General features: G+C 65.3%; 54 protein-coding genes, 1 tRNA gene and 1 pseudogene. 35 read left to right on the forward strand and 21 right to left on the reverse strand.

The features are described 5' to 3' along the window. The first annotated feature begins 1 nt into the window (after position 1). The 10 genes and pseudogenes from AC58EF_RS00595 to AC58EF_RS00640 all read left to right on the forward strand — a co-directional run. On the forward strand, positions 2 to 424 hold the full coding sequence (locus AC58EF_RS00595) for a DUF4168 domain-containing protein (protein WP_497274160.1): 423 nt from the start codon (positions 2 to 4) through the stop codon (positions 422 to 424). A 126-nt stretch (positions 425 to 550) separates the two neighbouring features. Further along, a complete protein-coding gene (locus AC58EF_RS00600; protein WP_497273718.1) occupies positions 551 to 2,362 on the forward strand; it encodes a cation:proton antiporter in 1,812 nt (603 codons plus the stop codon). Continuing rightward, positions 2,359 to 2,958 carry an OmpA family protein gene (locus tag AC58EF_RS00605; RefSeq protein ID WP_497273719.1) on the forward strand — a complete coding sequence of 200 codons (600 nt, stop codon included), beginning with the start codon at positions 2,359 to 2,361 and terminating at the stop codon, positions 2,956 to 2,958. The genes AC58EF_RS00600 and AC58EF_RS00605 overlap by 4 nt, the downstream gene beginning before the upstream one ends. 32 nt (positions 2,959 to 2,990) lie before the next feature. Then, positions 2,991 to 4,280: an adenosylmethionine--8-amino-7-oxononanoate transaminase gene (locus AC58EF_RS00610; RefSeq protein ID WP_497273720.1), complete on the forward strand. Its 1,290-nt coding sequence runs from the start codon at positions 2,991 to 2,993 to the stop codon at positions 4,278 to 4,280. A gap of 59 nt (positions 4,281 to 4,339) precedes the next feature. After that, entirely contained in the window at positions 4,340 to 4,558 is a 219-nt protein-coding gene (infA, locus tag AC58EF_RS00615) for a translation initiation factor IF-1 (RefSeq protein WP_003049127.1), read from the forward strand. Between the two features lie 12 nt (positions 4,559 to 4,570). Next, the gene (locus tag AC58EF_RS00620; RefSeq protein ID WP_497273721.1) at positions 4,571 to 5,143 is read left to right on the forward strand and encodes a Maf family protein; all 573 of its coding nucleotides are present in this window, start codon (positions 4,571 to 4,573) and stop codon (positions 5,141 to 5,143) included. A 3-nt stretch (positions 5,144 to 5,146) separates the two neighbouring features. Beyond that, on the forward strand, positions 5,147 to 6,136 hold the full coding sequence (locus AC58EF_RS00625; protein ID WP_497273722.1) for a ribonuclease: 990 nt from the start codon (positions 5,147 to 5,149) through the stop codon (positions 6,134 to 6,136). Then, a complete protein-coding gene (locus AC58EF_RS00630) occupies positions 6,126 to 6,320 on the forward strand; it encodes a DNA gyrase inhibitor YacG (RefSeq protein ID WP_497273723.1) in 195 nt (64 codons plus the stop codon). Before AC58EF_RS00625 ends, AC58EF_RS00630 begins: the two co-directional genes overlap by 11 nt. Before the next feature lie 49 nt (positions 6,321 to 6,369). Beyond that, positions 6,370 to 6,445, forward strand: a tRNA-Phe gene (locus AC58EF_RS00635). An 874-nt stretch (positions 6,446 to 7,319) separates the two neighbouring features. Then, positions 7,320 to 7,697 (forward strand): annotated as a pseudogene (locus AC58EF_RS00640) (transposase); the annotation flags it as partial. Positions 7,698 to 7,922: 225 nt separating this feature from the next. Here AC58EF_RS00640 and guaA read toward each other — a convergent pair. The 4 genes from guaA to AC58EF_RS00660 all read right to left on the reverse strand — a co-directional run bounded on the left by guaA (position 7,923) and on the right by AC58EF_RS00660 (position 14,879). Next, positions 7,923 to 9,482 carry a glutamine-hydrolyzing GMP synthase gene (gene guaA / locus AC58EF_RS00645; protein ID WP_497273724.1) on the reverse strand — a complete coding sequence of 520 codons (1,560 nt, stop codon included), beginning with the start codon at positions 9,480 to 9,482 and terminating at the stop codon, positions 7,923 to 7,925. Positions 9,483 to 9,552: 70 nt separating this feature from the next. Beyond that, on the reverse strand, positions 9,553 to 10,785 hold the full coding sequence (locus AC58EF_RS00650; RefSeq protein ID WP_497273725.1) for a TCR/Tet family MFS transporter: 1,233 nt from the start codon (positions 10,783 to 10,785) through the stop codon (positions 9,553 to 9,555). A gap of 166 nt (positions 10,786 to 10,951) precedes the next feature. After that, on the reverse strand, positions 10,952 to 13,495 hold the full coding sequence (locus AC58EF_RS00655; protein WP_497273726.1) for a penicillin-binding protein 1A: 2,544 nt from the start codon (positions 13,493 to 13,495) through the stop codon (positions 10,952 to 10,954). Positions 13,496 to 13,598: 103 nt separating this feature from the next. Continuing rightward, positions 13,599 to 14,879 (reverse strand): N-acetylmuramoyl-L-alanine amidase, encoded by a 1,281-nt coding sequence (locus AC58EF_RS00660; protein WP_497273727.1) that lies wholly within the window; start codon positions 14,877 to 14,879, stop codon positions 13,599 to 13,601. 528 nt (positions 14,880 to 15,407) lie between these two features. On the opposite strand from AC58EF_RS00660, the gene AC58EF_RS00665 reads away from it, so the two are divergent. From AC58EF_RS00665 to yihA, 8 genes are all read left to right on the forward strand, one after another. Beyond that, a complete protein-coding gene (locus tag AC58EF_RS00665; RefSeq protein WP_497273728.1) occupies positions 15,408 to 18,167 on the forward strand; it encodes an Rne/Rng family ribonuclease in 2,760 nt (919 codons plus the stop codon). 136 nt (positions 18,168 to 18,303) lie between these two features. Then, on the forward strand, positions 18,304 to 19,668 hold the full coding sequence (locus tag AC58EF_RS00670) for a M48 family metalloprotease (RefSeq protein ID WP_497273729.1): 1,365 nt from the start codon (positions 18,304 to 18,306) through the stop codon (positions 19,666 to 19,668). 1 nt (position 19,669) lies between these two features. After that, the gene (locus AC58EF_RS00675) at positions 19,670 to 20,437 is read left to right on the forward strand and encodes a DsbA family protein (RefSeq protein ID WP_497273730.1); all 768 of its coding nucleotides are present in this window, start codon (positions 19,670 to 19,672) and stop codon (positions 20,435 to 20,437) included. Positions 20,438 to 20,583: 146 nt separating this feature from the next. Further along, on the forward strand, positions 20,584 to 20,718 hold the full coding sequence (rpmH, locus tag AC58EF_RS00680) for a 50S ribosomal protein L34 (RefSeq protein ID WP_013848777.1): 135 nt from the start codon (positions 20,584 to 20,586) through the stop codon (positions 20,716 to 20,718). 35 nt (positions 20,719 to 20,753) lie between these two features. Then, the gene (rnpA, locus tag AC58EF_RS00685; RefSeq protein ID WP_497274162.1) at positions 20,754 to 21,140 is read left to right on the forward strand and encodes a ribonuclease P protein component; all 387 of its coding nucleotides are present in this window, start codon (positions 20,754 to 20,756) and stop codon (positions 21,138 to 21,140) included. Continuing rightward, positions 21,137 to 21,349: a membrane protein insertion efficiency factor YidD gene (gene yidD / locus AC58EF_RS00690; protein ID WP_497273731.1), complete on the forward strand. Its 213-nt coding sequence runs from the start codon at positions 21,137 to 21,139 to the stop codon at positions 21,347 to 21,349. The genes rnpA and yidD overlap by 4 nt, the downstream gene beginning before the upstream one ends. Positions 21,350 to 21,383: 34 nt before the next feature. Then, a complete protein-coding gene (yidC, locus tag AC58EF_RS00695) occupies positions 21,384 to 23,126 on the forward strand; it encodes a membrane protein insertase YidC (protein ID WP_497273732.1) in 1,743 nt (580 codons plus the stop codon). Positions 23,127 to 23,237: 111 nt separating this feature from the next. After that, positions 23,238 to 23,885, forward strand: coding sequence for a ribosome biogenesis GTP-binding protein YihA/YsxC (yihA, locus tag AC58EF_RS00700; protein ID WP_497273733.1), 648 nt, complete (start codon positions 23,238 to 23,240; stop codon positions 23,883 to 23,885). A 101-nt stretch (positions 23,886 to 23,986) separates the two neighbouring features. Here yihA and AC58EF_RS00705 read toward each other — a convergent pair whose 3' ends face one another. Then, on the reverse strand, positions 23,987 to 24,391 hold the full coding sequence (locus AC58EF_RS00705) for a hypothetical protein (protein WP_497273734.1): 405 nt from the start codon (positions 24,389 to 24,391) through the stop codon (positions 23,987 to 23,989). A gap of 288 nt (positions 24,392 to 24,679) precedes the next feature. On the opposite strand from AC58EF_RS00705, the gene prfB reads away from it, so the two are divergent. The 3 genes from prfB (at position 24,680) to AC58EF_RS00720 (ending at position 26,903) form a co-directional block, all read left to right on the forward strand. Continuing rightward, a complete protein-coding gene (gene prfB, locus AC58EF_RS00710; RefSeq protein ID WP_497273735.1) occupies positions 24,680 to 25,807 on the forward strand; it encodes a peptide chain release factor 2 in 1,128 nt (375 codons plus the stop codon). After that, the gene (locus AC58EF_RS00715) at positions 25,807 to 26,541 is read left to right on the forward strand and encodes a class I SAM-dependent methyltransferase (RefSeq protein ID WP_497273736.1); all 735 of its coding nucleotides are present in this window, start codon (positions 25,807 to 25,809) and stop codon (positions 26,539 to 26,541) included. Before prfB ends, AC58EF_RS00715 begins: the two co-directional genes overlap by 1 nt. A 65-nt stretch (positions 26,542 to 26,606) precedes the next feature. Continuing rightward, positions 26,607 to 26,903 carry a PilZ domain-containing protein gene (locus AC58EF_RS00720; protein ID WP_497273737.1) on the forward strand — a complete coding sequence of 99 codons (297 nt, stop codon included), beginning with the start codon at positions 26,607 to 26,609 and terminating at the stop codon, positions 26,901 to 26,903. A gap of 99 nt (positions 26,904 to 27,002) precedes the next feature. Here the strand turns inward: AC58EF_RS00720 and AC58EF_RS00725 are convergent, their stop codons facing one another. The 3 genes from AC58EF_RS00725 to AC58EF_RS00735 form a co-directional block, all read right to left on the reverse strand. Beyond that, the gene (locus AC58EF_RS00725) at positions 27,003 to 27,158 is read right to left on the reverse strand and encodes a hypothetical protein (RefSeq protein ID WP_325421939.1); all 156 of its coding nucleotides are present in this window, start codon (positions 27,156 to 27,158) and stop codon (positions 27,003 to 27,005) included. Positions 27,159 to 27,176: 18 nt separating this feature from the next. Then, positions 27,177 to 27,887, reverse strand: coding sequence for a hypothetical protein (locus AC58EF_RS00730; RefSeq protein WP_497273738.1), 711 nt, complete (start codon positions 27,885 to 27,887; stop codon positions 27,177 to 27,179). Between the two features lie 118 nt (positions 27,888 to 28,005). Continuing rightward, positions 28,006 to 29,217 (reverse strand): toxic anion resistance protein, encoded by a 1,212-nt coding sequence (locus AC58EF_RS00735; RefSeq protein ID WP_497273739.1) that lies wholly within the window; start codon positions 29,215 to 29,217, stop codon positions 28,006 to 28,008. A gap of 156 nt (positions 29,218 to 29,373) precedes the next feature. Between AC58EF_RS00735 and AC58EF_RS00740 the strand changes: the two genes are divergently transcribed. Genes AC58EF_RS00740 through AC58EF_RS00750 form a run of 3 tightly spaced genes read left to right on the forward strand, consistent with a single transcriptional unit; the run spans position 29,374 to position 32,124 of the window. Beyond that, positions 29,374 to 29,694, forward strand: coding sequence for a DUF485 domain-containing protein (locus AC58EF_RS00740; protein ID WP_497273740.1), 321 nt, complete (start codon positions 29,374 to 29,376; stop codon positions 29,692 to 29,694). Then, positions 29,691 to 31,382 (forward strand): cation acetate symporter, encoded by a 1,692-nt coding sequence (locus tag AC58EF_RS00745; RefSeq protein WP_497273741.1) that lies wholly within the window; start codon positions 29,691 to 29,693, stop codon positions 31,380 to 31,382. The genes AC58EF_RS00740 and AC58EF_RS00745 overlap by 4 nt, the downstream gene beginning before the upstream one ends. Positions 31,383 to 31,425: 43 nt before the next feature. Continuing rightward, positions 31,426 to 32,124 carry a DUF899 family protein gene (locus tag AC58EF_RS00750; protein WP_497273742.1) on the forward strand — a complete coding sequence of 233 codons (699 nt, stop codon included), beginning with the start codon at positions 31,426 to 31,428 and terminating at the stop codon, positions 32,122 to 32,124. 89 nt (positions 32,125 to 32,213) lie between these two features. On the opposite strand, the gene AC58EF_RS00755 is transcribed toward AC58EF_RS00750, so the two are convergent. After that, positions 32,214 to 33,764 carry a S10 family peptidase gene (locus AC58EF_RS00755; protein ID WP_497273743.1) on the reverse strand — a complete coding sequence of 517 codons (1,551 nt, stop codon included), beginning with the start codon at positions 33,762 to 33,764 and terminating at the stop codon, positions 32,214 to 32,216. Positions 33,765 to 34,048: 284 nt separating this feature from the next. Between AC58EF_RS00755 and typA the strand changes: the two genes are divergently transcribed. From typA to AC58EF_RS00790, 7 genes are all read left to right on the forward strand, one after another. Next, positions 34,049 to 35,884: a translational GTPase TypA gene (gene typA / locus AC58EF_RS00760; RefSeq protein WP_497273744.1), complete on the forward strand. Its 1,836-nt coding sequence runs from the start codon at positions 34,049 to 34,051 to the stop codon at positions 35,882 to 35,884. Positions 35,885 to 36,055: 171 nt separating this feature from the next. Continuing rightward, positions 36,056 to 36,967, forward strand: coding sequence for a dioxygenase family protein (locus AC58EF_RS00765; protein WP_497273745.1), 912 nt, complete (start codon positions 36,056 to 36,058; stop codon positions 36,965 to 36,967). Between the two features lie 26 nt (positions 36,968 to 36,993). After that, positions 36,994 to 37,779, forward strand: a complete 786-nt coding sequence (locus AC58EF_RS00770) for a response regulator (protein WP_497273746.1) — start codon at positions 36,994 to 36,996, stop codon at positions 37,777 to 37,779. Beyond that, positions 37,776 to 39,092 (forward strand): ATP-binding protein, encoded by a 1,317-nt coding sequence (locus AC58EF_RS00775; RefSeq protein WP_497273747.1) that lies wholly within the window; start codon positions 37,776 to 37,778, stop codon positions 39,090 to 39,092. Before AC58EF_RS00770 ends, AC58EF_RS00775 begins: the two co-directional genes overlap by 4 nt. 111 nt (positions 39,093 to 39,203) lie before the next feature. Next, positions 39,204 to 40,523, forward strand: a complete 1,320-nt coding sequence (locus tag AC58EF_RS00780) for a NupC/NupG family nucleoside CNT transporter (RefSeq protein ID WP_497273748.1) — start codon at positions 39,204 to 39,206, stop codon at positions 40,521 to 40,523. A 67-nt stretch (positions 40,524 to 40,590) separates the two neighbouring features. Further along, positions 40,591 to 41,637 carry a DUF1176 domain-containing protein gene (locus AC58EF_RS00785; protein WP_497273749.1) on the forward strand — a complete coding sequence of 349 codons (1,047 nt, stop codon included), beginning with the start codon at positions 40,591 to 40,593 and terminating at the stop codon, positions 41,635 to 41,637. 192 nt (positions 41,638 to 41,829) lie between these two features. Next, complete coding sequence (locus tag AC58EF_RS00790; RefSeq protein WP_497273750.1) at positions 41,830 to 42,537, forward strand: HAD family hydrolase; 708 nt, start codon at positions 41,830 to 41,832, stop codon at positions 42,535 to 42,537. A gap of 247 nt (positions 42,538 to 42,784) precedes the next feature. Here AC58EF_RS00790 and egtD read toward each other — a convergent pair whose 3' ends face one another. The 6 genes from egtD to gluQRS form a co-directional block, all read right to left on the reverse strand. After that, the gene (egtD, locus tag AC58EF_RS00795; protein ID WP_497273751.1) at positions 42,785 to 43,744 is read right to left on the reverse strand and encodes an L-histidine N(alpha)-methyltransferase; all 960 of its coding nucleotides are present in this window, start codon (positions 43,742 to 43,744) and stop codon (positions 42,785 to 42,787) included. Between the two features lie 4 nt (positions 43,745 to 43,748). After that, positions 43,749 to 45,017 (reverse strand): ergothioneine biosynthesis protein EgtB, encoded by a 1,269-nt coding sequence (gene egtB, locus AC58EF_RS00800; RefSeq protein WP_497273752.1) that lies wholly within the window; start codon positions 45,015 to 45,017, stop codon positions 43,749 to 43,751. Between the two features lie 85 nt (positions 45,018 to 45,102). Further along, complete coding sequence (locus AC58EF_RS00805; protein WP_497273753.1) at positions 45,103 to 45,954, reverse strand: GGDEF domain-containing protein; 852 nt, start codon at positions 45,952 to 45,954, stop codon at positions 45,103 to 45,105. Between the two features lie 130 nt (positions 45,955 to 46,084). Next, positions 46,085 to 46,654, reverse strand: a complete 570-nt coding sequence (locus AC58EF_RS00810) for a cob(I)yrinic acid a,c-diamide adenosyltransferase (protein ID WP_497273754.1) — start codon at positions 46,652 to 46,654, stop codon at positions 46,085 to 46,087. 18 nt (positions 46,655 to 46,672) lie between these two features. Next, the gene (locus AC58EF_RS00815; RefSeq protein ID WP_497273755.1) at positions 46,673 to 46,909 is read right to left on the reverse strand and encodes a twin transmembrane helix small protein; all 237 of its coding nucleotides are present in this window, start codon (positions 46,907 to 46,909) and stop codon (positions 46,673 to 46,675) included. Positions 46,910 to 46,918: 9 nt separating this feature from the next. Continuing rightward, positions 46,919 to 47,893, reverse strand: a complete 975-nt coding sequence (gluQRS, locus tag AC58EF_RS00820; protein ID WP_497273756.1) for a tRNA glutamyl-Q(34) synthetase GluQRS — start codon at positions 47,891 to 47,893, stop codon at positions 46,919 to 46,921. Between the two features lie 96 nt (positions 47,894 to 47,989). Here gluQRS and AC58EF_RS00825 point away from each other — a divergent pair, with 96 nt between their 5' ends. After that, positions 47,990 to 48,556, forward strand: coding sequence for an HNH endonuclease (locus AC58EF_RS00825; RefSeq protein ID WP_497273757.1), 567 nt, complete (start codon positions 47,990 to 47,992; stop codon positions 48,554 to 48,556). A gap of 33 nt (positions 48,557 to 48,589) precedes the next feature. On the opposite strand, the gene AC58EF_RS00830 is transcribed toward AC58EF_RS00825, so the two are convergent. Then, the gene (locus tag AC58EF_RS00830) at positions 48,590 to 49,324 is read right to left on the reverse strand and encodes a Crp/Fnr family transcriptional regulator (RefSeq protein WP_497273758.1); all 735 of its coding nucleotides are present in this window, start codon (positions 49,322 to 49,324) and stop codon (positions 48,590 to 48,592) included. 208 nt (positions 49,325 to 49,532) lie between these two features. Between AC58EF_RS00830 and murA the strand changes: the two genes are divergently transcribed. Both murA and AC58EF_RS00840 read left to right on the forward strand, forming a co-directional pair. After that, positions 49,533 to 50,816 (forward strand): UDP-N-acetylglucosamine 1-carboxyvinyltransferase, encoded by a 1,284-nt coding sequence (gene murA / locus AC58EF_RS00835; protein ID WP_497273759.1) that lies wholly within the window; start codon positions 49,533 to 49,535, stop codon positions 50,814 to 50,816. Further along, positions 50,809 to 52,335, forward strand: a complete 1,527-nt coding sequence (locus AC58EF_RS00840; RefSeq protein ID WP_497273760.1) for a PAS domain-containing protein — start codon at positions 50,809 to 50,811, stop codon at positions 52,333 to 52,335. The genes murA and AC58EF_RS00840 overlap by 8 nt, the downstream gene beginning before the upstream one ends. On the opposite strand, the gene AC58EF_RS00845 is transcribed toward AC58EF_RS00840, so the two are convergent. From AC58EF_RS00845 to AC58EF_RS00855, 3 genes are all read right to left on the reverse strand, one after another. Continuing rightward, the gene (locus tag AC58EF_RS00845; RefSeq protein WP_497273761.1) at positions 52,283 to 52,717 is read right to left on the reverse strand and encodes a response regulator; all 435 of its coding nucleotides are present in this window, start codon (positions 52,715 to 52,717) and stop codon (positions 52,283 to 52,285) included. The genes AC58EF_RS00840 and AC58EF_RS00845 overlap by 53 nt on opposite strands. Before the next feature lie 98 nt (positions 52,718 to 52,815). Next, positions 52,816 to 53,034 (reverse strand): DUF2188 domain-containing protein, encoded by a 219-nt coding sequence (locus tag AC58EF_RS00850; protein ID WP_497274164.1) that lies wholly within the window; start codon positions 53,032 to 53,034, stop codon positions 52,816 to 52,818. Between the two features lie 17 nt (positions 53,035 to 53,051). Beyond that, entirely contained in the window at positions 53,052 to 53,669 is a 618-nt protein-coding gene (locus tag AC58EF_RS00855; RefSeq protein WP_497273762.1) for a DNA-3-methyladenine glycosylase family protein, read from the reverse strand. A gap of 75 nt (positions 53,670 to 53,744) precedes the next feature. On the opposite strand from AC58EF_RS00855, the gene AC58EF_RS00860 reads away from it, so the two are divergent. Further along, entirely contained in the window at positions 53,745 to 54,062 is a 318-nt protein-coding gene (locus AC58EF_RS00860; RefSeq protein ID WP_497273763.1) for a 2Fe-2S iron-sulfur cluster-binding protein, read from the forward strand. A 25-nt stretch (positions 54,063 to 54,087) separates the two neighbouring features. Here the strand turns inward: AC58EF_RS00860 and AC58EF_RS00865 are convergent, their stop codons facing one another. Both AC58EF_RS00865 and AC58EF_RS00870 read right to left on the reverse strand, forming a co-directional pair. Beyond that, positions 54,088 to 54,846, reverse strand: coding sequence for a hypothetical protein (locus AC58EF_RS00865; RefSeq protein WP_497273764.1), 759 nt, complete (start codon positions 54,844 to 54,846; stop codon positions 54,088 to 54,090). Positions 54,847 to 54,871: 25 nt separating this feature from the next. Continuing rightward, positions 54,872 to 55,612, reverse strand: coding sequence for a TrmH family RNA methyltransferase (locus tag AC58EF_RS00870; RefSeq protein ID WP_497273765.1), 741 nt, complete (start codon positions 55,610 to 55,612; stop codon positions 54,872 to 54,874). Positions 55,613 to 55,689 lie beyond the last annotated feature (77 nt).

A 55,689-nucleotide genomic window follows, 5' to 3' on the forward strand; every position in this document is an offset into this window, starting at 1 on the left:
GTTGACGGGTCTCAACACCACCAATTTCCTGAAGGCGGGCATCGCCTCCATCGCATTGTTCGCCGCCTATCCCGCTCTCGCCCAGAGTGAACCGGCGGCGCCGGCTGGCTCTGCCGCCCCTGCTGCGCCCGCGGCTGGCGCGAGCAATTTCACCGATGCCGACATCAAGCAGTTCGCAGCCGCAGCAGTGGAAGTGACGAAGATCCAGCAGGATTCGTCGATCGCCGCCGCCGACAAGCAGCCCAAGATGCTGGCCGCGCTGCAGGCGTCGGGTATGCCGCCCGAAAAGTTCAACCAAATCGGTCAGGCGGCCGCCGCAGACCCGGCGTTGCAGCAGCGCATCCAGGCCGCGGCTCCGGCTGCCCCCGCCCCGGCCGCGGCTGACCCCGCCGCTCCGGCCCAGCCGAGCCAGCCGCCGCAATAATCGGCTTCAAATCTCCCCGGGGCGGGGCGTGGCCAGGCGGCCACGTCCCGCCCTTCGCATTGTTCCGGGCCTCCGGGAAAATATCAGGGGGTGACGTGCCGTTGTTTGCCTGTCTATGCTAATCCCATGCAGGAACAGGCACTTTCCATCGCGCTGATCGGCATATTGGGGATTGGCGCGCAATGGATCGCCTGGCGGACCGGATGGCCCGCCATCGCCCTGATGCTGGCGGCAGGCGTCCTCGGCGGCCCCGTCCTTCACCTCATCAACCCCGAGCATGTGTTCGGCGATCTGCTGGAGCCGATGGTGTCGGTCGCGGTCGCGCTGATCCTGTTCGAGGGCGGCCTCAGCCTCAATTTCCGCGAATTGCGCAAGACTGACGGCGCAGTCACGCGCCTCGTCCTGCTCGGATCGCCCATAGGCTGGGTGCTCGGATCACTCGCCTGTTACTATGTCGCGGGTCTGGTCTGGCCGGTCGCCATCCTCTTCGCGGGCATATTGGTCGTCACCGGGCCAACGGTGGTGCTGCCGTTGCTGCGCCAGTCCAATGTCGCCGCGCGCCCACGCGCGATCCTGAAATGGGAAGCGATCGTCAACGATCCGACTGGCGCGCTGCTGGGCGTCGTCACCTATGAATATCTGCGCCGGTCGGGGGAGGGGAGTTCGCTCGCCGCCGTCATCGTCTCGCTGATCGCCGCCGCCATCGTCGCAGGCCTGATCGGCTGGATCGCCGCGCGCGCCATCGGCTGGCTTTTCCCCCGTGGCCATGTGCCCGAATATCTCAAGGCGCCGGTGCTGCTGGTGGCGGTCATCAGCGTCTTCGTCCTTTCGAACATGATCCAGCAGGAAACCGGCCTGCTTGCCGTCACGGTGATGGGCGTGGCGCTGGCGAACATGAAGCTGGATTCGCTGCGCGATATCCAGCCCTTCAAGGAGAATGTCACCGTTCTCCTGATTTCCGGCGTGTTCGTGATCCTGTCGGCCTCCCTGGACCTGAGCGTGCTGCGCCAGTTCGAATGGCGCTTCCTCGGCTTCCTCTTCGCGCTGCTGTTTCTGGTCCGGCCCGCCACGGTGCTGCTGAGCCTCGCCTTCTCGCCCGTGCCCTGGAACGAGCGGCTGCTGGTCGCCTGGATCGCCCCGCGCGGTATCGTCGCGGTCGCCATTTCCGGCCTGTTCGCGCTGCGGCTCGATCGCCTGGGCTATGGCGACGGCTCGATCCTTGTCACTCTGTCCTTTGCCGTGGTGGTGGCGACGATCCTCTTCCACGGCTTCTCGATCAAGCCGGTCGCGCGCCTGCTCAAGGTTACGGGCGCGCAGGAAAAGGGGCTGTTGCTGGTCGGCGCGACGCCCTTCAGCCTGGGCCTCGCATCCCAGTTGCGCGCGCTGGATGTGCCCGTGATGATCGCCGACAATAGCTGGCAGCGGCTCGCGCCTGCGCGGCACCAAGGCATCGCCACCTATCATGGCGAGATATTGTCGGAAGCGACCGAGGAGCGGCTCGACCTTGCCCAGTTCCAGGTGCTGGCCGCCGCGACGGACAACGAAGCCTATAATGCGCTGGTCTGCAATGAATTCGCGCCGGAGATCGGCCGCGATAACGTCCATCAGCTCGGCGACGCCAGCGACGATGAAGATCCGCGCGCCCTGCCTGAATCGCTGCGCGGCCGCGCGCTCTTCTCCTCCGGCCATGGGGTGGAGGATATCATGCAGCGCGAGGAGCAGGGTTGGACTTTCCGCAAGACCCGCATCAGCGAGCAGTTCGACTATGAGGCCGCCCGCGCCTCCATGCCCGAAGGCGGCGACATGCTGCTGCTGCTGCGCAAAAATGGCGCGCTGCGTTTCTTCACCCATGCGTCCCGGCCGACGCCCCAACCCGGCGACACGATCCTGTCCTATGTGCCGCCGACCGAAAAAAGGCCGAAAGGAGAGGAAGAATGAGGAGATCGGCCCCCGCAGCCCTGCTGTTGTGCGCCCTGGCCGCCTGCCAGCCGCCGGCAGACAAGAGCGGCGACAATGAGGCGGACAATAGCGCCAATGTGACGGCCGCCAATGAAGCGGACAATGACGCCGAGCCGCAACGCTCTATCCTGCGCCCCGAAGTGATCGAACAGTCCGAGGAGCCGAAGATCGAGCCGTTGGACGTGGTAATCGGTTTCGGCCAATCCGCGATGGCGCTGGATGACACGGCGAAGGCCGCGCTTGACACGTTGCTGGCGACCCCGGCGATCAAGGCCGGCGGCCCCATCAGCTTGCGCGGCCACAGCGATTCGCGCGGCAGCGACGGCGACAACAAGGTCGCCTCCCGCATCCGCGCGGAAAAGGTGCGCGACTATCTGGTCGAAAAGGGCGTGACTAAGGATCGCATCACGCTGGTCGCGCTGGGCGAAGCGCGCCCGATCGCGCCGAATGCGAAGGAGGATGGCAGCGACGACCCTGAAGGCCGCGCGAAAAACCGCCGGGTCGAGGTGCATGTCGCGCTGCCCACGGTCGTAGTCCCGCCGCCGGTCGAACCGAATCCGGCGGAGAAGCCATAGCATTGGCGCCGCCGCTGGCCTAAAGGCGCGCCATGATCTCTCCCGTCTGGCACCCTTTCACCCAGCATGGGCTGGGCGAGCCTATCCCCGAAGTCGTGAAGGGGCAGGGCGCGCTGCTTCACCTTGCCGATGGCGGCACGTTGATCGACGCTATTTCGAGCTGGTGGGTGACGACCCATGGCCATTGCGAACCCCGCATCGCCGCTGCCATCGCCCGCCAGGCAAGCCAGCTCGACCAGCTCATTTTCGCCGCCTACACCCACGCCCCGGCGGAGGAGGTCGCGCGCGGCCTGATCGACCTCGCTCCCCGCGCGCACGGCCAGCCCGAACTCGCCCATGTCTTCTATTCCGATAGTGGATCGACCGCGGTCGAGGTCGCGCTCAAGATGGCGCTCGGCTATTGGCACAATCTGGCGCTCGACGGCCTCGCTGACGCGCGCAGCCGCATTCTCGTCCTCGAACATAGCTATCATGGCGACACGATCGGCGCGATGTCGATCGGCGAACGCGGCGTCTACAACGCCGCCTGGACGCCCTTGTTGTTCGATGTCGGCACCATTCCCTTGCCGACGCCCGGCAAGGAGCAGGTCTGCCTCGATGCGCTGGATGCCGCTTGCGCGGAAAAGCCTGCTGCCTTCATCGTCGAACCGCTGATTTTGGGGGCCGGCGGCATGTTGCTCTATCCGCCCCATATTCTGCGCGAGATGGCCGCGATCTGCCGCCGGCATGGCGTCCTCTTCATCGCGGACGAGGTGATGACCGGCTGGGGCCGGACCGGCACGCTTTTCGCCTGCGAGCAGGCCGGCGTCGTGCCGGACATCATGGCCGTAGCCAAGGGGATTACGGGCGGCGCGATTCCGCTTGCCGCCACACTCGCCACCGCGCCGATCTTCGATGCGCATTACTCGACCGATCGCGCGCGCCTCTTCTACCATTCGTCCAGCTACACCGCGAACCCCATCGCCTGCGCCGCCGCCGCCGCCAATCTCGCCATCTGGCGCGACGAGGATGTGCTGGGCCGGATCGCGACGCTCGCCCACGGCATCGCCGCACGGCTCGAAGAATTGGCCGGGCACCCCGCTTTCGCCAATCCGCGCCAACTGGGCGTCATCGCCGCGATCGACCTGATCGCGCCCGATGCCGGCTATCTCTCCGACCTTGCGCCGCGCCTGCGCGCCTTCTTCCTCGAACGGGGCCTCTTGCTCAGGCCGCTCGGCAACACCATCTATCTGATGCCGCCTTATTGTCTTGATGCAAATCAGCTCGATACGATCTTCGCGGCGCTCCATGCGGCCGGCGATAAATTCGGCGTGCAACCCTGACTTTCATTTTGTGCGGTTTGGCGCTATGGCGGCGCGATTTTTCGCATATCCGGGATATTATGGCCAAAGAAGAACTGCTTGAAATGCGCGGACAGGTTGTGGAGCTTCTCCCCAACGCCATGTTCCGCGTGCGGCTGGAAAATGATCACGAAATTCTCGGCCACACGGCCGGCAAGATGCGCAAGAACCGCATCCGTGTCCTGGTGGGCGACGAAGTTCTCGTTGAACTCACCCCCTACGACCTGACCAAGGGTCGGATCACCTACCGCTTCAAATAAGCCGCACGACTGATGCGGCTCATCCTTGCTTCGGCTTCTCCCAGGCGGCGTGACCTTCTGGGCCAGATCGGCGTCGTCCCCGACGCGGTCGATCCCGCCGATATCGACGAAACGCCCCTGAAGCACGAAACGCCCGCCGCTTACGCCGCGCGCGTGGCGGCCGACAAGGGGGCGCTTGTCGCCGCGCGTCATCCGGGCGCGCTCATCCTGTCGGGCGACACGGTGGTTGCGGTCGGTCGCCGCATATTGCCCAAGACGGAGAGCGAGGAGGATGTGCGCGCCTGTCTCACTTTGCTGTCCGGGCGGCGGCATCGCGTGTTCAGCGCGATCACGCTGATCGACGGCGAAGGCAAGGCAAGGCATCGTCTCTCCGACAATATCGTCATCTTCAAGCGGCTGGAGCAGGCGGAGATCGACGCCTATATTGCCAGTGACGAATGGCGCGGCAAGGCGGGAGGCTATGCCATTCAGGGCCGCGCCGCCGGCCTGATCCGCGCCATCCAGGGCAGCCACAGCGCGATTATGGGCCTGCCGCTTTACGAAACCCGCACGCTGCTGAAAGCGGCCGGATACATATTGGATTAAGATATGGCCGAATGGCTCTATGAAGAAGGAATCGGCGAAACCCGCGCGGCGCTGATCGAGCATGGCAAGCTGGTCGAGGCGCTGGTCGAGCGCGAGGGCGATCATGCCCGCGCCGGCGCAGTGGTTCAGGGCCGCCTGATCGCGACCATCATCCCCAAAAAGCGCGGCATCGTCCGTCTGATTTCGGGCGAGGAAGTGCTGCTGGAGCCAATCCCACCCAAGCTGGCCGAAGGCGCCAACGTCCTTGTCGAAATCGTGCGCGAGGCGATTGCCGAGGAAGGCCGCCCCAAGCGCGCCAAGGGCCGTGTGCCGCTGCCCGGCATCAAGCCGCACCCCGGCCCCAGCCTGCTCCATCGCCTGCGTGCGACCGACATTCCCGTCGCGCCATGCCCGGCGCATGAGGAGGACCGGCTGGAAGCGCATGGCTGGAGCGAGTTGATGGAGGAAGCGATCACCGGTGAGGTTGGCACCGAAGCCGCCGCTCTGCGTCTTTACCTCACCCAGGCCATGCTGCTGATCGACGTCGACGGCTCGCTGCCGCCCGCGCAGCTTGGCCCCAAGGGCGCGAAGCTGGCCGCGCAGGCGATCCGCCGCATGGGTCTTGCCGGATCGATCGGCATCGACCTGCCGACGATGAACAACAAGGATGAGCGGATGATCGCGGCGGCGCAGATCGACAAATATCTGCCCCTCCCCTTCGAGCGCACGGCGGTGAACGGCTTCGGCTTCCTCCAGATCATCCGCCGCCGCGAACGTGCGAACCTGATGGAGTTGCTGCGCGAGGATGTGGTGCTGACCGCTGCTCTCGCTCTGCTCCGCCGCGCCGAGCGGCATGGCCAGGGGGGCGCCGCGACCATCACCGCCGCGCCCGCGATCGTCGACTTGCTGCACAAGCGGCAGGACTGGATAGAATTGCTGGCCAAGCGTCGAGGCGGGGCGATCATGCTGAAGGCGGATGTGTCGCTTGCACTGGCGGGCGGCCATGTCGCCTAAGCCTGCCCTGTGTCCGGTCTGCGGTCAGCCTTCGGCCGTGAAAACCCGCCCATTCTGCGGGACGGCCTGCCGTGATCGCGACCTGCTGCAATGGCTGGGCGAAGGCTATCGCGTGCCTGGTCCACCGGCCGATGAAGCGTTGCAAAAAAATGGCGATTATGGGCTGGACAGCGAACCGGATTGACGCCTATAGGCACGCCTCCATCCGGCGGACGCCTCCGCCAAGGTCCCGTGCCCGGGTAGCTCAGTTGGTAGAGCATGCGACTGAAAATCGCAGTGTCGGCGGTTCGACTCCGTCCCCGGGCACCATTTTTCAATGACTTAGATGTGATGCGTGGAAGGCGGTTGCTCTATTGGGCAGCGCTGGGGTAGCAGATCCGTCATTCGCTAAACTTGCCGCCTCGCGGGCGGCGACCCTGAAGATTCTAAAGATTTTGTCTTAGCGATTTTAGTATGGGACAGCGGAGGCAGAACATTGCTGTGTAAAGGATCGACCTAACCCCGAGTTACCATTCCACGAGTAGCAATCCCAAAGCCCCCTCTAGATGGGAAGGGCAACAGGCGTAACGTCATACGTCAATTATGCGTTTTGAGTGCTAAATTGGCTCGATGCATAGGAAGCTCAGACGGCGAACATCCATTGCACAGGAAGCGAACGTGCCAAGCGTTCAGGCATATAAGGATTTCTTTATCTCATCCCACTTTCGGCATGGCCTCGATTAGGCGCTAGAAAGGGCCTTGTGGCCGCAAAACGTTCCCAGAGGTTGCCCACAGTCCATTTCATAGAAAAATGATTGTACGGGCCTCTGTGGCGGATTCGCCTTGAACCTTAACCCAATCTAAGCCATACGAAGAAGGCCCTAAGGTGTTAGCGCACCTCAGGGCCTTGAACCGCGACGGAACCGCGGCTGATTTTTGCTGAAAGCAGGCAAAATTCTATATTTTGCTCGTCAAAAGTCAACTCGGTTTCGTCGCATTTGGACAAGGACCAAATGTATGGATCGAAAAAACTCCCCCTCTGTAACCGCGGAAATGGCCGCTCACATTCGTTTCCTCGTGAAGGAGCGTGGCCTGTTCCAGCATCAGGCCGCCTCCCTATGTGGCGTCAATCAAGGCCGGGTTTCCGAGGTTATGCGCGGGCATATTCATCCTAACGAACCGCCGGCGCAGGGCGCATTTCGCCAGGTCAACGGGCATGGTCGCACCGATGGTACTGGACGGCCCCATCAACGGCGATTGGTTCGAGGCCTACGTGGCCCAGGTTCTCGTGCCTGAACTGCGGCCCGGTGACGTCGTCATAATGGACAATCTATCGAGCCATAAGCGTCCGGCTGTCCGGGATCGGATCGAAGCAGCAGGTGCGACACTGCGCTTCCTTCCGCCCTACAGCCCGGACTTCAATCCGATCGAGAAAGCCTTCTCCCGCCTCAAGGCCTTGCTCCGGAAAATCGGCGAGCGAACGGTTAGCGGTCTGTGGAGCCTCATCGGCAAGCTCGTCGACATCTTCCAACCCGCCGAATGCGCCAATTACTTCAGCTCTTGCGGATATGATCCAGACTGATCGAAATCCGCTCTAAGGTGAAAAAATACCGTCAAGGGCTGTGTTGACCCTGACGGTATCGAGCATTTCCGAATGGCACAAGAGCAGCCACGACCGTCAACCCGGTCGTCAGACACGAAGCCTTCCCACCGATTGTTGTCGAATGTACCTGAAAGAAAAATATTTTTTATCAGATACTTAGATAGTGCCTTGGCGCAGATTTGAGCACCTTTAAGGGGCTCCGAATCATTCCCACTCGATCGTGCCGGGCGGCTTTGAGGTATAGTCGTACACCACCCGGTTGATACCCTTCACCTCGTTGATGATGCGGGTCGCGACGCGGCTGAGGAAAGCGGCGTCGAAGGGGTAGATGTCGGCGGTCATGCCGTCGGTCGAGGTGACGGCACGCACGGCGCAGACGCTGTCATAGGTGCGGTGGTCGCCCATCACGCCCACGGTGCGGACCGGCAGCAGCACGGCGAAGGCCTGCCAGATCGCGTCGTAGAGGCCCGCATTGCGGATCTCCTCCAGATAGATGAAGTCCGCCTTGCGGAGAATATCGCAGCGTTCCTTGGTGACTTCGCCGGGGATGCGGATGGCAAGGCCCGGGCCGGGGAAGGGGTGGCGGCCGACGAAGATGTCGGGCAGGCCCAGCTCCTTGCCGAGCACGCGGACCTCGTCCTTGAACAGTTCGCGTAAGGGTTCGACCAGCTTCATGTTCATGCGCTCGGGCAGGCCGCCGACATTGTGGTGCGACTTGATCGTGACCGAAGGGCCGCCGGTGAAGCTGACGCTTTCAATGACGTCGGGATAGAGGGTGCCCTGCGCCAGGAAATCGGCGCCGCCGATCTTCGCCGCTTCCTCCTCGAACACGGCGATGAATTCGCCGCCGATGAACTTGCGCTTCTTTTCCGGGTCGGTGAGGCCGGCGAGGCCGCCCAGGAAGCGTTCCTCGGCGTTCACATGGACCAGCTTGATGCCATAATGTTCGCGGAACAGGCTGACCACCTGCTCGGCTTCGCCCAGGCGCATCAGGCCATGGTCGACGAAGACGCAGGTCAGCTGGTCGCCGATCGCCTCGTGGATCAGCACCGCCGCCACGGCGCTGTCGACGCCGCCCGACAGGCCACAGATGACCCGGCCTTCGCCCACCTGCTCGCGGATTTCGGCGATCTTGGTGGCGCGGAATTCGGCCATGGTCCAGTCGCCGGCAAGGCCGCAGACATGGCGGACGAAATTGGCGAGCAACTTCGCGCCGTCGGGGGTGTGGACGACTTCGGGGTGGAACTGGGTGGCGTAGAATCGCTTTTCCTCGTTCGCGGTGACCGCATAGGGCGCGCCTTCGCTGGTCGCGACGACCTCGAAGCCGGGGGCGAGCTGCGTCACCTTGTCGCCATGGCTCATCCAGACCTGATGCTTTTCCCCTTCGCTCCAAAGGCCGTCGAACAGGGCGCAGCCTTTTTTCACCTCGATGAAGGCGCGGCCGAATTCGCCGCTCTCGCCGCCTTCGACATTGCCGCCCAGCTGCTGCATCATCGTCTGCTGGCCGTAGCAGATGCCGAGGATGGGAATGCCGGCGTCGAAGAAATTCTGCGGCGCGCGCGGGCTGTCCTCCCACATCACCGAGGACGGGCCGCCCGACAGGATGATGCCCTTGGGCTTCAGCCGTTCAAAGGCTTCGGCGGCAGTGTTGAAAGGAGCGATCTCGGAATAGACCCCGGCTTCGCGCACGCGCCGGGCGATGAGCTGCGTCACCTGGCTGCCGAAGTCCACGATAAGGATGTTATCCTGAAGGGGCAGCGTCATCGAATCGCCTTTATGTCGAGCGGTGGAAGGGATTCGCGCCCGGTTAGTCGCACGGTCCCGATAAGTCCAGCTATGCCTTGAACTGTCGGCCGGCCCGCCAGCCGATCGACGCCGCGCCGGCCAGGATGAGCGCCGCGATCAGGAAGGCGCTGCCGATGAAGGGCAGGGTCGGCCTGACGCCGACCGACAGCGAATAGATGGCCCCGAAGAAAAGCGGTGAGACGATCCCCGCGATCGCGCCGACGCTGTTGTTCGCGCCCTGGAGCTGGCCTTGTTCGGATTCGGAGACATGCTGCGTCATCAGCGACTGGATGGTCGGCATGGCGAGGCCCCAGAGAGCGTTGGGGAACATGGCGGCGATGAACAGCATGTCCGTGGGCGCGAGTCCCATCGCCGCGATCCCGACCGCGCCGAAGCCGAGGCCGACGACCATGGTGGCCCGGTCCCCCAGCCGCTTGACCACCGGCCCGACCAGCAGGCCCTGCACCCCCATGTCCATGAGGCCGACGAGCGCCAGCAAGGTGCCGACCTGCCACGCCCCCCAGCCATAGCGGTCGCCGGCGTAGAGGACGAAGACGGCCGAGAAGAGATGATGGGCGAAATAGAGGAGGAAATTCACTATCGTGAGGCTGGAAAGTTCGGGATGCGAGCGCAGCAGCCGAAGCGCGCCGAACGGGTTCGCCCGGCGCCAGCTGAAGGCCATGCGTTTTTCGGGCGCCAGCGATTCGGGCAGCACGAACAGGCCATAGAGGAAGGCGAGGCCGGAAAGGCCGGCGGCGGCCCAGAAGGGCGCGCGGTGCGAAATCTCACCCAGCACCCCGCCGATCAGCGGCCCCGCGACGAAGCCGGCGCTGAAGGCCGCGCCGATCAGGCCATAGCCCCTGGCGCGGTCCTCCGGCGGGGTGATGTCGGCCATATAGGCGAAGGTCGAGGTGAAGCTGGAGGAGGTGACGCCCGCCAGGATGCGGCCCAGTGCCAGCCACCAGAGATTGGGCGCCAGCGCCATCAGCACGAAATCCAGCGCCAGCCCCGCAACGGAAATCAGGATCACCGGCCGCCGCCCGAAACGGTCGGAGAGCGAGCCGATCACCGGCGAGCAGAGGAACTGCATGGCCGCCCAGAGCGCGACGAACAGCCCGTTCCACATGCCCGCGGCCGCATTGGAGCCGGACAGCGTCTCTATGAGCTGCGGCAGGACGGGGATGATGATGCCCATCGACATGACGTCGAGCAGCGCCGTCACCAGGATGAAGGCGATCGCGGCGGTGCGGCGGGGAGCGGGCAGGGTGGGCGCTTCGGGCATGGGCGTTTGGGCTATAGGGATGGGGGGTAGATGCCAAGGGGTGGCGAAGTTCACACCGTCCTGAGACGATCTTGGCGCGTTTCGCACAAATTGCGATGGAGACGCGACGGGCGCGCGCCATGCCGCTGGCCAATGACGTGCCTGCGGCCACCGCCTCAACCCCCGATCAGTAAATGCCGCCCTGGCCCTCCAGAAAGTCTGCGTCGGTGCGCTGGCGACCGCGCGAGACGGCGGAGGCGGCGCGGGCGGCCGCGACCTTGGCCTGTTCCTCGGCCTCTTCCTTGCGGATCGAGCGGCGTGGTTCGGTCTCGGGCTTGAAGGCTTCCCAGATGACCGCGGGCTTGGGATCGTTGGTCGGCCAGACGCCATAGACGCGTTTGCCGGACCGGCGATCGACCGTGACCATGCGCACGCCAGCCGGCGCGACGAAGGGCGTCTTGGGCATGGTTTCCAGGATCGGGGCCATCGCCGCCTTCCAGATCGGCGCGGCGATGCGGCCGCCCTGCGCCCAGCCGCCCAGGCTGCGCGGCTGGTCGTAGCCGATATAGACGCCCGCGACGAGATCGGGCGATCCGCCGACGAACCAGACGTTGGTCGGGCCATTGGTGGTGCCGGTCTTGCCGAACAGCGGGCGCTTGAGGTCCGCCAACACCGTCGCGGTGCCACGCTGGATCACGCCCTCGGTGATATGGACGACCTGATAGGCGGTCATCGGGTTCATCACCTGGCGGCCCTCCATGCCGAAGCGGGGCATCGGCTTGCCGTCCCAGTTGGCCATGTTGCAGCCGTCGCACGGGCGCCAGCGCTGCGGCCAGATCACCTTGCCCCGCCGGTCCTGCACATAGTCCATCACCTTGGACGGGAACTGGCGGCCCTGGTTGGCCAGCGTCGCATAGGCGTTCACCATCCGCTCCACCGTCGTTTCGCCCGCGCCCAGCGCGAAGGAAAGATAGGGCTGATAGTCGCCGATCCCCATCGCCTTGATGGTGCGCACGACGCGGTCCATGCCGGTCTGGCTGGCGGCGCGCACGGTCATCAGGTTGCGCGACTGCTCCACGCCCCAGCGCATCGTCTGCGGCCCGGCGCTGCCGCCGGAGAAGTTGCGGAAGCATTTCTGGCCGAGGCCCGCACCCTGATAGACGCATAGCGGGCCATCGACGATGATCGACGCCGGGGTCATGCCATTGTCCAGCGCGGCGGCGTAGACGAAGGGCTTGATGGTCGATCCGGGCTGGCGCAGCGCCTGGGTCGCGCGATTGTAGGAGGAGAGGCGCGAATCGAAGCCTCCCTGCATCGCGCGGATGCGGCCGGAATGGACTTCCTGCGCGACCATGCCGCCCGACACTTCGGGAATGTTGCGCAGCGCCCAGCTCGATCCGTTGCGCGCGACGACGATCAGGTCGCCGGGCTTCATCGCCGAGAAAGCAGGGCCGCCGGTCTTGCGATAGGGCAGTTGGGCCGACCCCGCCGGCAAGGTGCCGGTCGACCCGTCGGCAAAGCCGATCTGCGCGTCGGATGCGGAGCGGCTGATGATCACGGCGACGCGCCATTGTGCATAGTCCACATCGATATAGCTGGCCGCCAGTTCGCGTTCCCAGCCATTGTCGACATTCACATGCCCGACGGGGCCGGACCAGCCCCGTCCCGCGTCGAAGCGGAGCAGCCCGTTACGCAACGCGGTCGCGACATTGTCCTGCACCACCGGGTCATAGGGGCTGCGCACCCACAGGCCGCCGGCATAGACGCTGTTGGGGCCATCCTCCGCCTTTTCGCCGAACAGCTGGATCAGGCGGCGTCGCACCTCTTCCATATAATAACCGCCCGCGCGCGCGTCGAAGCTGGAGCCATGCGCCGCGACGGTGCCCAGCGGCTGGGCGATCGCCTGGTCGCGCTGCGCGGCCGTGATCCAGCCATTGCGCTCCATTTCACCCAGAGCCCAGTTGCGCCGTTCGAGCGCGCGGGCATGGCCGGTCTCGCTTTCGGGGCGATAATTGGCCGGCCCCTTGGGCAGGATGGCGAGATAGGCCATTTCCGGCAGTGCCAGGTCGGCGACATCCTTGTCGAAATAGGCACGCGCCGCCGCCTGCACGCCATAGGCGTTGCGGCCGAGGAAGATCTGGTTGAGGTAGAGTTCGAGGATCTGCTGCTTGGACAGGACATTTTCCATGCGCCAGGCGAGGATCATCTCCTTCACCTTGCGCGTCGGCGAATATTCGTCGCCGATCAGCAGATTCTTGGCCACCTGCTGGGTGATGGTGGAGCCGCCGCGGGCGCGCTGGCCCGATCCCAGCTTGCTGGCATAGTCGAACACCGCGCCGGCAAAGCCGGGAAAATCGACGCCATGATGTTCGAAGAAGGTCTTGTCCTCCGCCGCCAGATAGGCGCGGATCAGGAGCGGCGGATAATCGCTATATTGCAGCTGGACGCGCCGTTCGCGGGCATAGCTGTGGACCGGCTGGCCGTTGATGTCGCGCACCATGGTGGGCAGCGGCGGTTCATATTCCAGCAGCGTCGCCGCATCGGGCAGGCCGCGCGCGAAGATCAGCCAGAACAGGAAGCAGGCGAGCAGGACGCCGCCCAGCAGGATCGCGGCCCAGCGGAACAGGCGGCGGCCCCAGAGCGGGCGGAGCCGGTCCATGAAGCCGCCGGCGTCGCGGCGCAGGCGATAGGCGAAGGACGTCGGGGCGGTTTCGGAACGGGCCTCTTCCATGGGAAAGAGGCTCTAGGGTCAAAATGCGCGCAAGGCCAGTGGGGATGACGCGATCCGGCTTATCAGTCTGTCAGTGCAGAGCGCGGACACTCAAACGGGGGGATTATCCCCCCGTCGCGCCACTTCGCATTGCCAGCTTGCGGGCGAAATGCACCTCGATCGCGCGGGCGACGCCGCGGGCGATCTTGCCCTGGCCCTCGCGCGAGGAGAGGAAGGCCGCATCTTCGGCATTGCTGATATAGCCCGTCTCGAACAGCACCGACGGCGTGTCCGGGGCCTTCAGCACCATCAGCGACGCGAAACGGTGATAGGCGCTGCGGAACGGCACATAGGGCGCCGCCTCGCGCTGCAACAGCCGGGCGAAGCTGGCCGAGATGTTGAGCGATTCGCGCTGGGTCAGGTCGATCAGGATCGACGAGACGTCGCCCGACTGGCCGCCCAGATTGACGCCGTTGATGATGTCGGCCTTGTTTTCCCGCGCGGCCAGCCTCGCCGCCTCGCGGTCGGAGGCGGTTTCCGACAAGGTGTAGACGGTCGCGCCATGCGCTTCCGCATTTTCCGCCGCGTCGGCATGGACGGAAATGAACAGATCCGCCCCCAACTTGCGCGCGATGCCATAGCGTTCCTGCAAGACCAGGAAGCGATCATCGTCGCGGGTCAGCGCTACGCGCACCCGGCCCGACCGGAGCAACTGGTCGCGGATCGCCTGGGCGATGGCCAGCGTCACATCCTTCTCGCGCTTGCCATTCTCCTTGTTGATCGCACCCGGATCATGTCCGCCATGGCCGGCGTCGATCACCACCAGCGGGCGCGTGCCGTCATTGGCGCCCTGCACCCGGGGCAGCGCGACGCCGCGCGCGGCGGCCGGGATCGGCACGCTGATCGAATGAAGGCGCTTTTGCGGGCGCGCGGCCATGTCGGCGGGCGCGTCGAAGCGGGTGCGACCCTTGCCGATTTCGCTGCGGAAGCGATTGTCGGTAATGGTCTGGAGCGAGAAGCTGAGCGACTTGCCGTCGGCCGCGATCTGCGGATCGCCGAGCGTGGCGGGGGAGGAAAGGTCCAGCACGACACGCGCGGTGCCGTCGTTCAACTGGCCCTGACGGACGGACGCGATGGCGCCATTGCCCGGCGAGAAGCGGAACCGCCCCATCTGCGCGCCGTCGATGTCGAGCGCGATCCGGCGCGGCGCGTCGAGCAGGAAGGCCGATGCGCCGTCGACCCGCTCGTCGAAGCGCACGACCACCCGGTCGCCCTGCACATCGACGCCGGAAATGCCGCCGGCGCTGCCGGGCGCGGCGACAATCATCGTGCTTGCCAGGGCAAGGCTTTGCAACATGCGCCGTTTCTGCAACGCACGCATGTTGGCCGTCCAGCCAAATTTCATGACGCCGATCCGTCTTGAGCGTCCCCACGCTGAATATCGGATTAAGCATCGGCATCTTTTGCCTAGGTAAAATGAGACAGTTAACGTGATTTTCAGTATAATTTGGCATCGCCTTGCCGGTGAGGCGGGCGATGTTGTCATAATATTTCAGCCAGCCGTTGCTCCAGGGGTTTTTGGCTGCTACCCATTCACATAACTGAAAGACCGCCCATATGGGGCGGGCCTTTCGGGGCAATGAGATAAGCATCGGCGGGCGCGGGATCGCACCCCTGTCGATGACGTAAACAGGTTGACGCTGCATGAGGCATGAATTTCCTTCCACGCTTGCCCCGGTTACGGGCGCAACGGTGTGGATGGACCGGCCCGGCGCCTTGTCCGGCCCTGCCGACGCAGCAGACACGCAGTTTTTCCTTGAAACCCGGACGTTGCCGACATCCGCGCCCAGATCGGAGCGCGCCCGGCCGTCCCTTCACTATCGCGTGGCGTCGCGGCCCAGCGTCGCGGCCCGTCCACGCCGGAGACTTATAAATGACAATGCGTATGCTGATCGATGCGCGCCACCGGGAAGAGACCCGGGTCGCGGTCGTCAAAGGTAACCGGATCGAGGAATTCGATTTCGAATCGGCCGAGCACAAGCAGCTCAAGGGCAATATCTATCTGGCCAAAGTGACCCGCGTGGAGCCTTCGCTCCAGGCGGCGTTCGTCGATTATGGCGGCAACCGCCACGGCTTCCTGGCCTTCAGCGAAATCCACCCGGATTATTATCAGATCCCGCGCGAGGACCGCGAGGCGCTGCTGCGCGAGGAACGCGCCCACGCCGAGGAAGAAGCCGCGCTGCGCGCCGATTATGACGATGACGAGGATGAAGGGCCTCATGGCGAGGACGGCGTGGAAGTCGTCGAGGCCACCCATCATCATGACGATGAGGAAGGCGCGGAGGGCGAAGCCCCCGAAGCCGCGAAGAACGGCCGCCGAAAGGCGGGCAAAAATGGTGACGATGCCGCCGAAGAGCTGCGTCGCAAGCGCATGGCGCTTCGCCGCCGCTACAAGATCCAGGACGTCATCAAGCGCCGCCAGGTGTTGCTGGTGCAGGTCGTCAAGGAGGAGCGTGGCAACAAGGGCGCGGCGCTGACCACCTATTTGTCGCTCGCCGGCCGTTACTGCGTGCTGATGCCGAACACGTCACACGGCGGCGGCATTTCGCGCAAGATTTCCAACGCAGCCGACCGCAAGCGGCTGAAGACGATCATCGCGGAGATGAACCTGCCCTCGACCATGGGCTGCATCGTCCGCACGGCCGGGCTTCAGCGCACCAAGCCGGAAATCAAGCGTGACTTCGATTATCTCGCCCGGCTGTGGGACGAGATCCGCGAAAAGACACTGAAATCCGATGCGCCCGCGCTGATTCACAATGACAGCGACCTCATCAAGCGCGCGATCCGCGATATCTACAACAAGGATATCGAAGAGGTCATCGTCGAGGGCGAGGAAGGCTATAAGGCCGCCAAGGACTTCATGAAGCTGTTGATGCCGAGCCATGCCCGGCGCGTGAAGCAATATGCCGACGCGGTGTCGCTGTTCCAGCGCGCCAGCGTCGAGGATCAGCTGGCAGCGATGTACAACCCCGTCGTGCAATTGAAGTCCGGCGGCTATCTGGTCATCAACCCGACCGAGGCGCTGGTGTCGATCGACATCAACTCGGGCCGGTCGACCCGCGAACATGGCATCGAGCAGACCGCCGTCGCCACCAATCTGGAGGCCGCCCGCGAAATCGCGCGCCAGTTGCGCCTGCGCGACATGGCGGGCCTGGTCGTCATCGACTTCATCGACATGGAGATGAACTCCAACATCCGTAAGGTCGAGAAGGCGATGAAGGAGGCGCTGAAGGACGATCGCGCCCGCATCCAGGTCGGCCGCATCTCGGGCTTCGGCCTGATGGAAATGAGCCGCCAGCGCCTGCGCACCGGCGTGCTGGAGGCATCGACCCGCCAGTGCCCGCATTGCGAAGGAACCGGCCTGGTCCGCACCGCTTCGTCGGCGGGCCTTGGCGCGCTGCGTATGCTGGAAGAGGAGGCGGCGCGCGGTCGTGGCAGCATCATCACGCTGCGGGCGAGCCAGGAAGCGGCCTTCTACGTCCTCAACAACAAGCGCCGCGAGCTGGACGAGATCGAGCAGCGCTATGGCGTGACCATCGTCATCCTGCCCGATGGCGAGATTGAGGGCGCGCGCATGTCGGTGGAGGCCAGCGGCCCCCGGCCCGAACGCGTCGTGACCTATGCCCCGCTCGCCGAGGAAGAGGATGACGCCGATCTTCCCGAAGAGGAGGAAGACGAGGAAGAGATCGAGGAAGCCGAAGCAGCATCCGAGCGCGAGGAGCGTGGCGACCGTGGCGAGGATCGCGACGGTGGCCGCCGTCGTCGCCGTCGCCGTCGCCGTCGCGGTGGCCAGCGTGACGAGAATCGCACCGAAGGCTCGACTGATGCCGAAGACGGCGATGAAGCCGGCGAGGATGCCGAAGGTGAAACGGTCGAATCGGACGAGCCTGGAGAGGGCGAAGCGGTCGTCGCCGAAGCCGGTGATGCCGATGCCGAAGAAGGCGGCGCGCGCCGTCGCGGTCGCCGGGGTCGTCGTGGCGGCCGCCGTCGTCGCGAAGGCGGGGAAGCAGTTGTGACCGAGGAGGCTGAAGCGGTTGAGCCGGTGGAAGCCGTCGCCGAACCGGTGGCGGAAGATGCGCCCGCCGTCGACGCGACCGTGGAAGCGGGCGAGGAGCCGGCGCCCAAGACCCGCCGCCGCCCGCGCGCGCGCAAGAAGCCTGCCCCGAGCGACGTCGAGGGGGCAGAGCCGGAAGCCGCGACCAAGGCCGCCGCGCCGGTGGAAGCGCCTGCCGAGGTCGTTGCCGCCGTCACGGAAGAGGCTGCGCCCGAAGCGCCGGCGAAGCCCAAGCGTGCCCCGCGCAAGAAGAAGCCTGTCGTGAGCGAAGCCGAAGGGGTGGTCGAACCTGCCGCCGCAGCCGAAGCGGCGCCCGTCGTGGAGGACGCGGCGGTGGAAGCCGCGCCGGCGAAGCCCAAGCGTGCGCCGCGCAAGAAGAAACCCGCCCCGAGCGAAGCGGCGGTCGAGCCGACGCCCGAGGTGGCGGCGGAGGCTGCGCAGGCTGAGGCCGCCGCCGCGCCGGTGGTCGAGGCGCCCGTCGCCGAGCCTGCCGAAGCGGTTCCCGCCGAGGACGGCGCTGCTACCGAAGACGATGGCACGCCGCGCCGTGGCTGGTGGCAGCGCACCTTCGGCCAGTAACGCCCGGACGCATGGGATGAAGAAGCGCCGCTGCCCTTCCGGTTTCGACCGGCGCGCAGCGGCGCTTTTCCTTTGGCCGCGCCCGAACCACCTCTTCACGGCAGGTTCAGGGCGGTCATGGCATCGGCTCCGCCCGATGACCCGTCAGCAGATTACCAGACTGTTCCAGTTCATCGCCCTGGCGCTGGCGTCGCTCGCGCTCATGGCCCGCCCGGCGCTCGCCCAGCAGATATTGCGCGATGCGGAGACGGAGGCCTTCATGGCCGACATGTCCGGGCCACTGGTCAAGGCCGCCGGCATGGAGCCGAAGAACGTCCAGGTCATGGTGATCAACGACCCGGAGATCAACGCCTTCGTCGCGGGCGGCCAATATGTCTGGGTGCATAGCGGCCTGATCGCCCAGGCCGACAATGTGAACCAGCTGCAGGGCGTGGTCGCGCACGAGCTGGGCCATATCGAGGGCGGCCACATCATCCGTTCGGGTGAGGGGATCAAGGAAGCGACCGGCGTGACCCTGCTCAGCCTGGTGCTGGGCGCGGCCGCGATCGCGGCGGGCGGCGCGGAAGCGGGCATGGGCATATTGGGCCTTGGCCAGCAAGCGGCGATGACCAAGTTCCTCGCCTTTTCCCGCGCGCAGGAAAGTTCGGCCGACCTGGCCGGCGCGCGTTATCTCCATACAGCGGGCATAAGCGGGCGGGGTAGCCTCGAATTTTTCAAGAAGCTCCAGAATCAGGAATATCGCCTCGCCATCCCGCAGGACAATAGCTATGGCCGCACCCACCCGCTATCGGGCGAGCGCATCAATGTGCTGCGGGAGGTCTATGAGGTCGATCCGGCCTGGGACAAGCCGGTCGATCCGAAGCTGGAGGCCCGGTTCGAGCGGATCAAGGCGAAGCTGATCGGCTTCGTGTCCGAACCCACCCAGACGTTGCAGAAATATCCCGAAAGCGACCAATCGGTTCCGGCCCATTATGCCCGCGCCTATGCCTGGCACAAGAGCGCCTATCCAGAGAAGGCGCTGGATGAAGCGAACGCGCTGCTCGCCGCCGTGCCGCACGACCCCTATTTTCTGGAATTGAAGGGGCAGATACTGCTCGAAAGCGGCAAGCCGGCCGACGCCATCGCCCCGCTGCGCGAGGCGGTGAAGCTGACCAACCAGCCACTCATTTCCGTGCTCCTCTCCCATGCCCTGATCGCGACCGAGGATGAGGCCAATTTCGCCGAAGCCGAGCAGGTGCTGCGCCTCGCCGTGCAGAGGGATCGGGAAAATCCCTTCGCCTGGTATCAGCTGGGCGTCGTTTATGAGCGGCGCGGCGACATTCCGCGCGCGGCGCTGGCCACCGCCGAACGCTACGAGATGATGGCGCAATATCCGATGGCGCTGCGCAGCGCCGACGCGGCGATGCAGGGATTGAAGCCCGGCACGGTTGACTATCTGCGGGCACAGGATATCGCGATGGTCTCGCGCGCGGCGATCGAGCAGCAGCGAAAGAAAAGATAGTATGACAGACCAGACCCGGCCGAGCTTTCGCGCCGCTTTATCCAACAGGACCATGCAGATGACCCTTGGCGGTTTCGCCTTCCTCGCGGCCGCCGCCGGCGCCGCCCTCGCCGTGCAGGCGCCCGCTTCCGTCAGCGCCACCGACAAGGCGGCGATCGAGAAGATCGTGCATGACTATATTCTCGAACATCCCGAAATCATCCCCCAGGCGGTGGAGAAGCTTCAGGCCAAGCGCATGTCGAGCACCATCGACGCCAGCCGCAGCGCGCTCGAAACCCCCTATGCCGGGGCGTGGGAAGGGGCGTCCAATGCGGACGTCACCGTGGTCGAATTTTTCGATTATGCCTGCGGCTATTGTCGCGCCTCGCTGCCCGACCTCGCCAAGCTGGTCGGCGCCGACGCGAAGGTGAAGGTCGTCTATCGCGAACTGCCGATCCTGTCGGAAGAAAGCAGCGACGCGGCCAAGGTGTCGCTGCTCGCGGCGGAGCGCGGTCAATATATGCCCTATCACAAGGCGCTCTATGGCGCGGGCAAGGTGACGCGCGACACGATCTTCGCCGCGGCGGCCAAGGCGGGAATCACGAAGACGGAAGCCGAATCGGCGATCGCGTCGGGCAAATATGATTCGGAAATCCAGTCCAACATCGCCCTCGCCCAAAAATTGCAGGCGACCGGCACGCCGACCTTCGTCATCGGCGGCCAGGTGCTGAGCGGCGCGGTGGGCTATGACGCGCTCAAGGAAGGCGTCGCGGCGGCGCGGGGGAAATAACCGCCCTCTGAACGGGAGGAGAGAGGTGCTTCCGCCATTGACTTCCCGGCCCCTTTTCCCTATCGGACGCCCCCTGACTTGCGGCCGCTGCATAAGCGGCCCTTTTTTGTCACGCCCGATTCTCTATTTGTGTTGAGGAATGAACGATGAAGCGCACCTATCAGCCGAGCAATCTGGTTCGGAAGCGCCGTCACGGTTTCCGCGCCCGCATGGCGACCCCCGGCGGCCGCAATGTGATTCGCGCGCGCCGTTCGCGCGGCCGCAAGAGCCTGAGCGCCTGATCCCAACGCCTGAAAATGTCGCCGCGCCGGCCATGATGGTCCGGCGCGCGGATTTTCTGGCGGCCAATCGCGGACGCCGCGCCCCCATGCCGGGCTTTGTCCTGCTGGTGCGCGAGCGCGGCGACGGCGATCTGGCGATGCGTTACGGCATCACGGTCACGAAAAAAGTCGGCGGCGCCGTCATCCGCAACCGGATGAAGCGCCGCTTTCGCGTTCTGGCGCGCGAACTGCTCCCGGTCCATGGTGTCGCCGGGGCCGACCATGTGCTGATCGGCCGCGAAGGCGGGATCGAGCGCGATTTCGCGCTGCTCCACGCGGAACTGACCAAGGCGCTGGGCAAGGTGATGACCCGGCCGATCGACCCGCCGCGCGATCCGTCGCGGGGGAAAAAGCCGCACACGCCGCGAAAGGCGGGGCGGTGATCGCCCGGCTGCTCATCCTCCTGGCGCGCTTCTGGCAGCTTGGTCCCTCGCGCATCCTGCCCCCTACCTGCCGCTACGCCCCCTCCTGTTCGGAATATGGGATTCAGGCCGTGCGCAAATATGGCGCGATCAAGGGTAGCTGGCTGGGGTTCAAGCGGCTAATGCGTTGCCACCCATGGGGCGGCTCGGGCTACGATCCTGTTCCTTAAACACTGAATGCAACGACCGCGGAGCGCAAATAGCGTGGACGACAAGAAGAATATCATCCTGGCGGTGCTGCTGACCGCGGCCATCCTGTTCGGCTGGCCCTATGTCTCGCATTATTTCTTCCCGGCCGCCAATCCGCCGGCGACGAAGATCGAGGGCGGCAGGACCACGCCCGTCGCCGCGCCCGGCACCGACACGGCCGATGGCCCTGCCGTGATTCGCGATCGCGCATTGGTGCTGAAGGACAGCCCGCGCGTTCCGATACGCACGCCCAAGCTGGTCGGATCGATCAACCTGAAGGGCGCGCGCATCGACGACATCGTGCTGCCGACCTACAAGGAAACCATCGCCAAGGATTCGCCCGACGTCCGCCTCTACAGCCCCAGCGGCACGCAGGATGCCTATTTCGCCGGCTTCGGCTGGCAGGGTGAGGGCCTCAAGACGCCGACCAAGGACACGGTCTGGACCGCGCAGGGCAGGGAGCTGACCCCGACCAGCCCGGTCACGCTGAACTGGAACAATGGCGCGGGCCAGATTTTCGAGATCCGCCTGTCGGTCGACGAAAACTATATGATCACCGCCGCGCAGAAGGTGTCGAACACCGCCGCGGGCGCGGTGGGCGTGAAGCCTTATGCCTATATCAGCCGCAAGGGCCATTCGAAGGATATCTCGACCTGGACCATTCACACAGGTCCGATCGGGGTTTTCAACCATGCGGCCAACTACGACATCAATTTCGACAATCTGGACGGCCAGGAGCCGGGCTTTTTCGCTAGGCTGTTCGGCACCAAGGCCGTAGCCGGCGCTAATCCGTATAATTCGACCGGCGGTTGGGTCGGCTTTACCGACAAATACTGGCTTTCCGCTCTGGTTCCTGATCAGAAGGCTGTGATCTCGGGCCAGTTCCAAGGAGCCAACAAACAGTATCAGGCCGATATCTCGGTCGCTCAAACGCTTCTTCAGCCCGGCAAGGCGGTCACGCAGAACAGCCGCCTGTTCGTTGGGGCAAAGGAAGTGAAGACGCTCCAGGCTTATGAACGTGCGGGTATTCCTCTGTTCGACCGCGCAATCGACTGGGGCTGGTTCTACTGGTTCGAACAGCCGATCTTTGCGCTGCTCCACTGGCTGTTCACCGTCACAAGCAATTTCGGTGTGGCGATCATTTGCCTGACCTTCTGCGTCCGCGCGCTGATGTTCCCCGTAGCCCAGCGCCAGTTCGCCAGCATGGCGGCGATGCGCGCGGTGCAGCCGAAGATGAAGGCGCTCCAGGAAAAATATAAGGACGACAAGCAGCAGCTTCAGGTGAAGATGATGGAACTGTACAAGCAGGAGAAGGTGAACCCGCTCGCCGGCTGCCTGCCCATCTTCATCCAGATCCCGATCTTCTTCGCCCTCTACAAGGTGCTGATGCTGACGATCGAGATGCGCCACCAGTCCTTTGTGCTGTGGATCAAGGATCTGTCCGCGCCCGATCCACTGCACATCCTGAATCTGTTCGGCCTGTTGCCCTTCACCCCGCCGTCCTTCCTGGCGATCGGCGTGTTGGCGCTGTTGCTGGGCATTTCGATGTGGCTGCAGTTCAAGCTGAACCCGGCCCAGATGGACCCGATGCAGCAGCAGGTGTTCGCGATCATGCCGTGGATGATGATGTTCATCATGGCACCCTTCGCGGCGGGCCTGCTGGTCTACTGGATCACCAACAACTGCCTGTCGATGGCGCAGCAATGGTGGCTTTATCGCAAGCACCCGATGCCTGCGCCCGCGACGGCCGCGAAATAAGCCAAGGCGCCCCGCCCGTTTGGTTCGAGCCTCTCGACTTCGCTCGAGACAGGCTTGTCGGGAACGGTGCGCTACGCCTCTCGACAGGCTTGAAGTGAACGGAGTATTGTTATGAACGGCGAAGACCAGGCCGACCTCATCGAGGAAGCGCGCAAGCTCTTCGCCGGGCCGATCGCCTTCCTCAAGTCCGCGCCGGACCTTAAATTCCTGCCCGACATGGCGGTGAACGAGGTCGCCTTTGCGGGCCGCTCCAATGTCGGCAAATCGTCGCTGCTCAATGCGCTGACCAACCGCAACGGTCTGGCCCGCACGTCCAACACGCCCGGCCGCACGCAGGAGCTCAACTTCTTCGACGTGGGCGATCCGCTGCGCTTCCGCCTCGTCGACATGCCCGGCTATGGCTATGCCAAGGCGCCCCGGGATGTGGTCAAGAAGTGGCGCTTCCTGGTGAACGACTATCTGCGCGGGCGGGCGGCCTTGAAGCGCGCGCTGGTGCTGATCGACAGCCGCCATGGCATCAAGGATGTCGACACCGACATGCTCGACATGCTGGACGGTGCGGCGGTCAGCTATCGCATCGTCCTTACCAAGACCGACAAGATCAAGGCGAGCGAACTCGCGGCCGTCACGCAGCAGACCGCCGACGCGATCCGCAAGCGCCCGGCCGCCCATCCCGACATCATCGCCACGTCGAGCGAGAAGGGCATGGGGCTGGCCGAACTGCGCGCCGCGGTGCTGGAAAGCGTGACGCAGGGGTAATATCACCACATCCGTTCGTTTCGAGCGTAGTCGAGAAACGAGAAGCACTGCGCTATCCGCTTCTCGACACGCTCGAAGCGAACGGAGCTTGGATTATCTACTCAGGCCGCCTGCCGCTGCCCAGTCCGGCCCAGTTCCATGTCCATCAATATCTGCACCGATCGCACCGCGCCGCAAAAGGCGCAGGCGACCGCATCGCTGCACGCATGGGCGACCGGCGCGATTCGTCGGCCCTGCAACAGGTTGATCAGCATATTTTCATCCTCCGTCAGGGCCGGCCCGCGTCCGGTCTTCAGCCGACGGCCGAGCATGGTTTCGGTCAGCTCCAGCAGGCTGTCGATCGCGGGCAGCAACTGCGCCCAGCCATGATGGCCGAGCCGCCCGTGCAGCCGGATGAGCACGGGTTGCCCCGCGCGCCGCGCCGCGCTCCAGCAGCGCACGGCTTCAAGGAAAAGATAGAGGGCCGCCGGGCTATGGCGGGCGATCTGCGAAGAGGAATGAGTCATGGGATAGCCTTTTTGTGAAGCCTGTCCCCCTTTGTCCGGCTGCTCATTCTCTGCGGAACGAGTCGGCCCGTAAGTCTGTTAGGACGCTGTTATGTCCTGAAAATTTCACGATGACAGCGGCGGTGACACAGAACGGGCGGGATTTGCGCCCAAATGTCGTGACGCTCGCGCGCGCCAGCGGCTTGACGAACGGCCATTTCCTCAAGAAGGACGGCGGTTCGACAAGATCCGGGCGAAAGTCTAGATGGGATGTTCCCGCTGCCTGGCGGGATGAGTGGAGAAGAGATCATGCGCGCCGAAGCGCAGCAATATATCGACCGTATCGACGCCGCGCTGGACCTGCTGCGCCGTTTCCTCGACTGGGATCGCGCGCTGCGCCGGCTGGACGAGCTGAATGCGCGCGTCGAGGACCCGACCCTCTGGGAGAATCAGCGCCAGGCGCAGGAGGTGATGCGCGAGCGCACCCGGCTCGATTCGGCGATCGGCGCGACCCGCGCGATCGAAACGGAAAAGACCGACACCGCCGAACTTATCGAGATGGCAGATGCCGAAGGCGACGAGGACATGGTGTCCGAAGGCATCGCCTCGCTGAAGGCGCTGGCCGACCGGGCGGACGAGGATAAGATCAAGGCGCTGCTGGCCGGCGAGGCCGACGGCAGCGACACCTATCTGGAAATTCACGCCGGCGCAGGCGGCACCGAAAGCCAGGACTGGGCCGAAATCCTCAGCCGCATGTATCGCCGCTGGGCCGAACGGCGGGGCTTCAAAGTGGAGCTGGTCGATTATCAGGCCGGCGAAACCGCGGGCATCAAGTCGGCGACCTTCCTGTTCAAGGGCGAGAATGCCTATGGCTATGCCAAGACCGAAAGCGGCGTCCATCGCCTGGTCCGCATCAGCCCCTATGACAGCGCGGCGCGCCGCCACACCAGCTTCTCGTCGGTCTGGGTCTATCCGGTGATCGACGACAATATTGATATCGAGGTCAAGGAAAGCGACCTCAAGATCGACACCTATCGCGCATCGGGTGCGGGCGGCCAGCACGTCAACACCACGGACTCCGCGGTCCGCATCACTCACGTCCCCTCGGGCATCATCGTGGCGTCACAGAATGACCGGTCGCAGCACAAGAACCGCGCGACGGCCATGAACATGCTGAAGGCGCGCCTCTACGAGGCCGAACTGCGCAAGCGCGAGGAAGCGGCGTCGACCGACTATGCCGCCAAGACGGAGATTGGCTGGGGCCACCAGATTCGCTCCTATGTGCTCCAGCCCTATCAGCTGGTGAAGGATCTGCGCACGGGCGTCACCTCCACCTCGCCGGACGACGTGCTCGACGGCGCGCTCGACCCGTTCATGGCTGCCGCCTTGAGCCAGAAGGTGACGGGCGAGAAGGTCGATGTGGAGGATGTCGACTGATGCTTCGGGCGGTTGTGGCGGGCACGCTTGTCCTGCTCGCCGCCTGTGACCGGCTGACCGGCGGCAATGAGGCCGATCGTCCCGCCGCCGCGCAGGATTTCCCCCGCGCCGATCGCCCGGTCGCACCGATCGTGTCGACCCGCTGGTCGAGCGAAGAGGCGCGCGACCGCGTCAACGAGGCGGAGGACATCATGGACCGGGCCAAGGTCCGACCCGGCATGACGGTGGCGGATCTGGGCGCGGGAGAGGGCTATTATACCGTCCGCCTAGCCCAGCGCGTCGGCGCCAAGGGCCGCGTCCTCGCCGAAGACATATTGCCCGAAGTGATAGAGGCGCTGTCCCGCCGCATCACGCGCGAGAAATGGGACAATGTCAGCGTCAAGCTGGGCGCACCCGAAGATCCCCGGCTGCCCGAAAACAGCTTCGACCGTATCTTCATGGTCCATATGTATCATGAAATTTCAGAGCCTTACGCCTTTCTCTGGCATCTCAGCCCCGCGCTCAGAAAGGATGGCGAGCTGATCGTGGTCGACGCCGACCGGCCGACCGACCAGCATGGCACGCCGCCGCGCCTGCTGGCCTGCGAAATGGCCGCCATGGGCTTCCGCATGGAGCAGCTGATCCCCAAGCCCACCGCCGGCGGCTATTTCGCGCGCTTCCGCCGCATCGCGGCACGGCCCGATCCGGCCAGCATCGTCCCCTGCGCCTTCACTGGTCCCGAAAAACAGGGTTAACGATCAAATTCAGCGACACCCTTCTTCGCACCTGCGTTAGGCTTGTGCAGTCGGGGAGATCAGCAATGATTGACAACGAGTCCCTGGTCGCCGCGCGTCGGGCGGTGCGCCTCAAATTATTCGAACCGGTGGTGTTGCGGGTTCGCGGCGTTGCCGAGCGCGCGCATCTGCTGGACCTGTCGATGACCGGCGCGCTTGCGCATTGCGAGCATCCCCCTTTCACCGGGGACGCCGTGAGGATCGAGGGAGAGACGCTGGCGGTTGGCGGCCGCGTGATGTGGGTGCTGGGCAAGCGCTTCGGCGTCCATTTCGACCGGGCACTGACCGAGGTGACAGTCCTGCGCGTCGTGGAGGGGAACTAAACAGCTAGGTTTGTCCGAACTGGGTGGGTAGGCGACGCATTCTCCCCTCTCCTTCAGGGGGAGGGGCTATCAAGGTCCGCTTCTGGCCGTTCCCCGCCCTTACCCCTTCCGCCGCCAGCGCCGGAAAAGCGACACGCCCAGGAAACCGCCACCCACCACCGCCGCGATCGCGCCCCCTGCCGACGCCAACGCCCAGGCGCCGGCCGCGAGCAGGCCCGTCAGGAAATCGACGATGATGAGGGTCAGGTGAATCATGTCAGGAACAAGCCGGCGCTAATGCCCCAGTTCCTTGGCTTCCTGATATTTCAGTTCCAGAAACCGGTTCTGGGTCGCCAGCTTGTCGAGGTCGCCGCTTGCCAATGTCTCGGTCATGCGCGCGATTTCGGCGTCGATGACGCCCAGCCCGTCGATCAGTTGCTTCTCGGGAACCCGGCCATTGCGCTCCTCGCGCCGCAACGGCTCGGGGATCGACTGATAGCCGGTGACGAGTTCGGGCAGATGATCGGACAACAGTTTGCGGATTTCCTGCGCGGCCGGTTCCTGCTCGCCCAGCCGTTCCAGCTGCGGCGCCAGCGTCTCCAGCCGCACGCCGATACTGTCGACCAGCGTGACGGCGGGGGCGGGCAGCGCCTTGCGCTGATTTTCCAGCCATATCTCGGTCTTGAGCGGCAGGGCGGTGAGTTCGGTCGCGGCAAGCGCCTCCGTCCGCACCCGGCCTTCCAAGGGCAGGAGCGCGATCAGCAGCACCGCCGCGATCATCACGCCCAGTGCGATCATGACGCCGGTGATGCCCAGCGGCATGACGAATCCCGCCACTGCGCTGCCCAGCACCACCGCCAGCACCGCCCAGAAGGCATATTTGACCTTGCGCATCAGCCCGGCATTGCGGCGCTGGCGTGCGCGTGTGGACAGGCTCTGCCCCCGCTCGCTATGGCGGCGCAGCACGGCTTCGGCATCGGCCAATACGCGGTCGGAGCGGCTCATGCCCCGCCCTCCATCAAAGCCGTTCGGTTCGAGTAGCCGTCGAGCCTGTCGAGACGGTGTATCGAGAACAGTTCTCGACAAGCTCGAACCGAACGGATGGGAACAGAGGGCATCAAAATCACCCCTCGATCGCGCTCAGCAGCGGATTGTCCACGCGCGCTTCCTTCGCGGCCTGCGCTTGCCCCTCAGCGCGAGCGATATAGCCTTTGGACTTTTCCACCTCGTTCGACAGCGTGTTCACCGTCGTCTTCATATTCTCCAGCGCCTTCATCTTGAACGTGTCGATATTGTCCATCGTGTCGTAGATATTCTGGAAGGCGCGCTGGAGCGTCTCGATCGGGATGGTGCTGGACGCGGCCTGCTCATGAATCTGCGCGGTCTGGCTCTTGAGCAGTTCGCCGGTGCGGTCGATCATGTTGGCGGTGGTGGTGTTGAGTGCGGTGATCTGCTCCAGCACCAGCCTTTGCCCGACCAGCGCCTGCGCGACCGTCACCGCCGTGCGCAGCGCGGCCACGGTCGTCGTGCTGGCGCGATCGACGCCCTTCACCAGCTCGACATTATTCTTCTTGACCAGGTCGAGCGCCAGATAGCCCTGCACCGTCACCGCCATCTGCGTCAGCAGGTCCTGCGTGCGCTGGCGGATGTAGAAAAGCGCGCTTTCGCGGATCGCCTTGGCCTTGGCCGGATCGGTCGAATCCAGTTCCAGCGCCTTGGATTCCAGCCGCGCGTCCATCGTCTTGCTGATATGGATCATCTGCTCCAGGCGACCCATGGTCTGCCACATATTCTGGCGTTCCACGTCGATCGCGGCATTGTCCTTGATCAGCACGTCCTTGCCGCTGGCGAGGCTGCCCAGGATCGAATTGATGTGCCCCTGCGCGCTCTTATAGCCGTCGAAATAGTCGCGCATCCTGTTGCCGAAGGGGATGATCCCGAACAGCTTCTTGGGCGCCAGCAGGCTGCCGCGCTTACCGGGGTCGAGATCCTCCACCGTGCGGCGCAGTTCGGCGAGGTCGGCACCGACCTTGGTGTCGCTATCCATCGCGCGCACCGGCCGGTCGAGGAAGCGGTTGCTATGGCCGGCGGCTTCGGCAATTTCCTTGCGGCCCATATTGGTCAGCTGGTCGACCCGCACGCCGAATTCCGGCGAATTGGCGTCCTGCGCGACGAGATCGGCGATGAAGGCGTCGACCTTCTCGTCCAGTTTTGACCTCTTCTCCTCCTCGATCGGGACGAGGCCCGCCGCCTTTTCGGGTGTGACCACGGGCACCGGGTCGGGCGGCGTCAGATTGAGCGTGTCAGCGGTAGCGGTCGGCGCGGTCGAAGCCATGTCATCTCCCAGAAGCCAGTGGCGGCCCTTTGACTGTCATATGTGCATAAAACAGTCGGGCTGCAAGTCTGCGCGCCTGCTATAAAGCCTCCGCCCATGCCATTGCAATCGCTCGGCCGTCGGTTAGCATGGTGGTATGACGGGAGGGGAGGCCGGATGACGCAGCGGAATGAGGATGTCCTGATCGCGGCGGTGGCGGCCGATCCGCGCTATGTCGCGCTGGCGGCGCGGCGGGCGCGGCTGGGCTGGTGGCTCTCCGCCATCATCTTCTTCGCCTTCGTCGGCTATCTGCTGCTGATCGCCTTCGACAAGGCATTGCTGGGCGCCCCGATCGGGGCGGGCGTGACGTCAATCGGCATCCCCATCGGCCTTGGCCTCATCCTGCTCGCGATCGCGCTGACCGGCCTCTATGTCGCCCACGCCAATCGCCATCATGATGCGCAGATGGCGCAAATCCTGAAGGACCATGGGGCATGAGGGCGTGGCTGGTCGCGCTCGCCCTGATTCCAACCCCCGCCTTCGCCGCCGCGCTGGAGGGGGAAGCGCAGCGCCAGCCCGTCAACTGGGTGGCGATCGCCATGTTCGTCGCCTTTGTCGGGCTGACGCTCTGGATCACCAAGGCGGCGGCGGCGCGGACCCGCACCGCGTCGGATTTCTACACGGCGGGCGGCGGCATCACCGGCTTCCAGAACGGCCTCGCCATGGCGGGCGACTATATGTCCGCCGCCTCCTTCCTCGGCATTTCGGCGCAGATCTTCAATGACGGCTATGACGGCCTCATCTACTCCACCGGCTTTCTGGTGGGCTGGCCGATCCTGCTCTTCCTGATGGCGGAGCGGCTGCGCAATCTCGGCCGCTTCACCTTTGCCGATGTCGCTTCCTACCGCTTCGCCCAGCCGCCGGTGCGCAGCTTCGCGGCGGTCAGCACGCTATTGGTGGTCAGCTTCTATCTGATCGCGCAGATGGTGGGGGCGGGGCAGCTCATCAAATTGCTGTTCGGCCTGCCCTATGCGCTGGCGGTGGTGATCGTCGGCGCGCTGATGATGCTCTATGTCCTGTTCGGCGGGATGCGCGCCACGACCTGGGTCCAGATCATCAAGGCGGTGCTGCTGCTGGGCGGGGCCAGCTTCATGGCGCTGATGGTGCTGGCGCAGACGGGCTTCAGCCTCGAAACCCTGTTCGCCCGCGCCGTGGAGGTGAAGACGCAGGCGGCGCTGGCCGACGGCGCCAGCGCCGCCGAAGCCGCCACGCGCGGCCGCTCCATCATGGCGCCGGGCAATTTCATCAAGGACCCGGTGTCCGCCATCTCCTTCGGCCTGGCGCTGATGCTCGGCACGGCGGGCCTGCCGCATATCCTGATGCGCTTCTTCACCGTCCCGGACGCGAAGGAAGCGCGCAAGTCCGTCCTGTGGGCGACCGGCTGGATCGGCTATTTCTATATATTGACCTTCATCATCGGCTTCGGTGCGATCGTGCTGGTGGGGACGGACGCCGGCTATCTGGACGGGGAGGGCGCGCTGCGCGGCGGCGGCAATATGGCGGCGATCCACCTCGCCCACGCGATCGGCGGCAATGCGTTTCTGGGCTTCATCTCGGCCGTGGCCTTCGCGACCATCCTCGCGGTCGTCGCGGGACTGACGCTTTCGGCCGCCTCTGCGGTCAGCCATGACCTCTATGCCACCGTGTTCCGGCATGGCCGAGCCAGTTCGGCGGACGAACTGCGCGTGTCGCGGCTGACGACTTTGGCGCTCGGCGCGCTGGCGGTGCTGCTGGGGCTGCTGTTCGAAAAGCAGAATGTCGCCTTCATGGTCAGCCTCGCCTTCGCGCTGGCGGCGTCGGGCAATTTCCCGGTGCTGATCCTGTCGCTGCTCTGGAGCGGCTGCACCACGCGCGGCGCGGCCTGGGGCGGGACGATCGGGCTGCTGACCGCCTTCGTCCTGACCCTGTTGTCGCCGGCGGTGTGGACCACCACCTTCGGCCTTGGTCCCGCGCCTTTCCCATATAGTTCGGCCGCGATCTTCTCGGTCCCGGCGGGGTTCATCGCCATCTGGCTGATCTCCCTGTTCGACGGATCGCCGCGCGCTGCGGTCGACAAGGCGGGCTATCCGGCGCAGCGGGTGCGGGCCGAAACCGGCATCGGCGCGTTCGCCGCCAGCGACCATTGAACCTTCCGCCTCTCCTCGCGTTGCGTGCGCAAGGAGAGACAGGATGGACCAGCAACTGAAACCCGCAGAGACATTGGCGGCCGGCCGCAAGCCGGTCTTCCCCGGCGAAAGCGACGCCTATGCCAAGGCGCGGCAGGCGCTGTTGGCGGAGGAGATCGAATTTCGCCGCCACATGACGCGCCTCGTCGAGCAGCGTCAGGCATTGCCGCCCGGCCCTTTGATCGGAAAACATTATCGCTTCAAGGACGAACAGGGGTTCGAGGTCGGCCTGTCCGACCTGTTCGGCGACAAGGACACGCTCGTCGCCTATTTCTGGATGTACGGCCCCGAACGCGAGCGTCCCTGCCCGATGTGCACCAACTGGATCGGCTCGGTCGACGGCAACGCCGCCGACATCAAGCAGCGCGTCGCCTACAAGATATTGGGCCGCAGCCCGGTCGAACGGCAATTCGCCTTCGCGCAGGAGCGGGGCTGGCGCAACACCGACTTCGTCCAGACGATCGGGGACGATTATGCGCGGGACCTCGACCTGCTCCAGCCCGACGGCGAATATCCCGCGCTGGTCGTGTTCCGAAAGGATGGCGGCGGCATCCGCCTTTTCTGGATGAGTGAGATGACGCACGACATGGCCGATCCGGGCCAGGACCCCCGCGACGCGCCCGACATCGCCGCGCTCTGGTCGATCCTCGACCTGACGCCGGAGGGCCGGCCGCCGGACTGGTATCCCAAACTACGTTATTGATCATGCACCCGTCATTGCGAGCGGAGCGAAGCAATCCAAGGGCGCGCCGATGGATTGCTTCGCTCCGATCGCAATGACGAGAAAAGGGCTTATCGCGCGCCCTCGGCGTAGTAACGCTCCATGTCGAGCCGCATCTGGTGCAGCGCTTCCGGGTTCAGATAGACCATGTGGCCGGCCGGATAATATTTGAACTGGAGGTTCTGGCGCAGGTTCGGCTCCAGCATCATGTGCTTCAGGTCGCGCTCGGTCGAAAAGAAGGGCGTGGCCATGTCGTACCAGCCGTTCAGGGACAGCACGCGCAGATGCGGATTGGTGCGCATCGCGGCGCTGAGGTCGGCGGTCACATCCGCGACATTCTGCTTGCCGCCATCGGGTGCCTCGTGGCTCCAGTCCCATTTGAAATCGCCGCCCTCGCGCGCGCTCAGGCGATAGCTAAGGTCGGTCTTGTAGCCGATCTGGCGCGTCACCTGATCCAGGAAGCTGCCGACATAGAGGCCGGTGATGCCGGTGCTCGACGGATCATATTCCGGCTCCTCGCCCGCCGCGTCGGCGTCGATGCCCTTGTAGCGGCTGTCGAAGCGCCCGACCGTCTCATGCTCGTCGCGCAGCAATTCCTTGCGGAAGCGGGACAGGCTGACGCGCAGGTTTGCGCGCTTCAGATAATCCACCGACAGGCCAGTGAAGCGGCTCAGTTGCTGGGCGATCCGGTCGGTTTCCTCCGCCGTAATATCTTGCCCCTTCAGCAGCGCCGTGGCGTAGGGACCGTTGGCGAAAATGCGCGATTCCTCGACAAACTGCTCCAGGCTGGCGGGACGGCCGCCGGGCACGCGGTTATGATACCAAGCGGTGGCGGCATAGCTCGGAATATAGCCGACATGGATGGTGTCGAAGCCCGACTGGCGCACGCCGTAATTCATGATCGACGACAGCAGCACCACGCCGTTCAGCGCCAGCCCGCGATCCTCCAACTGATAGGCGAGCGCTCCCGACCGGGTCGTGCCATAGCTTTCGCCGAAAATATATTTGGGCGACGCCCAGCGCCCATTCTTCGTGGTGTAGCGGATGATCGCCTTGGCGAAGGCGTCGACATCCTGGTCCACGCCATAAAAGTCGGACGGCTTGGCATCCCCCAGCGGCCGGGAATAGCCCGCGCCGATCGCATCCAGATACACCATGTCGGTGCTGCCGATCAGGCTGTCATTGTTCGGGCCGACATCGAAGGGGGCGGGCTTCACCGCCTCGGGATTGCTGGTGCGCACATGCTCCGGCGCGAAGCTGCCCATGCGCAGCCACAGCGACGAGGAACCGGGACCGCCATTGTAGAAGAAGGTGACGGGGCGGTTCTTACCCGCAGCCGTATAGGCGGTGTAGAACATGCTCGCGACCGGCTTGCCCTTTTCGTCGCGGATGGTGAGCGTGCCGGCGGTCTGGGTGTAGGGGATGCTCTTCCCATCGACGCGGGCCGTGCCCTTGCCGCTCTGGGTGACTTCCTCGACCGGCGCGCTGGCCCAGTTGGCCGCGACCTGCTCGGCCACCTTGTCGGCATGTTGCTTGGCGGCGTCGGGCGCGTCCTTCTGCGCGAGAGCAGGGGAGGAGAGGGCGATGAGAGAAGCGAAGGCGAAGGTGGCGGCAGACCGCATGAGGGGAAGGCTCCTTGCAGGATATGGTATATTATCAGCGACGCTCGGCACCATAGAAAGCTCGTCATTTGGGGCAAGGAGTTATTGCACCAATGTATAGCAGCGTTCGACCTCCGGTCTGCTTCTCCGGGGAAATCTTCGTCGGATCGGTCGACCCGCCCCGTCAACCCGTCCGTCGTCCACCTGTCACCCTTGCCGCAACGCATCATTTCCTGTAGGGGCGCGCCCGAAGCCTCTGCGCGGCCTAGTGTCGGCCAGGGGAGCCCATATCCCGAAGGCCCATCATGTCCCTGCGTAACATCGCGATCATCGCGCACGTCGACCATGGCAAGACCACGCTCGTCGACCAGCTTTTCCGCCAGTCCGGCACCTTCCGCGACAACCAGCGCGTCGAAGAGCGCGCGATGGACTCCAACGACCTCGAAAAGGAACGCGGCATCACCATCCTGGCGAAGCCGACCTCGGTCGAGTGGACGCCGCCGGCCGGTGGCGAATCCGTTCGCATCAACATCGTCGACACCCCCGGCCACGCCGACTTCGGCGGCGAAGTGGAGCGCATCCTCTCGATGGTCGACGGCGTCGTCCTGCTGGTCGATTCGTCGGAAGGCGCGATGCCGCAGACCAAGTTCGTGACCGGCAAGGCGCTGGCGCTGGGCCTCAAGCCCATCGTCGTCGTCAACAAGGTCGATCGTCCCGACGAGCGCATCCAGGAAGTGCTGGACGAAGTGTTCGACCTGTTCGTGTCGCTCGACGCCACCGACGAACAGCTCGACTTCCCCGTCCTCTATGCGTCGGGCCGCAACGGCTACGCCAATGAAGATCCGTCGGCGCGCGCCGGCACGCTTCAGCCGCTGTTCCAGAAGATCGTCGACCATGTGCCGCCGCCGGCGCTGGACGTCGACGCGCCCTTCACCTTCCTGGTGACGCTGCTCGACCGCGACAATTTCCTCGGCCGCGTGCTGACCGGCCGTGTGACCAGCGGCAAGGTCAAGGTGAACCAGGCGATCCACGCGCTCGACATGGACGGCAATGTGATCGAAACCGGCCGCGCGTCGAAGATCATGTCCTTCCGCGGCCTCGACCGCGTGCCCGTGGACGAAGCGCAGGCGGGCGACATCATCTCGCTCGCGGGCCTGACCGTCGCAACCGTGGCCAACACCATCGCCGACACCGGCGTCAGCGAACCGATCCAGGCCCAGCCGATCGATCCGCCGACCCTGTCGATGCGCTTTGCCGTCAATGATTCGCCGATGGCCGGCCGCGAAGGCAGCAAGGTGACGAGCCGCATGATCCGCGACCGTCTGGAGCGCGAAGCCGAATCCAACGTCGCCATCAAGGTGACGGAGAGCGAGGACAAGGACAGTTTCGAAGTCGCCGGCCGCGGCGAACTCCAGCTGGGCGTGCTCATCGAAACCATGCGCCGCGAAGGGTTCGAGCTGGGCATCAGTCGCCCGCGCGTGCTGTTCGGGACCGATGAGGACGGCAACAAGACCGAGCCTTATGAAACCGTCATGATCGACGTCGATGACGAATTTTCCGGCACGGTCGTCGAGAAGATGAACCTGCGCAAGGCCGAGATGACCGACATGCGTCCCTCGGGCGGCGGCAAGACCCGCATCACCTTCTCCGCTCCCTCGCGGGGCCTGATCGGCTATCATGGCGAATTCCTGTCCGACACGCGCGGCACCGGCATCATGAACCGCCTGTTCGAGAAATACGGTCCCCACAAGGGCAAGATCGAAGGCCGCAAGAATGGCGTGCTGATCTCGAACGGCGCGGGCGAGGCCAATGCCTATGCGCTCGGTCCGCTCGAAGAGCGCGGCGTGCTGATGGTGGGCGTGGGCGAAGCGCTCTACGAAGGCATGATCATCGGCGAAAACGCCAAGACCGAAGATCTTGAAGTCAACCCGATGAAGTCGAAGGCGCTGACCAACTTCCGCGCGTCGGGCAAGGACGACACCGTCCGCCTGACCCCGCCGTGGAAGATGACGCTGGAACAGGCCATCGCCTATATCGACGATGACGAGCTGGTCGAGGTGACGCCCAAGACCATCCGCCTGCGCAAGCGCTACCTCGACCCGAACGAGCGCAAGCGCATGAGCCGCGCCAAGGCGGCCTGATCGCTTCTGAATGGCTTTGAAAAGGGGCCGCTGTCGCAGGGCAGCGGCCCCTTTTCGTTTCGCCCCGTCATCCGCCGTTACAAATCGGCTACATTGCGCAATCGCGCCGCGACATGGCGCCGCTACAGCCTGCCCTTGGGAGGGTCCGCAAGGACAGAAGGGACTGGGTAGATGAGCGGAACGACGGACGAAGCGCACGACCATGGGTTGCTGCACGATCTGGAACGGATGCGCGCGCTGGCGCGGGAGAGCATCGGGCGGCGGCGCACCTTGCGTCTGCTCTTTTCGGCGAGCGGCGCGGCGCTGATCGGCGCGTGCGGTGGCGGTTCAGGCAGCAGCAGCTCGACGACCACCGCGACGCCGACCCCCACGCCGACCCCGACTCCCACACCAACGCCGACCCCCACGCCGACGCCGACGCCGACCGGCACATGCGTCACCGATCCGGAGGAAACCAACGGGCCCTATCCGGCGGACGGCTCCAACAGTCGCAACGGCACGGTCGTCAATGTGCTGGATGACAGCGGCATCGTCCGCAGCGACATCCGGTCGAGCTTCGGTTCGTCCACCACCACGGCAACCGGCCTTTACACGCAACTGACCATCACGGTGGTCAACACCAACGGCAGTTGCGCGCCGCTCGAAGGCTATGCCGTCTATATCTGGCACTGCGATGTCGAGGGCGACTATTCGCTCTATGACCTGCCCAGCGAGAATTATCTGCGCGGCGTCGGCGTAACCGACGCCAATGGCCAGGTGACGTTCACCACCATCTTCCCCGGTTGCTATGATGGGCGCTACCCGCATATCCATTTCGAGGTCTATGCCAGCGCGGCGCGGGCGACCAGCTATTCCAACCGGTTGCTCTGCTCGCAATTCGCGATGCCCGCCGCGGCGTGCAGCACGGTCTACGCGACCAGCGCCTACAGCAGCAGCCGAACCAACTATGCCGGCGAAAGCATCAGCAGCGACGGCATCTTCGGCGACAATACGACCGCGCAACAGGAAGCAATGACGATCAGCATGACCGGCGACACCACCAACGGCTTCACCGGCACGGTGACGGTCGGGCTGGCGATCTGACCGGCGCTGGGACAGGAATGGCGCGGATGCCTTTGCAGCTGACCCCTTCACCCGATATGCTGGCCGCCACGATGGATGGTTCACGCATATTGGTGGTCGACGATGACGCGGACATCCGCGCGCTTCTATCCGATTTTCTCGAACAGCATGGCTTCGCCGTGACGGCGGTGGCGGACGGGGCGGGCATGGACCGCGCCCTGTCGGCCCAGGATTTCGACATCGCCGTGCTCGACGTCATGATGCCGGGAGAGGATGGCCTGTCGATCCTGCGGCGGCTGTCGGCGCGCGGCGGATTGCCCGTCATCATGCTGTCGGCGATCGGCAGCGACGTCGACCGGATCGTCGGGCTGGAAATGGGGGCGGAGGATTATCTGCCCAAGCCCTGCAACCCGCGGGAACTGCTCGCCCGCATCCGCACTGTGCTGCGCCGCCACCGCCGCCAGACGATGGAGCCGTCAGTCGCGGGTGGGCAGCGGCTGCGCTTTGCCGGCTGGCAGATCGACATGGGCGCGCGCCTGCTGACCGATCCCGACAATGTCGTCGTCACCCTGACCGATGGCGAGTTCCGCCTGCTGCGCGCCTTCATCGAACATCCGCGCCGGGTGCTGAGCCGCGACCAGCTGCTCGACTATTCGGCCGGCAGCGAGAGCGAGAGCTATGACCGCGCGATCGACGTGCAGGTCAGCCGCCTGCGCCGCAAGCTGGAGCGCGGCGCGAAGGGAGAGGGGGCAAGGGGAGAGGGCGTTGACGAGCTGGTCCGCACCATCCGCAACGAAGGCTATATGTTCACGGCCGAGGTGCGCCCGGCGTGAATCCCCGCCTGGATCGCTTCAACCCGTCGATCCTGACGCGCATCGTCGCGCTGGTCGCGGCGACGCTGCTGTTGGCGCTGGGCGCGATGATGCTGGTCGCCTTTCGCGGCCCGCCGCCCCATGCCCGGCCGATGTTCCTGACGGAGGCGGCGCAACTGTTGCGCGCCGGCGCCGGCGGCCCGTCGGCCTGGAGCGTCACCCGCTATCGTTCCGACCGGGCGCCGGCGGCCGAACCGGATCAGCAGATGGACGCGCAGGCGCAGGCGCAACTCGCCGCGCTGCTGGGCGTCCCGGTTCAGGATGTCCGCCTGCTGCGCGATCGACCGCCACCTCATATTCGCGACATGGCGATGCGGGCGGAACGGGAACAGGGACCGGTCATGCTGCGCCGCGCCTTTGTGCTGGCGCAGCGGACCGGCGACGGCTGGACCGTCATCCAGGCCTGGCAGGGTGCCAATCTGCGCTGGTACGCTATCACCTTGTCGCTGATGGCGGGCATTTTCATCCTGTTGCTGCTGCCGGCCTATTGGGTCGCGCGGCGCATCACCCAGCCGATCCGCCAATTGGCGGAGGGCGCCGCGACCGAAAGCCCCGAGCGCGCCGAGCCGCTGCCGCTCACCGGCCCGCCGGAGGTGCGCGCCGTGGGCGCGGCCTATAATTATATGCGCGCGCGCATCGCCGACTATCTCAACGAACGCACCGCCATGCTGGTGGCGATCGCGCATGATCTGCGCACGCCGATGACGCGCCTGTCCTTCCGGCTGGAGCAGCTGCCCGACGCCGCACGCGCAAAGGCGCAGGCGGATGTCGAGGAAATGCGCGCCATGGTGACGGATTTGCTCGATTATATGCGCGGCGGATCTGCGGGTGCGGAGAGGGTGCGCATCGACCTGTCCGCCATCGTCGAGACGCTGGCCGACGATCTCGCTGACATGGGACAGGATGTGACCGTGACGCGGAGCGCGCGCGCCGTGGTGCGGGGCGATGCGGTGGGGCTGCGCCGCTGCGTGGCCAATCTGGTGGAAAATGCCGTCCGCTATGGCGGCTCGGCCCGCATCGCCATTGCGGTCACGGGCGGCCGGATCACCGTCGCGGTCGAGGATGACGGACCGGGCGTCCCCCCCGACACGATCGACCGGCTGTGCGAGCCCTTCTATCGCGGCGAAGTCTCGCGCAACCGGGAAACCGGCGGCGTGGGGCTGGGGCTGGCGATCGCCCGTTCGATAGCGGAAAGCCATGGCGGCGCGATCGGCTTCGCCAACCGGGCCGAAGGCGGCCTGCGCGCCAGCTTGGCGCTGCCGCTGGACCAGTAGGTCCGGCGCGACGACGCCCGCCGATCAGGTCGTTGATCGCCAAAGCGGCTGGCCATCCCCATGCCGCGCCCATATAGTCGCGCCGTTTGTCATTTCCCGCGAAAGCGCTTCATGCATCTTCTCATCGGCCTTGCCGGCATTCTGCTGATCCTCGCCATTGCCTTCGCTCTTTCCTCTGACCGCCGCGCTATCAAACCGCGGGTTGTGGGCGCGGCGTTTCTGCTTCAGGCGGGAATCGCGATGCTGGTCCTCTATGTCCCGGCGGGCCGCGCCGTCATCGGCGGCATGTCGCATGGCGTCGCCAATCTGCTCAGCTATGCGCAGGCGGGCACCAACTTCATCTTCGGCCCGCTGGCAAAGCCCGAAATCGGCGGGGCCAGCTTCGCCATCGCCGCGCTGCCGGTGATCATCTTCTTCGCCAGCCTGGTGTCGATCCTCTATTATCTGGGCATCATGCAGTTCATCGTCCGCTGGGTCGGCGGCGCGATCGAGACGGTGACGGGCGTGTCCAAGGTGGAAAGCCTGTGCGCCGCCGCCAATATCTTCGTGGGCCAGAGCGAAAGCCCGCTCGTCATCCGCCCCTATCTGGCGGGCCTGAACGGTCCCCAGCTTTTCGCGGTGATGACCAGCGGCATGGCCGGTGTCGCCGGCACCATCCTTGCCGCCTATGCCTCGATGGGGATCAAGATCGACTATCTGCTCGCGGCCAGCTTCATGTCCGCGCCCGGCGGCCTGCTGATGGCGAAGATCATGATGCCCGACGTGCGCCCGGCGCAGATCGAGCTGCCGCTGGGCGACCATCCCGACGTCCATCTGCCCGAAGCCCGCATCAGCGGCGCCGGTCCCGCCGCGCTGCTGCCCGAAGGGACGCCGGGCGAACCCATGCCCGTCGCCACCCATGATGAGGAAAAACCCGCCAACATCATCATGGCCGCGGCGCAGGGCGCGCAGACCGGCGTCAAGCTCGCCGTCGCCGTGGGCGCCATGGTGCTCGCCTTCGTCGCGCTGGTTGCGTTGGCGAACGGCATCCTCGCGGGGATTGGCGGCTGGTTCGGCTATCCCGATCTCAGCTTCCAGATGCTGCTCGGCTATGTTTTCTCGCCGGTCATGTATCTGCTCAACATCCCCTGGAACGAAGCGCAGGTGGCGGGTGGCCTGTTCGGCACCAAGGTCGTGCTCAACGAATTCGTCGCCTATATCAATCTCGGCCAGGTTCAGGGTCAGCTGTCGCCCGCGACCATTGCCGTCATCACCTTTGCCTTGTGCGGCTTCGCCAATTTCAGCTCGATCGCGATCCAGATGGCGGTGACGGGCAACCTCGCCCCCAATCAGCGGCCGATGATCGCGAAGCTCGGGCTCAAGGCGCTGGTCGCGGGCAGCCTCGCCAATCTCATGAGCGCGGCGCTGGCCGGCCTGATGCTGAGCCTTTGAACCAAATCAGGACGCACCCGTAACGGAAGCCCTACCGCTCGGGTTCATAATCCGCTATGGTTAACGCATGGGGGCAAAATTATTTTTCATGGCTGCTGTCGCGGCCTTGGGCTGGTCGGCGGTCGGCGCTGCGCAGGCGCCGAAGCCCGGCACATTGGAAACCTATAAGGACTGGACCATCGGGTGCGACAATCGCAACCGATGTGAAGCCGTGTCGCTCCTGCCCGACGGCGGGGAATGGCCGGACAATCCAGTGATGGTCGGCGTGGCGCGCGGCGCTGGGCCGGACGCGGCGGTCGAAGTCTGGGTCAGCCGCGATGCCAAGGGCGGGGGCGATGTCAGCTTCCATGTCGACGGACGCATGGTGGCGAGCGTCCCGAGCAAGGATGGCGAAGCGACGTTGCGCGGGCCACAGGCCGCGGCGCTCGCCATCGCCATGGCGCGGGGCGCCGTGCTGGAGGTGCGCGCCGGCAACCGCCTGCTCGGCCGGCCCTCGCTCGCCGGATCGGGCGCTGCGCTGCGCTACATGGATGCACGGCAGGGGCGGGCCGGCACCAGCACCGCGCTGGTCGCGACCGGCGCATTGGGACCGCTTGCTGTGCGTGCCGCGCCGCCCACGCCGGAAATCCGCCGCGCTCCCGTCCCCGCCGGCGCCGCGCCCGCGTCGCTCTGGCGCGAGGAACTGACCGCGCTTGGCAAATTCACCGGCTGCGCCGACGAGATGCGCGGCGCCCAGCCGCCCGAACTCCACCGCCTGTCGAAGACCGAGACGCTGATCCTGGTTCCCTGCGGCAACGGCGCCTATAATTTCACCTCGGTTCCAGTCATCGCCACGGGCATCGCCGGCCGCCGCGCCTTTCGTCTGGCAAGCTTCGACTATAAGCCCGGCTGGAGCGAGGAGGAGGCCAAGCCGATGCTGGTCAATGCCGGGTGGATCGCGGACAGGTCGCTGCTCCAGAGTTTCGCCAAGGGGCGCGGCATCGGCGATTGCGGCGGCGGCGAAACCTATGTCTGGGACGGCGTCCGTTTTCGCCTGACCGAAGCGACCAGCATGGGCGAATGCCGCGGCGCTTGGCACTGGATCACCACCTGGTCGGCGCGGGTGACGGAGTAAATTCCAACCTCCGTTCGTTTCGAGAAACGAACGGAGGTCTATCCGCTTCTCGACCTTGGCCTGTCCTGAGCGCTTGCCTTGGCAGGCAGTCGAAAGGCTCGAAGCGAACGGAGGTTGAAGTCTCCAACCCGCGCAACCGCCGCTGTGCGCTTTGCAATGGAAACGGCACGCCTGCTTGCCCATATTGCGCCCATGGCTTCCTCTCCCCGCCAATCCGCCCCTTCGCTTCCCGCCTCGACCCTGCCGGACCCGATCCGGGCCGTCATTTTCGACATGGACGGCACGCTGATCGATACCGAGGCCGCGCATCGCCGGGCCTTTGCCGAAACCGGGCTGGCGCTGGGCTGGCCGATGTCGGACGAATTGCTCCTTTCCATGGTCGGTATCCATCGCGACGAGAATGAGCGGATGCTGGCCCGCCATATGGGACCGGACTTCCCGCTGGCGCGCTTCTATGCCGACAGCGACGCCCTGTTCGAGGCCGCGGTCGATGCCGGCATCCCGCTGCGTCCCGGCGCGCTGCTGCTGCTGGAGCATCTGGCGCGCAGCGGCATCCCGATGGCGCTGGCCACCTCGACCGCCGCGCCCTATGCGCAGCAGCGGCTGGAAAGGAGCGGCCTGCTCCATTATTTCGACGTCATCGTCACTCGCAGCGACGTGGAACGGCCCAAGCCGCATCCCGAACCCTATCTGCTGGCGGTGGAGCGGCTGGGCGTCGATCCGGCCGTCTGCGTCGCGGTGGAGGACAGCCATGCCGGCGTCCGCTCGGCGAGCGCGGCGGGCATCGCTACGGTCATGGTTCCCGACCTGCTGCCGCCCACCGAGGAACTGATCCTCGCCTGCGCGCGGATATTGCCCAGCCTCACCGACCTGCGCGATCTGCTGCTTGCGACGGAGTAGGGTGGATTACGGAACGTCTGCTTTTTCATCCTCCCCTGCAAGGGAAGGTGGCAGGCGCGTAGCGCCTGACGGAGGGGTGTCACCCTCTCGATAGCGTCGATCAGGTCGGTCATGCCCCCGGCATGACCTTCAACTGCCGGGGGCAGTTGAACCTGATCGAACCCCTCCACCACTTCGTGGTCCCCCTCCCCTTGCAGGGGAGGATTTTATCTCCGCAAATGGCCGCTCTTCGTTTATCGGCCTTACTCTAACTCGCCTCCGCCAGCACCAGCGCGAACAGTCCTTCCGGGTCCATCCATTCGCGAACCGGCTCCCACCCGCCCGCGCGCAGCAGCAGCCGTTCGTCGCGCGCGCCATATTTGTGGCTGCTCTCGGTATGGATCGTCTCGCCGGCCGCCATGCCGAAACATTGGCCTGCGACGTGGAAATGGAGCGGCCGCACTGCCTCCAGATGCATTTCGATCCGCGCCTTGTCGTCGTTCCAGATCGCGCGATGGGTAAAGCCGTCGATCGGCAGGTCGCCCTCCAACTCGCGATTGATCCGCTCGACCAGATTCAGGTTGAACGCCGCCGTCACCCCGGCCGTATCGTCATAGGCCGCCACCAGCCGTTCGCGATCCTTGATCCGGTCCATGCCGATCAGGAGCATCGCATCCTGCCCCAGCAGCCGGCGCATCGCCCGCAGCAGGTCGACCGCCGCATCCGGTTCCATATTGCCGATAGTGGAGCCGGGGAAGAAACCCAGCCGGGGCAGTCCCTCCACCGCTCTTGGCAGCTCCAGCGGGCCGTTGAAATCGCCGACCAGCGGCAGCACCGGCAGGTCGGGAAAGCCCTGCGCCAGGTCGGCGCTGCTCGTGTGCAGAAACTCGCCGCTGATGTCGATCGGCACATAGGCGGCGGGCGCGATCGCGCGCAGCAGATGCGGCGTCTTGCGCGCGCTGCCCGCGCCGAATTCCACCACCGCGCGCCCTTCGCCCACGGCCGCCGCGAAATCCGTGCCATGCGCCTTGAGCAGAGCCGTCTCGGTGCGCGTCGGATAATATTCGGGCAGGTCCGTGATCTGTTCGAACAGTTCCGACCCGCGCCGGTCATAGAACCAGATGGGCGGCGTCGCCTTGGGGGTGCGCGACAGTCCTTCGACGATGTCGCGGCGGAAGGCGGGGTCGATGCCGCGCGCCAGCGCCGGCGCTTCTTCCGTCAGCAGCATAGGTCTAGAGATCCTTGGCCAGCCGCAGCCCGGTGAACTGCCAGCGTTGGTGGGGGTAGAAGAAGTTGCGGTAACTCGCCCGCACATGGCCGCGCGGGGTGGCGCAACTGCCCCCCTTCAGCACGAACTGGCCGGACATGAACTTGCCATTATATTCGCCGACCGCACCGGGCGCCGGGCGAAAGCCGGGATGGGGGCGATAGGCGCTGCCGGTCCATTCCCACACATCGCCGAACATCTGCGTCAGCGTGGCGCTTTCCTCCGCCGGCCGGGGGCGTGGGCAGGCCGGGCCGTCGAGCAGGTTGCCGCTCGCCGCCGCGACATTCTGCGCCGCGCTTTCCCATTCCGCCTCGGTGGGCAGGCGCGCGCCCGCCCAGCTGGCATAGGCGTCGGCCTCATACAGGCTGATATGCGTCACCGGCGCGGCGGGATTGACCGGCTGCCGTCCGTCCAGCCCGAAGCGCGTCCAGCCCTGCTCGCCCCGCTTCCAGTAAAGCGGGGCCTCGACCTTCTCCGCCTGCACCCAGGCCCAGCCGTCCGACAGCCAGTGCGCCGCGGTCCGGTATCCGCCATCCTCGATGAAGGCGATCCATTCGCCATTGGTGATGGGCCGATGCGCCAGCGCATGGGGGTGCAGCAGCGCCTTGTGGCGCGGCCCCTCGCAATCGAAGGCGAAGCCGGCGCGTCCGTCCTCGCCGATCTCGACCAGCCCCTGCCGCCCCTCGATCCAGTGGAGCGCGCCCGGCAAATGGACCGGCGCGGCGCTCGGCGCCTCGAACAGCGCCGGTTCCAGCGGATTGAGGGAGAAGAGATGGAGCAGGTCGGTCAGCAGTAATTCCTGATGCTGCTGCTCATGATGCAGGCCCAGCGTCACCAGCGCCCGCGCCGGCTGCGGCAACAGGCCGAGCGCGGCGAGCAGCGCCGCGTCGACATGGGCGCGATAGGCGCGGACATCCGCCAGCGACGGCCGGGTCAGCATACCGCGCAGCGACCGGTCGTGCCGGGCGCCTTCCGCCTCATAATAGCTGTTGAACAGAAAGGCGTAGCGCGGATCGAACGGGCGATAGCCGCTCACATGGTCGCGCAGCACGAAGGTTTCGAAAAACCAGCTACTATGCGCCAGATGCCATTTCGCCGGAGAGGCGTCGGCCATCGACTGGACTGTCGCGTCGGCATCGGACAAAGGTGCGGCCAGGGCTTCGCTGAGCGCCCGCACCGCGCGGAAGCGCTCCTCCAGATCATCCTGCCGGGCGTCCGTCCAGCTTCTGGCCATATCCGCCTTTCCCGATACGGTTGCACCGTTCTCTTAATGGAAAGAAGCGCATGAAAGGGCAGGGGGTTCCAGCCCGCCCGTAAGTTCACACTTCCTGCAACAGCGGCTGGGCGCGGCAGATGCGGTCGCGACCGGCCTGCTTCGCTTCATAGAGCGCTGCATCGGCGCGGCGCAGCGCATCCTCCAGCGCGTCGCCCTTCCAGCGGCAGATGCCGGCGGAAAAGCTGATCGGCCGCCCGCCGACCAGGCCGATCGGCTCGCTGCGCATCCGGCTGGCGACCCGCGCCAGCGTCCAGCTCACTTCGTCCTCGATGCAATCCTGAAAGAAGATGGCGAATGTCTCGCCGCCCCAGCGCGCGACGATGTCCATCCGGCGCAACTGGGCGGACAGGCGCGCCGCGAACGCGCCCAGCACCCGGTCGCCCTCGTCATGGCCCAGCTGGTCGTTGACCCGTTTGAAATAGTCGATGTCGATCAGCGCGACGCAGCCCTTGCGCCGGTCGATCGGCAGCGTGTCGATCTGAGCCAGAAAGCCCCGCCGGTTGGCGACGCCGGTCAGCAGATCCTCATGCGCGGCATTGTGCAGGTCGTCGATCCGCGCCTGGGTGGCGGTGGCGGCGCGCTGGGCCCCGGCATAGAGGGCTTGGATGACGTCGCCCATTCCCGTCGGCGCGTTCGCCGTTGCCTCGTCCTGCAATGTTTCGGCCAGTGCCTGGATGGGGCTCAGCATCGCGCTGACGCCTAGAAGGGCGATGACTGTTCCGGCAACCGTCGCCAGCGTCAGCAGCACGACCTCGGCCAGCGCCACCCGGCCGGTGGAAAAACCCCAGATCAGATAGCCGATCAGGGGCATGTGTGTCGTAAGGAAGCAGAGTGTGAACAGCCGCAACCGCAGCGAACGCGGAAAGAGGAACGACGTTGCGAGGTAGAATTGCACGGCTTCCCCCGTTTATGGCGCGACTGCAAGCAGCTATTTGAATGCGCGCCTAAACGGATGCTGAAGAAACAGGGTTAATATCCGCTGACGGGGTGGATTGTGCGGTGGAAGAGTCGAATGGCGCACCGGTTCAGCGGGACGCGCCCGGAACCCATTTGACGTCGGCCGCGCCATGGTCGTTCAGCCGCCGCGCCAGCACGAACAGCAGGTCGGACAGGCGATTGAGATAGGCGAGCGCGTGGGCGTTGAGCGCCACCTCGGTCGCCGCGGCGGTGGCGCTGCGCTCGGCCCGGCGAGTGATCGCGCGGGCGAGGTGGACGGCGGCGGCGGCGGCCGATCCGCCGGGCAGGATGAAGCTGTCGAGCGGCGCTAGATCGGCGTTCATCGTGTCGATCTCCTCTTCCAGCCGCGTCACCTGGGTCGCGACGATGCGCAATGCCCAGGGTTCGTCCTCGCCCTCCGGGATCGGTGTGGCGAAATCGGCACCCAGATCGAACAGGTCGTTCTGGATCATGGTCAGCCAGCGCGTCTCGGGCCGCGCGCCCATGGCGATGATGGCCAGCCCGATCGCGCTGTTCGCTTCGTCGACATCGCCTACCGCCTGCATTCGCGGCGCATGTTTTGGCAGGCGCGATCCGTCGACCAGCCCGGTGGTGCCCGCGTCGCCGGTGCGGGTGTAGATCTTGTTCAACTTGACCATCGGGGCAGCCCGTCCTGTTCAACCGTTGCCTTTCGCCATCAGCAGGATCGCGACGATGATGATCGCGGCGGCCTGGAACAGGATGCGGTTCATCATCATCCTGTTCTGCTTCAGCCGCGCCGGGCTGGGACCGCTGCCCTCGGGCGCGTTCAGATCCTCCTTGGTAGTCTGGAGGAAGGCGATGATGCCCCGGATCAGCGCGACCAGGGTCGCGATCATGGCGAGGATGAGGGCGATGATCAGCACGGTGTTCATCACGCCAGACTATGCCCTTGCGAGCGCGATGCCAATCGGAAAGCGTCCGGCGCGCAGGTCGGCGGCCAGGATGCCCGGTTCCACCCCTTGCGCGCGCAGATCCGCCAGCGCGATCGATCCGTCCCGCTTGGCCAGCCGCCTGCCGTCCGACCCGACCAGCAGCGGATGATGGAGATAGGCGGGGGAGGGCAGGTCGAGCAACGCTTGGAGCAGCCGGTGGATGTCCGTGGCCCCGCGTAGGTCGTCGCCGCGCAGCACATGGGTCACGCCCATCGCGGCATCGTCCAGCGTGCAGGACAGATGATAGCTGGCCGGCGCATCCTTGCGCGCCAGCACCACGTCGCCATGGGCGAGGGGATCGGCTACAATCAATAGCCCCTCCCCTTCAGGGGAGGGGTTGGGGTGGGGGCCATCCTCCTGGTGCGTCGCATTGGGCAGCCCCACAATCCCTCCCCGGAAGGAAAGAGGCGAAGATAAATCCGCCCATCGCAATTTCCCCACACGTTCCACCGCCCGTTCCATGTCGATCCGCCAGGCATGGGCGTCCCCCGCCGCGATCCGCCGCGCGCGCTCCGCCTCGTCCAGCCCCCGGCACGTCCCCGGATAGACCGGCCCTTCCGGCCCGTGCGGCGCGGTCAGGCTCGCCTGTATGTCGGCGCGGGTGCAGAAACAGGGATAGAGCAGCCCTTGTGCCCGCAACCGCGCCAGCGCCGCCTCATAGTGGTCCAGCCGTTGCGACTGGAAGACGATCTCGCCGTCCCATTCCACCCCCAGCCAGCGTAGATCCTCGACGATCTCGGCGACATGCTCGGGCCGGCTGCGCGTGCCGTCGATATCCTCGATCCGCAGCCGGAACGTCCCCGCGGCCGCGCGCGCCAGATCCATCGCCATCAGCGCCGACCAGCCATGGCCGACATGCAGTCTACCGGTGGGGCTTGGCGCGAAGCGGATCACCATATGCTGTGGTGCGACAGACCGAGTCATACAGGCTCTTGACGGATGATATTCGTTAATGCTGTCATGCTGTTGTCACGTTGCTGGTGGATGAGCGGCGTCGGCAAGGGGGTTAGAAGGTTTTCTATGTACCATCCCGACCTCATACGGCACCCGGAAAACTGTCCGGCACTTGTTCTGAATGCGGACTATACGCCGCTCAGTTACTATCCCCTGAGCCTTTGGCCCTGGCAAACCGCCATCAAGGCGGTTTTTTTGGATCGGGTGGACATCGTCTCCTCCTACGAACGGGAAGTCCACAGCCCCAGCCTGCAGATGAAGATCCCGTCGGTCATCGCGCTGAAACAATATGTGAAGCCGTCCGAACATCCCGCCTTCACTCGTTTCAACCTGTTCCTGCGCGACAAGTTCGCCTGCCAATATTGCGGCAAGACCAGCGATCTGACCTTCGACCATGTCGTGCCGCGGCGGGCCGGCGGGCGCACCACCTGGGAAAATGTCGCCACCGCCTGTTCGCCCTGCAACCTCAAGAAGGGCGGGCGCACGCCGAAGGAGGCGGGGATGCAGCTTCATGTCCAGCCGATCCGGCCGACCAGCTGGCAGTTGCAGGAACATGGCCGCGCCTTCCCGCCCGGCTATCTGCACGAAAGCTGGCATGACTGGCTCTATTGGGATGTCGAACTGCTGGCGTGACCCCCCCCGCCGGGTCGCATGGCGGCGAAGGGATCAGCCGGCCGGCAACCAGTCCAGATCCATATCCTTGTGCCGGTTGGTATAATGGCCGATATCTTCCAGCCGCTCCAGATCGCGCAGGGTGATGCGGCCGTTCGACCGGCTGATCAGCCCTTCCTGTTCCATTTGGCGGATCATCCGGTTCACATGGACGGAGGTGAGGCCGATTGAATCCCCAATCTCCTCCTGCGTCAGCTTCAGGTCGAAACTGTCGGTTATGCTGTCGTCGGTGACGCGCAGCCGATCGAACATATCCAGCAGGAAGGCCGCCACGCGCGCCTTGGCCGACGTTCGCCCCAGCGAGGCGAGCCGGTCAGTCATCGACACACGTTCGGCGTTGGACAGCAGGAACAGCAGCGCCGCGACGCGCGGATATTCCTCCAGCAGCCGGCGCAGGGCATGTTTGTCGAACGGACAGATGACCGCGTCCGCCAGGGCCACCAACGATTCCGGCGCGCGGCTGTAGATGGTGCTGGCCGATCCGATGAAGTCGCCTGGGAAGTAAACGCGCAATATCTGGCGGCTGCCGTCCGGCAGAATGACGAAACTCATCACCCGGCCTTCGCGTAGCACGAATAATTCCGTTACGGTGTCGTTGACGCGCTGAATCATTGCGCCACGCTTCACCCTGCGGGGATTTTCCTCCAACCTTGCCAGCGCTGTCTTTTCCGCGTCGGACAACGGCACATGGCGTGTCAGTCTTTCCGCGAAACAACTTGTTGCCACCAATACACCTTCTTGTCAGAATTTCTCGTTACGATGGCAAACGCCCCATTTGCCTTTTGGCTGCATTTTCATCTTGTGCACTAAACTCGATCAATCTCGGGCGACCCATTGCAATAATGTTTCGCTGGCCCGCCCGAGGCGCGCAGGGTGGTGCGTTCCATCCGCTGAGCCGCCTTGCGCAGCGCGCGTTTGCCGCTATTAACCCTGTCCAATGGACCGCATTGATATTCGCGGCGGCAAAGCACTGAGCGGCCGCCTTCCCATTTCCGGCGCCAAGAATGCGGCGCTGACGCTGCTGCCCTGCGCGTTGCTGACGGACGAGCCGGTGACGCTGCGCAACCTGCCGCGCCTCGCCGACGTCGACAGTTTCGGCCACCTGCTCAACCAACTGGGCGTGTCGACCATGATCGAGGGAGCAAGGCCGGAGGATTTCGGCCGCGTCATGACGATGCGCGCGGGTCGCGTCACCTCGACCGAGGCGCCCTATGACATCGTGCGCAAGATGCGCGCGTCGATCCTGGTGCTTGGCCCGCTGCTCGCGCGCGCGGGCGAGGCGCGCGTGTCGCTGCCGGGCGGCTGCGCCATCGGCAACCGCCCGATCGACCTGCACTTGAAGGCGCTGGAAGCCTTCGGCGCGAAGATCGAGCTGACCGCCGGCTATGTCCGCGCCAGCGCCCCCGATGGCGGCCTGCCGGGCGGCATCTACACCTTCCCGGTGGTGTCGGTCGGCGCGACGGAAAATGCGCTGATGGCCGCGGTGCTCGCCAACGGCACCTGCACGCTGGAAAATGCTGCGCGCGAACCGGAAATCGTCGATCTCTGCAACCTGCTCGTCGCCATGGGCGCGGATATCGAGGGCATTGGCGGCGACAAGTTGGTGATTCACGGCCGCGACCGCCTGCACGGCGCGACCTACAGCGTCATGCCCGACCGGATCGAGGCGGGCAGCTATGCCTGCGCGGCCGCCATCACGGGTGGCTCGCTCGACCTCATTGGCGCCAATGCCGATGACATGCACGCCATCCTAGCCGCGCTGCGCGACGCAGGTGTCCAGGTCGATGTCCATCGCGAGGGCATCCGCGTCTCCTCCGACGGCAAGCTGAAACCGCTCACCATCTCGACCGCGCCCTTCCCGGCCTTCCCGACCGACATGCAGGCGCAGTTCATGGCGATGCTGACGCTGGCGGACGGCGCGTCGGTGCTGACCGAGACGATCTTCGAGAACCGCTACATGCACGTTCCCGAACTGGCGCGGATGGGCGCGGATATCGCCGTCAACGGCCGCACCGCGGTCGTGCGCGGCGTATCGGGCCTGGTCGGCGCGCCGGTCATGGCCACCGACCTGCGCGCCTCGATGAGCCTCATTCTCGCCGGCCTTGCGGCGGAGGGCGAAACGCGGGTCAACCGCGTTTACCATCTTGACCGCGGCTATGAGCGGCTGGAGGAGAAGCTCTCCGCTGTCGGCGCCGACATCGAACGGGTCGGCGATGGCTGAAGGGCGCGGGCTGACGACGGATCGGGCGGCGCTGCTGGCGCTTTACGATCTCGACGCCGGCGGTTTTCGCACCCTTGACGAGATCACCGCCTTCGCCGCGAAGTTCTGCGACGCGCCGATCGCGCTGGTCAGCATCGTGGAGGATGTGCGCCAGCGCTTCCTCGCCCGCACTGGCCTCGATGCGGAGGAGACTCCGCGCGACGTTTCCTTCTGCGCCCATGCGATGCTGGGCGAGCAGATTTTACTGGTGTCCGACGCGACCCGCGATCCGCGCTTCGCCGACAATGGACTGGTCACTGGCCCGCCGCATATCCGCTTCTATGCCGGTGCGCCGCTGGTGGGTGCCGACGGTGATCCGCTGGGCGCGCTTTGTGTCATCGATACGGTTCCCCGCGCCGATCTGACGCCGTTACAGCGACAGGGGCTGGCCCTGCTCGCGCGGCAAGTGATGGTGGAGCTGGAAGGGCGTCGTCGGGATCGGGACATGATCGTGCAGCAAAGGCTGGACGCGGCTGCCGCGGCCGACAGCGACCGCATGTTCCGCACGCTCGCCGACGCCATGCCGCAGATGGTCTGGTCCGCCCTGCCGGACGGCTATAATGACTATTTCAATGCTCGTTGGTATGAATTTACCGGGGTTGCCATCGGCGCTTCGGATGGCGACCGCTGGGCGGGCATGTTCCATCCCGACGATCAGCCGATCGCCTGGGAGCGTTGGCGCCATTCGCTGACCACCGGCGATCATTATGAGATCGAATATCGGATGCGTCATCATAACGGAGACTATCGCTGGACGCTGGGGCGCGCGCTGCCGATCCGCGACGCGGACGGGACCATCGTTCGCTGGATCGGCACCTGCACCGATATCCACGAACAGAGGCTGATGATGGAAGAGCGCGAGATGATCGCGCATGAACTGTCGCACCGGATCAAGAATATCTTCTCGGTCATCGCGGGTCTCATCGGCCTGTCGGCGCGCCAGCATCCCGAAATCGGCGACGTGGCGGAGGATCTGCGCGACCGCATCCTGGCGCTTGGCCGCGCCCACGACTTTGTCCGTCCGCACAGCGCCGAATCCGCGCCGCATGTGGGGCAGGGGCAGGATCGTCTCTGGGGTATACTCGATCAGATTTTCGCGCCCTACCGCGCCGGGCCGACGACCCGCATCCTCCTGTCTGGCGAAGATCCGCGCGTCGACGATCGATCAGCGACGCCGCTGGCGCTGCTGTTCCACGAACTGGCCACCAATGCCGCCAAATATGGCGCCCTTTCCGCCGCCGACGGGCGGGTTCATCTTCATGTAGCGACGGAGGGCGATGACGTGCGCATCGACTGGCGCGAGGTGGGCGGCCCTGCGGTGAAGCCCGCCGACACCGAAGGGTTTGGCAGCCGCTTGATGATGCTCAGCGTCGAGCGGCAACTGGGCGGCCGGATCGTGCGCCACTGGCATGTGACGGGACTGGAGATCAGCCTCTGGATTCCATTCCGCTCCATGAGCCGCACCGCCGGAAGGGCGTGAAGCCCGCAATCTCGGCCTCTTCCAGATCGGGCCGATCGGCGGCCGCCAGTTGCAGCGCGGCCGAAACGCTGCGCGCGCGAAACGGCTTGGTGATGACGCCCAGCGCGGCCACCGACGCATCGCCGATCTGCGACGGATTGGCGGTCACATAGATGACGCGGATGCCATGGCGGGCGGCGAGTTCCATGCCAATCTGCGGTCCGGTCGGCCCGTCACGCAGGTTCAGGTCGATCAGGGCAATTTCGCACGCTTCGGCTGATTCGAGCGCGGCAGCGCGATCGACTGCGATCGCGCCGACGATGAAGCCGGCATCCTCGACGATCTGCTCGATTTCCAATGCGACGAATATCTCGTCCTCGACGATCAGAACCTTCTTGCCCATGCCCTCAGCCTGTGAAACTTGGAGCTAGTAAAGTTCGTTCGGGGCTTTCGGTTCCCGCGCCTGCGAAAAAAATGACAAAAGCTGTCATTTGGGACCGGTCAGGCGTCGACATTGGTCCATAAAGTCTCGAAATTCGTCCCCTTCATCAGCAGCACGGAGGCGGGATAGCCCGCGCTCGCCGCCTTCTGCGCGGTCCCGGTCGCGCTTTCGACCGCTTCGGCCTGGGTCGGGAAGGGGCCGTAATATACATTGTCCAGATTGATCTTCCACGCGCCCTCATGCGCAACGACGATATAGCGGGCGTGGGGCAGGGACATGCGGGGCAGGGACATGGTCAGAGAACCTCGATGTTATAATGGTGCCAGGCCATGATCGCGGCGGCCCCGCGGTGCGGGCGCCAGGCTTCGGCGACTTCGCGGGTCCGTTTCTCGCTCGGCCGTTCGGGCAGGCCCAATATGCGCCCGATCTCGATCTGCACCGCCAGGTCGCCGGCGGGCCAGATGTCGGGCCGGCCTTCCGCGAACAGCAGATAGATTTCCGCCGACCAGCGGCCGATCCCCTTGATCCGCACCAGTTGCGCGATCGCTTCCTCGTCATCCTCGGGCAGCGCGTGCAGGTCGAGCGCGCCCGACAGGACCAGTTCGGCCAGGCTGCGGGCATAGCCCTGCTTCTGGCGCGACAGGCCGCAGGCGCGCAGCGTATCGAAATCGCGGGCGATCAATGCCTCGGGCGCGCAGCCCATGCCCAGCTCCGTCTCCAGCTTGCGCCACACGGCGGCGGCGGCGGCGACGCTGACCTGCTGGCCGACGATGGTGCGCAGCAGGGTTTCATAGCCCGGTTCGCGGACGCGCGGCTCAGGATAGCCCACCCGCCCGATCGCCGCGACGAAGCCGGGTTCCAGCGTGGCGATGGCGTCCAGGCTGATCCGTAGTTCATCCGCAGTCATGACCATAGTGTTTCCGTCCAGCCCTTGATTTCCCGGCGTCTCTCGGTCAGAGCGGCGGAGAAAATTCGAGGGATTGGATAGATGCCGAAACTGATCGTGGTCAACCGTGCGGGTGAAGAACAGGCTGTCGATGGCGACAATGGCCTGTCGGTGATGGAAGTCATCCGCGACAACGGCTTTGACGAACTGCTGGCGCTGTGCGGCGGTTGCTGCTCCTGCGCGACCTGCCATGTCTATGTCGACCCCGCCTTCGCCGACGCCCTGCCGGCGATGAGCGAGGATGAGAATGACCTGCTCGACAGCTCGGACCATCGCAACGACACCAGCCGCCTGTCCTGCCAGCTGGTGATCAGCGACGCGCTCGAAGGGCTGCGCGTCACCATCGCGCCGGAAGACTGATCCGTCCCGTCAGGGGCGATCGCCTTCAGGGCTTCACCCGCAATGTCGCGACAGGCGCGTCGCTGGTCAGTGGCGTGATCGTCCAGACGATCCGTTTGCCCTGGGGCGTGGACTGCGCGCCTTCTTCCTGATTCTGGCTGACGATTTCGGCGTCGGTGGTCAGGGTGAAGGTGCCGTCGAGCGCCTTGGCCGCTTCGTCGCCGCTTGCGCCCATGCCGCCCGGCCCCTGGCTCTTGTCGAAGCCGTTGGCAAAGCCCGGCGCCTTCACCCGCACCCGGTCCGCGCCGCGCATCTCCACCGCGACGAAGGGCAGCACGATCTGCGCGTCGATGTTGAAGGGGAAGAGGAAGGCGTGGGTCAGCGTGCCGTCGATCGCATAGTCGATTTCGAACTTGTGGTTGCCGACATAGCGGGCGGAGCGAAATCCCTTCTCCTTCGACAGGGCGTCGGCGATCGCCTGCATCTGCGCTGCGTCGTCCTTCGGCGCGCCGCCCGGCTTGTCGCTGAAATCCTCGTCCTGCCCCGACTGCCGTTGCGCGATCGGCATCAGCGTCGGTGTGTTTTCCGCCTCGCCCTCCTGCGTATCGCCGTCCGTTGAAGGCGCGCCGCCGGTGATCGTATCCTTGCCCATGTCCGACGCCAATATCTCGCCCTTATAGGCGAAGGAAAAGCTGCGGTCGGCGCGGACGTCCAGGTGCGATTCGAACTTGCCCGGCGTCACCAGGCAGGCGGACAGGGACAGCAGGCCGCACAGCGCTCCGGCGATTCGATACAGGCGGCTCATCGATGTTCCCCTTGTTCTTGCAGGTCTACCGGTTGGTTGCGGCGTAGAGGGCGATGGCGGCGGCGTTGGAGACGTTCAGGCTCTCCATGCGCGGGCTGATCGGCAGCTTGGCGATGATGTCGCAATGCGCCATGCTGTTGTGGCGCAACCCTTCGCCCTCGGCCCCCAGCACCAACGCGACCCGCGATTCGCCGATCGCCGCGCCGATCGTCGTATCCGCCTCGCCATCCAGTCCGATCCGCCAATAGCCCGCCTCCGCAATCTCATCGAGCGCACGGGCCAGGTTCACCACGCGCACCCAGGGCACGATCTCCAGCGCGCCCGACGCGGCGCGCGCCAACACCCCCGATTCGGGCGGCGCGTGCCGGTCCTGCGTCACGATGCACAGCGCGTCGAAGGCGGCGGCGGAGCGCAGGATCGCGCCGACATTATGCGGGTCCGTCACCTGGTCCAGCACCAGGATCGGGCGCCTGTCGTCCTGCCCCTGCTCCAGCACCTCGCCCAGCCAGACATCGTCCAGCGGCTCGACTTCGGCGACGATCCCCTGGTGCGGCGCGTCGGACGGCACCATCCGGCCCATGTCGGCGACGTCGGAATAGACGATCGGCAGCACCGGCGGCAGGTCGAGCTGGCCCAGCGCTTCGCGCGTGCCCCAGATCTTGCGCACGGTGCGATTCGGATTGGCGAGCGCCGCGATGACGGCATGGCGCCCATAGAAGCGCGGGAAGGCGCCCTTGGGCTTGGCGGAACGATGACCTTTTTTCATGATTTCGCTCTTTTCACATCACCCCATTGACAGGCAAGCCTCCTTTCGCCATTGAGCCGCCTCCAGCGCGGCGGGGA

This window comes from Sphingobium sp. WR1 (genome assembly GCF_059693745.1).

Excerpts from the sequence above, each read along its gene's own strand:
- rpmH (WP_013848777.1), top strand. The coding sequence starts at position 20,584 with ATGAAGCGCACCTATCAGCCGAGCAATCTGGTTCGGAAGCGCCGTCAC.
- AC58EF_RS00735 (WP_497273739.1), bottom strand. The coding sequence starts at position 29,217 with ATGGCTTCGACCGCGCCGACCGCTACCGCTGACACGCTCAATCTGACG.
- AC58EF_RS00660 (WP_497273727.1), bottom strand. The coding sequence starts at position 14,879 with ATGAAATTTGGCTGGACGGCCAACATGCGTGCGTTGCAGAAACGGCGC.
- AC58EF_RS00745 (WP_497273741.1), top strand. The coding sequence starts at position 29,691 with ATGAGGGCGTGGCTGGTCGCGCTCGCCCTGATTCCAACCCCCGCCTTC.
- AC58EF_RS00765 (WP_497273745.1), top strand. The coding sequence starts at position 36,056 with ATGAGCGGAACGACGGACGAAGCGCACGACCATGGGTTGCTGCACGAT.
- AC58EF_RS00650 (WP_497273725.1), bottom strand. The coding sequence starts at position 10,785 with ATGCCCGAAGCGCCCACCCTGCCCGCTCCCCGCCGCACCGCCGCGATC.
- AC58EF_RS00610 (WP_497273720.1), top strand. The coding sequence starts at position 2,991 with ATGATCTCTCCCGTCTGGCACCCTTTCACCCAGCATGGGCTGGGCGAG.
- AC58EF_RS00665 (WP_497273728.1), top strand. The coding sequence starts at position 15,408 with ATGACAATGCGTATGCTGATCGATGCGCGCCACCGGGAAGAGACCCGG.
- AC58EF_RS00825 (WP_497273757.1), top strand. The coding sequence starts at position 47,990 with ATGTACCATCCCGACCTCATACGGCACCCGGAAAACTGTCCGGCACTT.
- AC58EF_RS00655 (WP_497273726.1), bottom strand. The coding sequence starts at position 13,495 with ATGGAAGAGGCCCGTTCCGAAACCGCCCCGACGTCCTTCGCCTATCGC.
- AC58EF_RS00850 (WP_497274164.1), bottom strand. The coding sequence starts at position 53,034 with ATGTCCCTGCCCCACGCCCGCTATATCGTCGTTGCGCATGAGGGCGCG.
- AC58EF_RS00740 (WP_497273740.1), top strand. The coding sequence starts at position 29,374 with ATGACGCAGCGGAATGAGGATGTCCTGATCGCGGCGGTGGCGGCCGAT.
- infA (WP_003049127.1), top strand. The coding sequence starts at position 4,340 with ATGGCCAAAGAAGAACTGCTTGAAATGCGCGGACAGGTTGTGGAGCTT.
- AC58EF_RS00715 (WP_497273736.1), top strand. The coding sequence starts at position 25,807 with ATGCTTCGGGCGGTTGTGGCGGGCACGCTTGTCCTGCTCGCCGCCTGT.
- AC58EF_RS00770 (WP_497273746.1), top strand. The coding sequence starts at position 36,994 with ATGCCTTTGCAGCTGACCCCTTCACCCGATATGCTGGCCGCCACGATG.
- AC58EF_RS00755 (WP_497273743.1), bottom strand. The coding sequence starts at position 33,764 with ATGCGGTCTGCCGCCACCTTCGCCTTCGCTTCTCTCATCGCCCTCTCC.
- prfB (WP_497273735.1), top strand. The coding sequence starts at position 24,680 with ATGCGCGCCGAAGCGCAGCAATATATCGACCGTATCGACGCCGCGCTG.
- typA (WP_497273744.1), top strand. The coding sequence starts at position 34,049 with ATGTCCCTGCGTAACATCGCGATCATCGCGCACGTCGACCATGGCAAG.
- AC58EF_RS00845 (WP_497273761.1), bottom strand. The coding sequence starts at position 52,717 with ATGGGCAAGAAGGTTCTGATCGTCGAGGACGAGATATTCGTCGCATTG.
- AC58EF_RS00865 (WP_497273764.1), bottom strand. The coding sequence starts at position 54,846 with ATGAGCCGCCTGTATCGAATCGCCGGAGCGCTGTGCGGCCTGCTGTCC.
- AC58EF_RS00750 (WP_497273742.1), top strand. The coding sequence starts at position 31,426 with ATGGACCAGCAACTGAAACCCGCAGAGACATTGGCGGCCGGCCGCAAG.
- AC58EF_RS00815 (WP_497273755.1), bottom strand. The coding sequence starts at position 46,909 with ATGAACACCGTGCTGATCATCGCCCTCATCCTCGCCATGATCGCGACC.
- AC58EF_RS00855 (WP_497273762.1), bottom strand. The coding sequence starts at position 53,669 with ATGGTCATGACTGCGGATGAACTACGGATCAGCCTGGACGCCATCGCC.
- AC58EF_RS00620 (WP_497273721.1), top strand. The coding sequence starts at position 4,571 with ATGCGGCTCATCCTTGCTTCGGCTTCTCCCAGGCGGCGTGACCTTCTG.
- AC58EF_RS00860 (WP_497273763.1), top strand. The coding sequence starts at position 53,745 with ATGCCGAAACTGATCGTGGTCAACCGTGCGGGTGAAGAACAGGCTGTC.
- AC58EF_RS00675 (WP_497273730.1), top strand. The coding sequence starts at position 19,670 with ATGACAGACCAGACCCGGCCGAGCTTTCGCGCCGCTTTATCCAACAGG.
- AC58EF_RS00730 (WP_497273738.1), bottom strand. The coding sequence starts at position 27,887 with ATGAGCCGCTCCGACCGCGTATTGGCCGATGCCGAAGCCGTGCTGCGC.
- AC58EF_RS00630 (WP_497273723.1), top strand. The coding sequence starts at position 6,126 with ATGTCGCCTAAGCCTGCCCTGTGTCCGGTCTGCGGTCAGCCTTCGGCC.
- AC58EF_RS00870 (WP_497273765.1), bottom strand. The coding sequence starts at position 55,612 with ATGAAAAAAGGTCATCGTTCCGCCAAGCCCAAGGGCGCCTTCCCGCGC.
- AC58EF_RS00785 (WP_497273749.1), top strand. The coding sequence starts at position 40,591 with ATGGGGGCAAAATTATTTTTCATGGCTGCTGTCGCGGCCTTGGGCTGG.
- AC58EF_RS00605 (WP_497273719.1), top strand. The coding sequence starts at position 2,359 with ATGAGGAGATCGGCCCCCGCAGCCCTGCTGTTGTGCGCCCTGGCCGCC.
- AC58EF_RS00840 (WP_497273760.1), top strand. The coding sequence starts at position 50,809 with ATGGCTGAAGGGCGCGGGCTGACGACGGATCGGGCGGCGCTGCTGGCG.
- AC58EF_RS00790 (WP_497273750.1), top strand. The coding sequence starts at position 41,830 with ATGGCTTCCTCTCCCCGCCAATCCGCCCCTTCGCTTCCCGCCTCGACC.
- AC58EF_RS00705 (WP_497273734.1), bottom strand. The coding sequence starts at position 24,391 with ATGACTCATTCCTCTTCGCAGATCGCCCGCCATAGCCCGGCGGCCCTC.
- egtB (WP_497273752.1), bottom strand. The coding sequence starts at position 45,017 with ATGGCCAGAAGCTGGACGGACGCCCGGCAGGATGATCTGGAGGAGCGC.
- AC58EF_RS00720 (WP_497273737.1), top strand. The coding sequence starts at position 26,607 with ATGATTGACAACGAGTCCCTGGTCGCCGCGCGTCGGGCGGTGCGCCTC.
- rnpA (WP_497274162.1), top strand. The coding sequence starts at position 20,754 with ATGGTCCGGCGCGCGGATTTTCTGGCGGCCAATCGCGGACGCCGCGCC.
- AC58EF_RS00780 (WP_497273748.1), top strand. The coding sequence starts at position 39,204 with ATGCATCTTCTCATCGGCCTTGCCGGCATTCTGCTGATCCTCGCCATT.
- murA (WP_497273759.1), top strand. The coding sequence starts at position 49,533 with ATGGACCGCATTGATATTCGCGGCGGCAAAGCACTGAGCGGCCGCCTT.
- egtD (WP_497273751.1), bottom strand. The coding sequence starts at position 43,744 with ATGCTGCTGACGGAAGAAGCGCCGGCGCTGGCGCGCGGCATCGACCCC.
- yihA (WP_497273733.1), top strand. The coding sequence starts at position 23,238 with ATGAACGGCGAAGACCAGGCCGACCTCATCGAGGAAGCGCGCAAGCTC.
- AC58EF_RS00670 (WP_497273729.1), top strand. The coding sequence starts at position 18,304 with ATGACCCGTCAGCAGATTACCAGACTGTTCCAGTTCATCGCCCTGGCG.
- AC58EF_RS00725 (WP_325421939.1), bottom strand. The coding sequence starts at position 27,158 with ATGATTCACCTGACCCTCATCATCGTCGATTTCCTGACGGGCCTGCTC.
- gluQRS (WP_497273756.1), bottom strand. The coding sequence starts at position 47,893 with ATGACTCGGTCTGTCGCACCACAGCATATGGTGATCCGCTTCGCGCCA.
- AC58EF_RS00600 (WP_497273718.1), top strand. The coding sequence starts at position 551 with ATGCAGGAACAGGCACTTTCCATCGCGCTGATCGGCATATTGGGGATT.
- AC58EF_RS00810 (WP_497273754.1), bottom strand. The coding sequence starts at position 46,654 with ATGGTCAAGTTGAACAAGATCTACACCCGCACCGGCGACGCGGGCACC.
- guaA (WP_497273724.1), bottom strand. The coding sequence starts at position 9,482 with ATGACGCTGCCCCTTCAGGATAACATCCTTATCGTGGACTTCGGCAGC.
- AC58EF_RS00625 (WP_497273722.1), top strand. The coding sequence starts at position 5,147 with ATGGCCGAATGGCTCTATGAAGAAGGAATCGGCGAAACCCGCGCGGCG.